Source organism: Chitinophaga rhizosphaerae, assembly GCF_003958645.1.
Taxonomy (GTDB): domain Bacteria; phylum Bacteroidota; class Bacteroidia; order Chitinophagales; family Chitinophagaceae; genus Chitinophaga; species Chitinophaga rhizosphaerae.
In genome coordinates this window covers 56,291-113,961 of sequence record NZ_RXLO01000005.1, presented here as the reverse complement: position 1 = coordinate 113,961, position 57,671 = coordinate 56,291, and the positions used below count along the sequence as shown (strand labels likewise).

Below are 57,671 nucleotides of genomic sequence, written 5' to 3'. Positions count from 1 at the left end.
GGTATTTTCCCGTTCGCCTGGCCGAAGGTTTTCCTCATCACCAATTCCATGACCGGCACACCTGAAAAGGATTGTTCGGTAGTAGTGGTGTTGCGGCATGATGCGATCCCTTACGCCATGAAGTCCGATATATGGAGCAAATACAAGTTCGGGGAAATGTTCAAGGCCGACGATCCCGCCACGCAGGCCCCTTCGCTCCGCAATCCCTTCTGGCAGCCGGGGCCCAATGATTTCAGCGTGCCGGGCGTAGGCCCCGTGGAAATCGGTATCGACCAGCTCCAGAATAGCGGCGTCATGTTCTGCGTCTGCAACATGGCCATCACGGTGTATAGCGCCGTAGCGGCCACGTCTATGGGCCTGGACGCCGAACTGGTGCGGTCCGAATGGCTGGCGGGCGTGCTCCCGGGCATCCAGGTGGTGCCCTCGGGCGTGTGGGCCATCGGGCGCGCGCAGGAAAAAGGCTGCGCCTACTGTTTCGCGGGCTGAGCCATGCATCGCAGTTGCATCGTTCCGGCCCTGATGTTGGCGCTGATGGCCTGCCGCCGGCAACACCACCGCCCGCCGGCACTCTGGACACCGCCCGATACCGCCACCATCGCCCGATCGCCCGCGGGCGATGAAATCCGCTATGGCCGGGCGCTCGTCATGCACACGGCCCGGTTCTTCGGGCCGGAGGGCTCCCTGGCGAAATCCGCCAACGGCATGAACTGCCAGCATTGCCACCTCGCAGCCGGCACCGCGCCCTGGGGGAACAATTTCTCGGCGGCATGGGGCACCTATCCCAAATACCGCGACCGCAGCGGCAGCGTGGAATCTTTGGAAAAGAAGATCAACGATTGTTTCGAAAGGAGCCTCAATGGCCGGCCCATCGACAGCGCCGGCCGCGAAATGCAGGCCATGGTGGCTTACATGCGATGGCTGGCGGCCAAAGTACCGCGCGGGGAGCGCCCTGCAGGCAGCGGTATCACGCAGCTGCCCTGGCAACCGCAGGCCGCCGATCCCGCGCGCGGAAAACTCGTGTATATGCGCCTTTGCGCCACCTGCCATGGGCCAGACGGCGAGGGCAAAAAGGCCGGCGCGGAATTCCAGTACCCGCCGCTATGGGGCCAGCATAGCTTCAATACCGGCGCAGGCATTTTCCGCATCAGCAAAATGGCCGGGTATATTTACAACAACATGCCGCAGGGCACCACCTGGCAAGAGCCGGTGCTCACCATCAACGAAGCGTGGGACGTAGCCGCATGGATCGTTTCACAGCCGCGCCCATACAAAGCCTTCCCGGCCGATTGGCCCAACATCCGCACCAAACCGCCCGATCACCCGTTCGGCCCCTACGCAGATTCTTTTTCCGAAACCCGGCACAAGTACGGCCCGTTCGGGTCCATGCTGCCGGCATCATCCGTCAAACCATAAATGCAAACATCATGAAAACACTACTTTCCATATTCCTCCTGCTTTCCGGCACATTAGCCATGGCGCAGGACGCACCGTACAAAGTAGTCTTCGATCTCACCAGTAAAAACCCCGCCACCCACCAGGCCGTGGTGAGGCAAGCGAAAAGCATCCTCGATATGCGGCCAGACGCGCAGCTCGAAGTGGCCATTTACAGCGAGGCCCTCCCCTTCGTCTGCAAGGAAAAATCGACCCTCAAACCCGAGCTGGAAGCCCTCCTCAAAACCGGCAGGATCTCTTTCAAAGTCTGCGGCGAAACCATGAAACGCAAACAGGTAAAACCGTCCGACCTCATCGATGGCGTGAGCGTGGTACCGGATGCCATCTACGAAATCATTTCCCGGCAGAAGGAAGGCTGGGGATACATCAAAGTGGCGCAGTGAAGCCATAAAAACGGCTGGCCGAAAATGCGGCCAGCCGTTTACATCATTAGTTTATTGCTTGTATGCGGATTTCCAAGAAATGGGATGGGTAACGTGCGAAATAGAACTGCCGCGGAAAGCTAGTATGACATCGCTTCAGGAAACAGCAATAATGATCTTGCCCATCACTTTCCCAGTACCGAAATACCGGAACGCATCCGCGGTTTCCGCCAACGGGTATTCCCGGTCTATGACGGCTTGCAGCTGCCCCGCTTCGAACAGGTGCGATAATTGATCGAGATCTTCCCGGTTGGGCCGGTACCCCATGATACCCAGCTTCCGGCCGGAGCCTGCGGAAATCAATGTAGACAGCACCATCATCTGGAACAGCAGCCATCCCATGGACCCGCCGATCATGGAGAAAGTTCCCCCGGGCCGAAGCGCCCTTTTGTAATCGGCGACCGACCGGTGCGCGATCACATCGAGCACTTTATCGTATTGCTCGCCGGTGCGCGTATAGTCTGCCGCGGTATAGTCGATGCAATGGTCTGCCCCCAGTCCGCGCAGCATATCGAATTTGGAAGCCAGGTCCACGCAGGTCACTTCCGTACCGATCGATTTGGCGTATTGCAGCGCCAGCGTACCTACGCCGCCGCCGGCACCGTTGAGCAGGATGCGCTGTCCGGGTTTTACCGGCCCGAAGTGCCGCAATCCCTGCAAAGCCAGCAAACCGGCCTGGGGCAAGGCTGCGGCCTGTGCGAAAGACATGGCAGGCGATTTCCTTGCCAGCAGTTTTTCTTTCGTGACAACGTATTCCGCAAAACCGCCGAATCCGCTCTCCGCGATATCGCCGAACACTTCATCGCCCGGCCGGAAATCACTGACGTTATTCCCTACCGCCTCCACCGTTCCGGCTACGTCTGCACCCAGCACAGGGCGCCGGGGCTTGCGCAAACCACCGATCAGCCGCACCAGGAAAGGCTTTCCCAACAACAGGTCCCAGTCCCAGGAGTTGATCGATGATGCATGGACTTTCACCAGCACTTCATCGTCTTTGGGAACGGGAACGGGAACTTCCTGCATTTGCAGCTGGTCTGGAGAGCCATATCGATGGTAGCAGATTGCCTTCATGGGTATTCTTGAGAAAGGAATATATAGTTAAGTTTATGCCCATAAATATAATAGAATACGCTGAAAACCCATGTGTATGGAAATTATGGTTGTGAGAACCGGCTTGGCGGGAGAAAACGAAAAGGGATAGGGATAAATTTATCCCTATCCAGCATGTCCCGCATCTGTGATATATTTGACGTAAATCAATTGCGAGATGTATCAGAAAAAAATACCCGAGTTGCTCGATTGCGGATTGGCTGTGGCGATCAAGGTGGTGGGCGGGAAATGGAAGGCCTGGGTCATCGACTGCATCCGGCGCGGCGTCCGGCGCCCCAGCGCCATCCATCGGGAGATGCAGGCCGTCAATCCGCGGATCGTTAATCTCCACCTGAAGGAGCTTGAAGAGATCGGCATCATTTACAAGGAAATCTTCGCGGAAGTGCCTGCCCGTGTGGAATACCGGCTCACGCCCGTAGGACAGAGCATCCTGCCTGTCATGGAGGCGATGGAGCAATGGGGCAATGAGAACAAGGAGTACATTAACCGCCACCAGGCCGGCTATGCGCCTGGCAACTGTGCCCTGCTCCAGGAAACTAACTGACCTTTCTCAACACTTTGATGATGGCGGCATGCTCTTCCTTGCCATAACCCGCGTCCATCGCCCGTTGGAAAAGATCGGCGGCGAACAGCGGCAATTCCTTGCTGATGCCCGCTTCTTCGGAATGCTGCACGAGCAGGTGGAGATCATGGCCCGTGGTGTCTACGGTGCTTTCCGGGTCGCTGAAGTTATTTTCCCCGATCACGCGGCCCATATGTTTCGATTCCACGGCCAGCATGGGAGACACATCATGGATCAGTTCTCCGAACTTTTCCGGGGGGAAGCCTTCATTTTCCACGATCAGCGCCCCATGCACGAACCCGATCCAGCTACCGGCCAGGTAAGCGAGCACGGCGGCGAAGAGCACGGCGGATAGCCCGGGTTCAGGACCGAGGTAACTGAGGTTGCCCAGCGCGCGCAGCGTGTTTTCCTGCGCTGTAAGGCCGGCTTCGCTCCCGCTGATGGTGAGGGTGGCTTCGTCTGTACCGATCTGCCGTGGCCACGCCAGGATGTCGCCGTTGAGGAGGGTGGCGCCATGCCGGGTGGCCCAGGCGTCCAGTTCACGGGCCTCTTTGGGGGTGCCGGTGCTCAGTTGCACGAGGGTACGGCCTTTCAGGACGCTTTCCACTTCCGGTGTTTGGATGATCTTACCGGCCGTTTTATAATCCGATACACAGATCACCGTCAGTTCATTGGCCGCAATGGCGGCAGCTGCGCTCCCTGCTGCTATCGCTCCTTTGTCGACGAATGCGTTTACCTTATCCCTGTTGCGGTTCCAGACGGTCACCTGCCATCCCTTGGCGATGAAAGCCTGCGCGAGCGCCGATCCCATGGAGCCCAATCCGATCACTGTTACTGTACCTTTCATTTGATTTGTCATTTGATTACAGCAGCAAAACTAGGCCAGGCCGCATGTTTCATCAATACGGGATAAAAGATTCAGGTGGGGGAAAAATTTGTCCCCCTGCGTGGATCCTTCATCAAATTCCTTCGTATCGCCAGCGAATATCGGCCCGGCGGCAGCGCATCCCGCCTGGTGCTGCGCGGTATATAATTTCCGTCATTATTTGCACGCGCATTCCAACTGGCCATCCGTTTGATTATATTTGAGAACTGGCCGCAAAATCGGCCCGGAACAACATGTATCCATGAGCAAAACATTCACCTTACTCTTAATCGCAGCAGCTACGGCCGGCGCTACGTATGCGCTGGTACATTTCATAAAGATGGACGGCTTTGCTTTCGCGTGGTCGTTGAATTTCCTGTTGATGATCGGCGTTCTGGCATTTACGGAATCGATGAAAAGTCCACTGGCGTCCACTTATTACCATGCGAAGGAATGGGAGCAGAAAGGAAAAATCTACGAACGGATCGGTATTAATTTCTACCGGAAATTATTGGTTGGGGTGGGATGGGAAAAGCTGAATAAAAAATCCAACCCGGTGGAAAGGAATACCGCGGCCCTGGAGCACCTCCATTATCAAACCAGGAAATCCGAATTGGGCCACGCCATCATTCTTGTGATCGTTTTGGGGTTCAACGTGTATGTGGCGGTCCGTTTTGGGGTGCTAAAATCGCTATGGCTGCTGGTTTTAAATATTCTACTGAACCTCTACCCGGTTTTACTGCAACGGTACAACCGTCCACGGCTGGAAAGGGCCATCGCCATCAGTCTCACCTCGCCCTCTTAATTACACGCATCATGACGACCAAACAAAAACTGCGCGAGGCAGAACACATTGCCGAGCAATTATTTACCGCCGCCGAAAGCCGCGGGCTCATCGTTGCCGGCAAAACGGAAAACCAGCTCAACACGGAGATCTTCCAGTTGGCCGACGAGCTGTTCGGCATCAAGAAATACTGGCATAAGCGTATCATCCGCAGTGGTCCCAACACCCTGCATCCTTACAAGGAAAATCCGCCCGACCTGCTCCTGCAAAACGATGACATCCTCTTTTTCGACTTCGGGCCCATCGTGGAAGATTGGGAGGCCGACCTGGGCCGCACCTACGTCATCGGCAACGATCCCCACAAGCTCCGCCTCAAACGGGATATCGAAGATGCCTGGCAAACGGCCAAGACCTGGTTCCACCAGCACAGCACGCTGAGCGGCGCGGATTACTTCCATTACGTGGTTGCCCTGGCGGAACAAAAAGGATGGGCTTTCGGTGGTGAAATAGCCGGCCACCTCATCGGCGAGTTCCCCCACGAGCGGCTGGAACCCGGGAACTACGGACTGTACGTTCACCCGTCCAACCACAACGACATGTTTGCCCCGGATGCCGACGGCCAGCCCCGCGAGTGGATACTGGAAGTCCATTTCGTGGACCGCGACCGGCAGATCGGTGGGTTCCACGAACAATTGCTCACCTGACCCAACCCGCGCCCATGCAAACCCTGGTGATCATTTGCGGCGTTTACAGCCTCGGCTTCGCCGCCTTCCACATCGCCTTCTGGAAGCTGTTCGGCTGGAAGAAAGACCTCGGCAACCTGCGCTATTACAACAAAGCCATCATGCAGATCCTGAACCTCCGCCTGATTTACGTTTTCTTGTTCACGGCGGCCGTATGCTTTATCTTTCCCCGAGAACTGGCCACTACGGCGCTTGGCAAAACATTCCTCGCCGGGAACGCGCTCTTCTGGCTGGGCCGCACCATCGAGCAGTTCATCTTCCTGCCGCAGCGCAGCCGGATGGTCGGGATATTGACAGGTATCTTCATCCTGGGGTTCATCCTGTTTCTCCTGCCCGTTATCTTCTAAAAACCTGATCATATGTCTGATTATATCATAAGGCCCGCCACCAAAGCCGATCTGCCGGCGCTCCGCATCGCCGAGCAGGCCGTTATCGCCTGGGAGCGCCCGTTCGATCCCGGCCTCGCCAAAGACCCGATCTCCTATTACGACCTCGACCATATGTTCGACCGGGAAGATGTGTTGCTCCTCATGGCGGAAATCGGCGGTCAGCTGGCAGCTACCGGCTACATCCTGCGCCGGGCCAACAAACCTTATGAAACCAATAGCCACCATGGTTATATCGGTTTCATGTACACGGTGCCGGCGCACCGCGGCAAAGGTATCGCAACGGCCATCATCGCGCGTTTGCGCGGGTGGGCGGTAGAGAAAGGATTGAAGGAAATCCGGCTGGAAGTGTACGACGGAAACGCCAGCGCCGTGCGTGCATACGAGAAAGCGGGTCTTAAAAAAGTGCTGGTGGAAATGCGGATGGATTGCTGATGTACGACCGCAAATTGTTGGCGGCTGTTCCACCGGAAGGCAGTTTTACCACCCCGACGGAAAGCAGCCGGCGCCCTTCCCTGCATCCCCGTAGCGGCAACCGGGGATGTGACAAGCCAGGAAATGCAACGCCCTTCTCCCACTGAAATCCAACTGCCACCAAAAGTTGTATTTTTATGTGTACTTTACATATCAGAAATTACGATCTCAGTTGAAATTCAGGTGGTTCTATATCTTTTTAGCATTTCTCACGGTTACCATGACCGTGGAGCCCTCCTTTTTGGCGGTGGCGGCTAAGGATGACTGCTGCGCGGCAACCGCACAACCGCCCGCCTGCGGCGATGAATGCGGGGATGAAGGCTGCGGCGAAGAATCCCCCGCGCCCGACAACTGCCCGAATAAAAACAATCCGTTCCGGATCTGCGGCTGCTGCAACACATTCGTACTGCACCCCGCAAACAATTACACTTACCAGCTCACGCCGGCCGAACCGCGGACCGGCAACAAAATAGCTTTCTACCAGGCGCCCCGTTCCTCGGCTGCGCTCACTGCATGCTGGCGCCCTCCACGGGCATAGCAATTCCCGCTCCGGATGCACTGCATCCACTCCATTTCATTTATTTTAAAAATGATGCCACAACATGCACCCGCATGGCTGCGCAGCATCCCATACATGTAATTACCATGAAGCATATCATTATTCTCGCCATATCCCTTTTCACTATCCTCGGAACGGCCACCAAAGCCTCCGCCCAGTCTGCCCCCGACAGCTTGAAAAAGGCCACGATCGTAGTCCATAACCTCACCTGCAATGGCGATATGCCCACCATCAAAAAGCAATTGCTCAACCAGGACGGCATCGATGACGTGGTGTTCACCAACCGCGCCAACGGCCAGTCTACCTTCACCATATCCTTCCACACTTCCGTGATCGACCGCAAAACGATCGAAAGCGTGATCGAGAAAACACCGGGGTGCGACGACAAGTCTGTCACCCCGTACAAAGTGAAAAAGGAAAAAGGCGGCAAGCTATGAAACGTTTCCTGTGGATCGGCCTGGTCGCCATATCTTCCGGGGTCCAGGCACAGTCGGTCAAAGGGAAAATCTTCGGTGCTATAACCGATGGAAAGGAAATCCTGCCCGGTGGCAGGGTGCATTGGATGGGAACGTCCATTCAGGCCGTCGCCAATGAAAACGGCGTCTTCGATCTTCCCGTGCACGGCGGCCAGGACCAGCGCATCGTGGCCACCTTCGAGGGATATGTTCCCGACACGATTTCCCCTGCGGGCCGTACTTATATCAGCATCACCCTGCAACCCGACATAAAGCATCTCGGCGGCATTACCGTTACCGACCGCCCGGGGGCTTACGTTTCCGGTAACCGGGTGGTCCAAACGGAAGTCATCACCAGGCACGAACTGAGCAAAGCCGCCTGCTGCGACCTTGCCGGCTGCTTCGGTACAACGGCCTCCGTTCAACCGCAAACCACCAATATCGTGACCAACGCACAGGAACTGCGGATACTCGGGCTTTCCGGCGTGTACAACCAGGTGCTTGTTGACGGGCTGCCCATGATCAATGGCCTGACCTACACCTACGGGATCAGCACCTATCCCGGCACGCTTGTCGACAATATCTTCGTATCGAAAGGCACTACATCCGTATTGCAGGGCTACGAAAGCATCAGCGGACAAATCAACCTCGAAACCCGTGATCCGTCAACGGCCGACCGGCTGCACCTCAATGCCTACATCAACAGCTTCGGGGAAAAGCACCTCAACGCCAACGCCGCCACCCAGGCAGGCAAGAGCGGGAAATGGCATACCTTCCTTGGAATGCACTCCGTTCAGCCTTCGCGCAGGGTAGACGGAAACGATGATGGGTTCCTCGACCTTCCGTTACTCACCCGGTATATGGTGTACAACAAATGGAAATATCGCAGCAGTACGGATACCGGGTTCTCGGCACAATTCGGCTTGCGGTTCGTCCACGAAAAGCGGACCGGCGGACAAACTGCCTATAAAGGCAATTCCGACAAAGGCAGCACAACAGTGTACGGCCAGCAGGTGCAATACAACCAGCCGGAAGGGTACGCCAGGTTATTGTACCGCTTTTCACCCCAACATGCATTGGCCCTTTCCGCTTCCGGGTCGTACCATAACCAGTCGGCCTGGTTCGGGATCACCGCCTACGAGGGCAAACAGCAATCGGCTTACATCAACCTCCAGCACGAAATGCTATGGAAGAACAGGCACCAGCTGAAATATGGCGCCAGCTACCGTTACCAGGAACTGGACGAGGGCATCCGCTTCGTAGCCGCCGCGCCCGGCCGCACCTACGCCGGCGCGTACCTCACACGTTTGCGGGTACCTGGCGTCTTCGCCGAAAACACTTTTCACTGGCTCGATGACAAAGTGGTCCTGATAACCGGGGTGCGCTTCGACCATCACCAAACCGAGGGCTGGTATTTTACGCCGCGCGGTATGCTGAAGTATGCCATCAAAGAACATCATACCTTCCGCGCTTCCGCAGGCACCGGCTGGCGGCAGGTGAACCTGTTCAGCGAACAGGCCATCATGCTTACCAGCTCGCGGGATATCGTGTTCCTGGAAGCATTACGGCCTGAAAAAGCGTTTAACTGGGGCGTAAGCCATACCTACCGCTTTGGGGAAGGAAACGTTACCGGTACGTTTAGCACCGACCTGTTCAGCACCCATTTCAGCAACCAGTTCTTTCCTGAATACGATGCCGATCCGGCAAAGATCATCATCCGCAACTTTGAAGGGACTTCGCGCTCGCTGGGCGCGCAGGCAGACCTTTCCCTACAGTTCTTCAAGCAGCTGGACGTGCGCGCGGCGTACAATTACCTCCATGTGTACCGGAAGGAGAACGGCGGCAAAACGATACTGCCATTCAATCCCCGGAACCGGGCAATGGCAGCCGTTTCCTTCAGTACGAAAAACAACCGCTGGCAGGTGGACGTGAATACGCACTGGTTCGGCAAAATGAAGCTGCCAGACACGCGGAGCCTTCCGCCGGTGTATCGGCGGCCGCTGTATTCGTCTCCCTACGCGACGGTCAACCTCCAGGGAACTTTCCGCTGGAACGGGCTGGAACTGTATGCAGGATGCGAGAACATCGCCGGTTACCGTCAGTCCAACCCGATCATCAGCGCAGACAATCCTTTCGGGCAGTTTTTCGATCTGTCGTCGGTTTGGGGGCCTACGCGCGGGCGGGAGCTGTACGCAGGCGTCCGGTTTAACATCAGGTAAAGCGATACGAATTTTAAGGGATCATTTCGGCCGGGGCCATCACAGGGGTCCCGGCCGTAGCAAAACTTTCTGCTCAAACCCGGTCACCAGGGCATGTACAGCAGCCCCTGCCCTGTCATGCGCCTTTTCCAGCCGGCCAATGACGTTACGGTCCCCGACTTTCCGGGATATCAGCATGGAAACGGTAACCTCCAGATCATGCCATTTGCCGATGGCGTCCTGCAGTTGATCGAGGTAGGAGATGTTTATTTTTGATTGCCGCTTCAAGCGTCCGGGAAGCATGCCGAGAAAATAAACGAGGGATTTTACTACTTTCCGGGCCTCGTGCAACTGATCCGAACCCGGCGAAGCGACCATTTCAGCAATGGCGCCCAACCTACGGGACAGCCAATGCCTGACATCGTGCTTCCTCACAGGGCGTAACGTGCCGAGGAGCTTCCTGAAAGTTTGCCGGAGACTTTTATCGAAATACGTGAAATCCTCCCGGAATGCGTCTGACAACTGTTCGATCACCTGCGTTTCCCCGGCCCTGAAAGCCGCATCGGGAAGGTTGAACTGTTGCATCAGTTGGAGCTGGATGCCAGCGTCCCGGATCATTCCGGCCCGGCGGAACATTTTCTTCAAAGACCGGGGTTGGGACGGAGCGTTCTTTTTGCGACCGATCGACCTGGCAAATTGCAGGAACGCCTTTAACTTTTTTACTTCCACCCGGACCCTGTGCAGGGATTCGGGGTCTCCGGACGCGGCATATGCCATCAGGTGGCGCCGGATGAGGAGCCATCTTTTGATGAGGTAATTATATTGCCTTTTTTGTGTAAGCATGCGCAACGCTGTATAACAAAGTTAACGTGTTGCATTGTTATCGCGCTTATGATGGCAACACCGGGTTCGCGGCACGGACGGGGGTTTGAAGGCGCCTCCTTTAGGCGTTCACTTCCAGCTTATACCCCTTGCTGCGGACCACTACAATGTTGATATCCGGTGCTGGTTCGAGTTTTTTCCGCAGTTTTGAGATGAACATGTCCAGGCTGCGCCCTACAATCACCCCTTCATCTTCCCATATTTCCTTTTGCAGCCGGCTGCGTTCAATGGTATCGTTGGGGGCCTGCGCAAAAATTCCCATTATGCGCGTTTCGGTCGCGGTGAGATCGATCGTGTTTCCCTGTATCGTCAGTTGCCGGTTTTTCTCATCGAACAGTACCGGACCCAGCGCTACCATCCCGGTAAACTGTGGGCGGGGCGCTTCCCTTCGCCCTGTAACCGATCTGAAAAACACAAAACCGGCAAATGCCAGCAATGGCAGTGTCCCTAAAAGGTAACCGTGCTTTGCCATGTTTATTCCTGCCGGTTTGAATTTCACGTTGATGACATAGGGCGCTTCCGGCTGAACCCTTCCGATACAGGCGATGATATCATCCCTTTTATCCGCCGAAACGGCGAAGCCGTAGGCTACACTGGCGTTGGGGTTCAGGACGTTCACCACATAGTCTGTTGCAAGGGGGTCTCTGGCCAGTAACCGCCGGGTCGTATTCACCAGGGAATCCGGCCGGAAAGCAAGCCCTTTTTCGAAACTTATCTTGTATTCATTCACTGCGACCTTTTGTACCGGGAGCACCCTGGAGGTGCGGTCGCCCGACTGCGTGAGCAATTCATCCCCGATCCTGCGAAGCAGCACTTCCCTCCTGTCGGTTTCAAGGCCGTCCTGGTTCGTCAAACTGAAAGTAATGCCGACAATGGCGATTATCGGGAGGATTATCCAGCCGTACAGGTACCTGGGCTTCCGAAAGCCGGGATTTGGGCGATCAGTCATACGATTTCCGGTTTAGAGAGGGGCCTGGATTATTCACCATCCAGATTCCCATGCAGAAAGGTAACAAAGTACTTTTGCTGTATCAAATTTTATCTGCGATTATCGCCAACTGAACGGTAAATTTCTTACCTGTAAAATTATTTTATGGGTGACGGGAGGACAGCTATCTTCGCGCTTATCAAATCCGTTTCCGTCCATTATGGCCATCAAACCTATTTCCCCGGGGCAGATCCGCCCCACGAGCCTCGGGTTCCTGGGCAACCTCGCTGCCAATAACGACCGCAATTGGTTCAACGCCCACAAACAGGTGTACCAGGAAGAATTACAGCATATCGAAGCGTTCGCGGACGTGCTGTTGGAACAGCTGTCGCGTCACGACCTCATCGAAACGCCGTCGGGCAAGAAAAGCCTCCACCGCATCTACCGCGACGTCCGTTTCTCGGGCGATAAACGGCCTTATAAAAGCAATTGGAGCGGCGGATTCAAACGGGCGACGAAGTTCCGCCGCGGCGGGTACTACTTCCACATCGAGCCCGGCAACAGTATGATAGCCGGCGGTTTCTGGGGGCCGGTGCCGGAAGATCTGAAAAGGGTGCGGGAAGATATCGCCTTCGACCCCGCGCCGTTGCGGAAGATACTTCAGGACAAAAAATTCAGGTCGGCATTCGGAACACTTCAGGGAGAGCAGTTGAAAACCGCACCCAAGGGGTTCGACCCTGCGCATGAGGCCATTGATTTGCTCCGGTACAAACAGTTCCTGCTCATCCGCCGGTTCACGGACGCGGAAGTGCTGGCGCCAGATTTCCCCGCCGTTGCCGATCAAACTTTCCAGGCCATGCGGCCGTTTTTCGATTACATGAGCGAAGTGCTGACGAGCGACCCGAATGGACAGGCCGGATAGGGATTTCGGGGCCCTTTGCCTTCATCCCCTTATTTGAAAAATGTCTTCAATTTTTCAACCCATACCGCATATCCCTGCTCATTGAGGTGAATGCCATCGGTAGTCAGTTCCGCCTTCATCAGATCGTTTTCGTCCGCGAACAGCGCATGCGTATCGATCAGGGTAAATCCGCCCACCTTCCGCCTTTCCCTAACAAGGCGGTTCGTTTCCTTGATGTTAGCCACTAGTTCCTTCTTGCCGGTGGGCAAAATTGTTTGGACGAAAATTTTTGTTCCGGGAGAACGGTGGTGCAACTGACGGGCGATTTCCACAATATCCGACGCAAGCTTGTCCGGCGAAATATCGGTGAACAGGAGGTCGTTGATGCCGATCAGTAAAAATACGGCTGCGGGCTGGGCGTAAGTGATTTCTCCCAGGCGGAACAAAACGCCTTTTGCTATATCGCCGCCTATTCCCCGGTTCTTCACGCCGGGCTTTCCCAATCGCTTCCCCCAATCGCCGCCCATTTCGGTGATGCTGTTCCCTAAAAAAACTACGTCGCCCCGGTGCAACGGCTGCTCCCTGAATCGGGCAACCAATTCGGGATAATGGCGCCGGGTGTATTCCGTATGACCAGCTACCGAAAGGCTCGCCGGCGGATACAGGCTATCGGGGACGGTTATGCCGGCGTTACCGGCGGCGGTGGTTACCTTGCCGGCCGACATACAAGAAGCAGTCAGGCATGCTATTGTCCAAACGGATAAATACGCTTTCACTGGTGATTTCATCTTTCAAACTATTTTAACAAATTACTGTACAGGTCCCGAAAAATCAAGCAATGCGCATGGTAACGATCCGGCTGGCCGGGACGGTGACGGACGGACCATGTCTGCGGCATTCCGTTGCCCAAAAGGGGCCAAACCGCATTGTTGCAGCCTGGCCCCGGAACAAATATAGAAGAGGGAAAGTTACGGTGCTACCGAAACGAGGATTTTCCAGTCGCGGACGGTGCCGTCGGCGGAAGTGAGCCGGTACATAAAATCGCCTTTGCTGAAATCCGCGATCGTTCCGGCCGCAGGCGCACCGTTCAAGGGTTCGATCTTCACGGCGTAATGCGAGAAACGGATCCCCATTTTCGTGATGTCGGTGCCCTTCACCGCCACGAGCGTTACCGTTGCGGCAGCCTTGTCTACCGTATTGGTAATGGTGCTGATGGGGGAATTCTGGTACCCCGTCACCGGTTCGCCATATCCCAGGTTATTGGTCACTTCGATGTACTTGAAAAGCACCGCGGCGGTGATATTTGCGTTATCGCCCCAGGCGCCCTTGTCCAGCTCTATCCTCGGCTTCATGCACGATACGCTGCCGGCGGCCAGTACGATCAGGTAACACGCGAGTTGGATGCATTTTTTCATATCTGATGATTTTTAAATTTTTAGAAATTCGACGAACGATCAGTTCCAGCCCGGGTTTTGCGCCAGCGTGGCGTTGTAGGTCTGGTACAATTTGATTTCCACCATCGGGATGGAGCTCAGATAATCCCTTCCGGGCTCAATGAACAGGCCCCTGCCTCCCGGCTGGAAATCCACCACTTTGAACCAGGGATTGATCCTGCCAGACGGGAACGCCGCCACGTTGGCGCCTACCGTCAGCTTGAACTCATTGGTTTCCTTTACGTATCCGTCTTTGCGTAGCTGGCTGTACACCGAGGGATCGCTTCCCTTGTCCAGCGCGATCTGCGCATCGGTGCGGTTGTAATAGTCCAGCGACTCCTGGAGCAGCGCGCCTTTGGGCTGATAGCCGTTGATTACCTTGTCATATACGGCCCATCGCTTGAGGTCGTCTAACCGGAACCCTTCCAGCGCCAGTTCCACGTTCCGCTCCCGCCGAATTTCGTTCAGGATGGGCGATTCGGCCGCATCGAAGCCGAGTTCCGCGCGATAGGTGAAACCGGTTCCGGCGGTCATCATCATGGGCGTCATGCCCACGCGGCCGCGAATAACGTTGATGGACTTGTCGAGGTCCGTCTGGGTGAGGGTGCCCAGGATTGCCTTGGCTTCTGCGAAGCACAGCAATGCTTCCTCGTACCGGATGAGCACATCGTCGGTCTCGCCTTTATTGGCTTCCTGCGCCAGTATGGCGCCTTTGAAGTTGCGATAGCCGGTGGAGGTAAAACCGAGGCTGTTGTATGGAGAAACGGAATAGATGACCGGGTACCGGAACGGATCGCCGTCTCCCCCCCTGCCCGGCAGCTTGTTGAGCGGGCCGCGGTCGGGCGTCCATACGGTCTGGCGGAACCTCGGATCGAGGGTAGCGCCCAGCTCGTTGAGGGTTTTATCGTATGTGGCGCCGGTTTGCTGCGCAGTTCCGTCCTGGTTGAGGTACATGTCTACCAGGTGATCGGTGATGGAGGGCCCGGAATCCAGGATTTTGAAGAAGAAATTATGGCTCAGATCGAGCTTGGTGGCATCATAGATCTTGTACAGAAAAACGCCATCGATATTGGAAGCGTCTTTCTGCGCGAAGAGCTGGTTATAGGCGCTGGATTTGTCGCCGCCGGCGGTAAAGATCTTCGAGCCATGGCGGGCTATGAGCATGTCTGCCGCCGCCACCGCCGCCTGGAGGAATTCCGCGCCGTTTTTGCCGGGCACCGCGAAGGGCGTCCCCTTCTTTCCATGGAAATATTCCCAACTGCCTTCGTACAGGGCAATACGCGCCTTGAGCGCGAGTGCGGATTCCTTATTGACACGCCCCGTCATAGCGGCTTCTCCTTCACCTTTCCAGTTCAGTTTTTCTATCGCCGCATCGAGGTCTTTGAGGATGAAGCGGGCCACTTCATCGCGTGAAGCACGGGGCACGATCAGCTTATCGACGTCATTATCGCTGAGCACTTCGGAGATGAGCGGCACGCCGCCGAACTCGCGGAGCAGGCGGAAGTAATCCCAGGCGCGGAAGAAATACCCTTCCCCGATGTAATGATCGGCCGCGGCGGATTTTTCCGCGTTTTTGGAAGCGTAATACAGGAAATAATTGTCTCTCCTGATATAAGTGTACCCGTTCGTCCAGTTTCCGTTCGTTTCGGCGGGAACGGATGGCACGCCCCAGCGGTTGAGGCTTCCGGTCACCGTGGTCTGGACGATCATCATATCCGTATTGGCATCCAGCGCCAGATTGCTGTTGCCCCCGGAAACCGTGGCCGTGCCGCCCTGGGTGTTCCATTGCGGCGCGAGGCGGGAGTAGAATCCGTTCACGAAAATCCGCAGGTCAGACGCGGTCCGGAAAAAGTTCTCGGCATCCACCGAATCGAGCGGACGTCTGTTCAGGAAATCTTTCGAACAGCCCGCAATGATGAGGGAAAGTCCCAGCAGCGCGCCGGCGGCCTTTCCCGGTATATTGATCAATCGTTTCATGGTTCTGATGTTTATGTCTGGGAAAAGGTTACAGGTTGATGTTGGCGCCTACCGAATAGTAACGCAGCGGCGGGTAACCGTTCACACCATTGGCCAGCAGCTCCGGATCGTACTTGATGTAGGATTTGTTGAAAATGAAGCCCATATTGTCTCCGCTGACGTAAATATTGGCCCTTTTCAGTTTGAGGCGCTGTATCCATTGTTGCGGCAGATCGTACCCTACCGTGATGTTGCGGATGCGGAGATGCGCCAGGTTGAGGGAATATGCTTTGGTAGCGAGCCCGGAACCGGTATTGAACGCAGGGAAGAACGCATCGGTGCGTCCGGGCGTCCAGTATCCCAGCCGCGTGCTTTCCCGGAATGCCGGCGTGTAGAAATATGCGAGGTCGCCCCCTGCCCGGGTGCCCCAAACCCATTCGGAGCTGTTGTAGACCGTCCATTGCATCACCCCGTCGAGCACCATCGACACCGAAATATCGTTCCAGCTAATGGAAGGCAGGATGGAATAGGTTTTCCGGGGATAGCTGAAGCCATTCGTCACCACGTCTCCACGGCTATACCAGTAACCGCCGTTGCCGGAGTTGATGTAGCCGTCTCCGTTCAGGTCTTTATAAAGCAGGTAACCGGGATAAGTATAGGTACCGCTGAGCGTGCGGCCGTCGAGGTCGTTTTTGCCCTGTGCAACGCCCGCGGTTTCATACGCGAAGTTTTGTCCGAACAGTTCCCCCGGCGTCCAGGCACCGGAGATCAGGCCGGTTTTGTTCTGCGCATATTCGGTAACATATCCGATATAATCGCTCATGTTTACGCTGATGTTATAATACAGCGGTTTGCCGCCCACCTGGGCCTGGCTGTTCCAGCCGGCGGTAAATTCCCAGCCGCGGGTTTCAGATACGGAGTTGTTGAGGGATGGAGGCGCGGTCCCCAAGGTGCCCGGCAAGGGGTTCGGCGGGCCCACCTGGTCGCGGATGGTGCGCTGATACCATTCATAACTCAGCGTCAGCCGGTTTTGCAACGCAGACATGTCGACCCCGATGTTGATCATCGTAGGCTTGGCCCAGGTGAGCGTAGAGCTCACCAGGCCTGGCATGCTGGCCGTACTGGAAAAATTCCCGCCCAGCAACGTCGTCTTGTTCACACCGAAAGCCAGCGTAGGCAGGTAAGCATAATTCTGCCCGGTGGAATTCACGTCCCCGGAAGACGACCACGAAGCCCTGGGCTTAAACTCGGACACCCATTTCTTCAATGGCCAGAACGATTCCCTGGCAGCGTTCCATGCGGCGGAAACCGACGGGAAAGTGCCCCAGCGCGATTCGGGCGCAAAGCGGGAGCTGGCATCGCGGCGGCCGGCGAACTTCAGGAAATATTTCTCTTTGAAATCGTATGTAAAAATGCCGTAGTACCCCAGCACGGCCCATTCGTTCATGGCGTCGTTGGCCAACGGGTTGTTGGCAGCGCCGTTGAGCGCCAGGATGGTTTCCTGCGAATACAGGTCCGTCCGGCTGCCGGAAAGGGATTTATACCTGTTTTCTTCCGCCTGCATCCCCGCCTGCAGCAGGAAGTGGTGTTTCCCTGCCAGCGCGAAGCGGTATTGCGCCGAGAGGCGCGTTTGCATGTACTCCAGGTTGGCGGTCGATTTCGAGATGCCGCTTACATTGGCGGAGCGGTTATTCTGCACTTTCGTACCATCCGGGAATTCGGTGTAGGAAATCTTGTCGACTTTCGTAAATGCCGTGTTATACGTCCTCCAGGTGTAATCGGCGCTCAGCTCCAGGCCTTTCAAGGGTTTCAGCGTAGCGCCGCCGTTCATTACGATTTCATCCCGCTGGTTGGTGATCATCCCGCCTTCTCCGAGAATGCCGGAAGCGCCAAGTATCCAGGAATAGGTGCGGCCGGAAGGCACGCGGAGCGGCGTGGCGAAATACTGCATCATGGAGCCGAAGATATTCGCGTAATTGGCGATCGTTCCCGACTGGTTATCGTCTGCACCGGCGGCGCGGTAATTGGGCCCCTGGTTTTGCTGGCGGACGTAGCTGATGTCCGAACGGATATCGAGCCAGTCGGTCGCTTTATAATTCAGTTTGGTATGTACGTTGTAGCGGCGGTTATAATTATCCTGGCCTTTCATGAGGCTGTTGGTGTTGTTATAGCCGAAACCGGTAATGTACTGCAGCTTCTCGGTGCCGCCGCTGAAACCGATGTTGTGTTGCTGGCTCACGGCGGATTTGTTCAGATAGGCGTCGTACAGCTTGGTAGTGGCGAAAGACTGCTCACGCGTCCAGTTTTTATAACCGGCGTTGTTGGTCGGGAACTGGCCGTTCTCTATGTATTGTTGCGCCTTGTCCCCGAACGCTGCGCGGAGATCGTCGAATGCGGGATTGTTCCAGTCTTTGTTCAGCCAGGCTTCCATTCGTTTGATGGTGATCTCGTCTACCCCGTCTGTTCCCGTACCGCTGGGTTGCCCGTTGCGTTGCGCCATGTTGATCCAGCGCGCCCACTCGGGAGAGTCGGGTTGCGTGGGGAATAACGCCATTTTGCCCACTTTTACATTGGTGGAATAGTTCACCGTCAGCTTCCCGGATTTACCGCTTTTGGTGGTGATGAGCAGGATGCCGTAGGGTGCGCGGGAGCCGTAGATCGCCGTGGAAGCGCCGTCTTTCAGCAGGGAGATGCTTTCCACGTCGTTGGGGTCCACGTCGCTGATGGGCCGTTGCACACCGTCGACCAATATCAGCGGCGAGGCGCTGGAGTTGATGCCCGTAAAGCCGCGGATGTTGATCGAAGGACTGGCTTCCGGCGCGCCGCTGGGAATGCGGATGTTGAGGCCCGGCGCGAGGCCGGCGAGGCCGTCGGCCAGGGTGCGCATCGGTCTGTTGGCGAGCTTTTCCACGTTTATGGTGGAAACGGCGTCGGTAAGATTGGATTTTTTCACCTTTCCGTAAGCGGTAACCACCACTTCCCCCAACGCCTTCGCGTCATCCGCAAGCTTGATGCGGAACACGCGCTGGTCGCCGACTTTCACCTCCCTGGTGCTAAACCCGATGAAAGAGAAGACCAGTACCGATTCCGGCCCGGCAACGGACAGGGTAAATGTACCGGCGGCATCGGTAGTTCTGCCATTGGCCGTTCCCTTTTCGGAAATGGATACACCGGGAAGCGGGTCGCCCGCTTCGTTCGTTACCGTACTGGAGACGGTGATCTTTTCGCGGGGCAACCCGCTTGCTGCAGCGCCTGCAGGTCGCAACACCGTCAGCAGGACCATACTGCAACAGAAGAAGGAAAGCAAAGCGTTTCCGGTTCTTCTTCCAATTAGCTTCATAGCCATTGTTTTGAAATTTAGATGTAATTGATAAAAAGGACCCATTGATGAAATACACGGATATCCCCTGCGGAACAAGTGCCTTGTCCCGTTAGCCCGAAAACCGGTTTGGCGGCGGGCATAGCGATGCCCTGGCAACCGGGTTGCCCCTCGCCTGCGGCGTTCGCCATTCGATTCCATGTAATTGTGTGAACTACATACCTATGCGTATTAACAGATACAAGGTGTAAGGATCAGTATGCTCCTGTCTAATAAAAAAACGATTACCGGTTTACTTGCGATTCTCTGTCATTTTTCCCCAAATGTGCATGGAACCCCGGCCACCGATCCGGTTTCCGGGAAATTGTTCATTTTTATCCGTGGCGCCCCGCAAGACGTTAAGCCTGCGAAGCACCCGGATACAATACATCATCATACAAACATTGCCTTTCTAAAACGTTGCCGTGCTTATCATACAAACCTGCATTACTTTCCAATTCTTTTCCCGGTATAGTGCTTCCGGTCGCGGATAAAGGGTACGATCTCCGTTCCCGGCCTGAAAGGCTGCTTATCCGCAAAATTCAATTGTTCCGGCGATTTTCCCACCCATTCGCTCTTTCTTGCCTTCACCTTAATGGTGAATTTTGCAGGATCGATGACGAGCGTCGTAAACAGGGGGTCCTGGTACGGGCACGTGTGCCCGATCCAGGGATATTTTTCATGGATCTCCTTCGGATAGCTTTCATGGACATACTTGCCGCCGACCCAGAAATAGGAAGCCGAGTTGATGGTGAGGTACGGGATACCGGATACCTCTTGCAGGCTATCGATATGCGTATGCCCGTTAATTGCCAGCACTACACGGTCTTTCGCGCCGGCAAGTATGCCTTGTATTTCCGTTGCGTTATCGATCGCCATGCCTCCGGTGAGCGGCTGATGGGACACTACGATCACCGGCTCGCTGCTTTCTGCGAGCTGCCGCTTCAACCAGGCAACCTGCTCCGGCCCGATGTATGCCGGATACCCGCCTTTGTGCGCAGGTGAGCCTTTTTCATTCCCGTTCAGCACGATGAGCCGAAACCCGTTCACTACCCGTGTATAATAAGTAGCAGGCATTCCCCATTTCTCCAGGCATTGCTGGTGCGTAAAACCGCTATCGGTGTCATGATTGCCGATCACATGCAGCGGAAGGGCATGCCCGCGGTTGAACCGTTCGATAATACCGGCGTTTTTTTCGGAAGGATAGGCAAAATCGCCCAGTTGCATGATGGCATCGGGTTTAACCCGCCCCATTTCCCTAAGAAATGCCTCCAACCGTTCCGCCCCGTCGTGCATGACGTCGTGGTGAAGGTCGGTGATCAGGCCGATCGACAATTTCCCGGGTACACGGGCCACCACTTCCCTTGCCCATGCGGGAATTGCAAAGGTCACTGCCGCCATGGCCGCAGTGCCGATAAATGCCCGGCGACTCGTTTGCATTCCGTGATTCGTCTCCATACGTAAGAATATTTTTTTGACAGCACCGGGGGATAAATGTAATAGCCCCGACGGGTGGAACATGCTCAACTATTAAAATCTAAAGTACAATTTTATTTCCCATAAGGAAATATTTTTTCCTATTACTAAATTGTTACTTCCAAATTTAATGAGCGCATATTAGCCGTCGTAGCCCCTATAGCGACAATACAGCTTGCATTTCAATTAGTTATAAGATTGGAATTAATTTCCTGACAGGAAACTTTTTGCGTAACAAACCCTATCCGATCGTTACCCCGCAGTGTGGAAAACGGAGAAAATACCGCATGCGGATCAGACAGCAACATCAGACGTCCGTTTCATGCCTTCGATAGGCCGATGGGGACACCCCCATTACTTTTGAGAATACACGGGAAAAATAGGACGGCTCATCAAACCCAAGCCGGCTGGCGATCTCATGCAGCTTTAAATTTGTCAGCTCAATATATTCGCAGGCTTTCTGCATCTTGAGATTAATAAAGAAATTAATCGGGGACATACCCGTTTCTTTCTGAAAAAGCATGGAAAAATGAGACGGAGAATAACGGAAGTACCTGGCGATCCGGCCGAGGTCGAGGTTCCGTTCAATATTCTCCCGCATATAATGTATGACTTTTGAAGAAAATGGAAATTCATGCAGCTTCCCGGCCGTGAAATGCTGGTATGCATTGAGATATACAAACGATGCAAGAAAAGGATACAGGCACATGGAAGCGTAAATCATGTATTCCTTAATGTACCCCATAGCAAACCGGCTGTAAATTTCTTCAAACAACCGGATCCGGTCCTGTACCCGCGAATGCTCATCCGGCAAAATCGTGACCGGGCCTGCCACGCCCGGCACGAAACTGCCGCTCAGCCGGCCACGGAACTGCACCCAGTAGATCGTCCACGGATCATTCGCTTCGGCGCCGAATGCATACGCCGTGCCGGCAGGAACGATAATGTACTGGTTCGCCGTTACTGGATATTTCCTGCCATAAATCGAATACCAGCCTTTTCCTTCGGTACAATAGACCAGCATGGCATAGTCACACTTTTCGGTTTTCTGTACATAGTGAAACTTTACTTTCGGGAAATAACCGATCTTGCGCACATACAGGTGGCTGATCAATGGCTCCTCACCGTAGGCCTGCAACAATTCTTCCGGTAATGAAACACTCCGCTCACCCTTAAAGCCTTCCTGTAATCTTTTCATTGTCAAAATCGTAAGATAGTGTAACAAAATAGTGATAAATGTACTTTTATGGCTTGGGTGGACAAAATAATTTTACCGGCGTATTCAATTAACGGCTATCATATGCATGCAAGAAGTTTCTTTTGTTCGGCCGCCCTGTTTTCGCAGCTGCTCTTTTCATGTTCCGGAAAGCTTTTAACGGGAAAATCTCCCGGGCCTGGCGCGGATAGTGAAACGCTGTCGCAGTATGTAGAACCCCGGATCGGCACGGCGCACTGCCGATGGTTCCACTTTACGCCCGGCGCCATGCCGTTCGGGATGGCCAAGCCCGCGCCTTCTACCAACGGGCATCTGGGCAACAAAAGCGGATGGGAAGCTACAGGATATGATTACCGGGATAAATCCATCGAAGGTTTTCCCTGCCTGCATGAATTCCAGGTTGGAGGGATCGTTCTGATGCCAACCTCCGGCAAGCTCAAAACAACGCCCGGCCCGGTGAATGACAGTACCGGCGAGGGCTACCGCTCACGCTTTGACCGATCGGATGAAATTGCCACTGCCGGCTATTATTCGGTATTGTTGAAAGATTACAACATCAGGGCAGAACTTACGGCAACACCGCGCGTGGCGTTTCAACGATACAGCTTTCCTGCCGGCAAGCAAAACCATATCCTGTTCGATATCGGCAACCGGCAAGGCGAAAGCGGCCGTGTCGTAGACGCATACGTCACCAAAACGCGCGACGGACGGATAGAGGGATGGGTGATCACCGAACCGGAATATGTGAAAAAATATCAGCCGGGCGCTACCGTTCCGCTGTATTTTTCCGCTCAGCTCGACCATACCCCGGATGCATGGGGAACGTTTGCCGGCAACGTAGTGAAAGCAGGGGATTCCGAAATTTCGGGGGCCGGCGCAGGCATCTACCTGACCTTCGCGTCCAATACCACTGACATCATCACGGTCAAGACAGGCCTGTCCTACACTTCCGTGGCCAATGCGCGGCTGAACCTGCAGGAAGAAGCAGCACAGCTGGATTTCGACCAGGCAAGAAAAAATGCGGCGGCAACCTGGGAAAACTACCTGGGACGGATCCGGGTCGAAACTCCCAACCGGGCGGATAAGATAAAATTCTATACCGGCCTGTACCACGCGCTGCTGGGAAGGGGCCTCGCAAACGACGTTAACGGCGCATATCCCCGCAACGACGGAAAAATCGGCCAGTTGCCGATGCAAAACAACAAACCCGTTCATAATATTTACAATACGGATGCAGCATGGGGCGTGCAATGGAACCTTTCGCAACTCTGGACGCTCGTCTACCCCGAATACCAGTCAGACTACCTCAGCAGCCATTTGCAGACATATAAAGATGCCGGATGGCTGGCAGACGGCATCGCCAACGGCCGGTTTGTTTCTGGCGTGGGCACCAACCTGCTGACAACGCTCTTCGCTGGCGCTTATCAATGCGGCATCCGCGATTTTGACGTGGAAACGGCCTATGCGGCTGCCCTCAAAAATGAGCTGGAAGGCGAAAACCGTCCATTAGGAGCGGGAAAGTCGAACACCAAATATTTTACGAAATACGGATACGTTCCATCGGATGCCGATACGGACGGGTTCTCCGCTTCGCATACGCTTGAATACTCGTACAGTGCCTGGGCAGTGGCGCAATGGGCCAAACAATTGAACAAGACCGCCGATTACAACCGGCTCATGTACCTGTCCAAAGGCTGGGAACGGCTATATGATCCCACTACCAATTTCATACGCCCACGCAAGGCCAATGGCGAGTTTATCGACAATTTCAACCCGCTGCAGGTCTGGCGTGGTTTCCAGGAAGGCAACGCATGGCAATACACTTTCTATGTTCCACATAACGTTCAGGGCCTGGCGGAAAAACTGGGACCTGCCTTGTTTAGCCGGCGGCTGGACAGCATATTCACCATTGCGCAGAAAAAGCTGTTCAGTGGCGGAAAGGAAGTGGATGCGTTTGCCGGCCTTGAAACGCTATATAATCACGGGAATCAGCCGTGCCTGCACATATCCTGGTTATTCAACGAAATCGGCTACCCTTCTTTAACCCAGCAATGGGTACGCGCCATCCTGCATGATTTTTACGGCACCGAAGGTGTGCACGGGTATGGATATGGTCAGGATGAAGACCAGGGACAGCTGGGGGCCTGGTATGTAATCAGCTCCATCGGCCTGTTTGACGTCAAAGGCCTTACTGCTACCGAGCCCTCGTTCGGAATCGGGAGCCCGCTTTTCGATAAAGTCACCATTCAACTGAATAACCGCTACTATAAAGGCAGGGAGTTTGTGATCGAAACGAAAAACAACAGCAAGGCGAACGCCTACGTACAACTGCTTGTGCTAAATGGGAAACGGCTATACGATACACGGATCCCGTTCAGCCATGTTGCCGAAGGCGGCAAACTGGTGCTGCAAATGGACAGCCGGCCGAAAGACAACTATTCAAAAAAGTAACGGTATCCTTGCCCCCGTCATCCTCAATCAATGACAAGGTTTCAGATTCGATCCGTACGGCAATGCAGGAAGATGCAGATCGCGTCCATACATCCTCCTGCTTACCTAACTTCATCGAAAAAACTTTACAGTTCTTCCAAACTAAAATCATCTGCATAGGCGGTGCCATTGACACTATTCTTATAAAAGTATATAAGTGCCGATGTATTGGTGGCTCCTGTGGTAAAAGTGATCTGCTGCTGGGTGTAGGTATTGCTGGTAACGGCACTGCCTACGGTTGTTCCACCATAGTTCTTTACACCTACGGAAGCCCCCGTGCCTGTACCCAGTTTGGCATACGCTTTCAGCACATAAGTAGTGTTGGGTTTCAGACTGGTGACCAGCTGCTCGGCAGACTTTTCCCCACCGCTTAAGCTTAATGCATTTGTACCTGAATGGGCATTGTTATTCACGACACTCACCGCACCCGTTTGATTTGCACTCCAGGCTGTCCAGGGCGTCAATGCATTCCCATATTCAAAACCGGCATTATAAATATGTGATGCCTGGTACACGCGGACATAGTCGACGCGATTATGAAAGGGCAGTTTGTTCAGGTCTATATACCACCAGGTATCAGTACACGACTGGTTAAAAATAATATACATGGGCTGATCATATGGCCAGGCTTCCCACGTATCACCAGGCGCCTTATTATAGGAGGTCGTAAACTTCCCGTTTACAAAAAAACGAAGCGAGTTTTCTGTCCAAAGTAAAGTATAAACATTATATGCATTTTGAATGTAGGGCGCGCTGTATATTATTGCCTTCTGGTTGATAAGATGCTGTTTGTAGGTAAAAACATTCTGCTGGGTGGTAGTTGTGGTGTTAAAGTGTTCACATATATCAATCTCCCCGGATCTTGGCCAGCCGCCATAAGTATTGAATTGTGGCATCATCCAGAATGCAGGCCATGCACCATTCCCTTCATCATATTTCATGCGTGCTTCTATCATGCCATATTTGAAATTAAACTTGTCCCTCGTTTCAATGCCGCCGGTATGATAAGGCACATTATCGCCAGGAATTACCGCATTATCCATCTTCAACACCAGGTTCGTATCGTTCTGATAAGCGTAATTAGACGTGGAGGTCAGGTACATGTTCCATGGAGACACCTTCCGGATACAGTGGCTCCACTTAGTGACATCAAATCCTCCGCTGCCGTTAAATTCATCTGACCAGATAAGATCATCCCCCCCTATACCCGATGTTGTATTCATTAAGGATTGCTGGGGGATATCCTTCTTCTGAAGGACTGGTTGTTGGGAAGACTTGGTGCAAAATGATTGCATCAGCCACAGTCCTGATAATAGTAAAGCTGCTTTGAAATTTCTTTTCATAAAATAGAATATTGGATTGGTTAGAATCACCGCTGATACCCCGATACAGGCCTGCCCGCATCGCGGCAGGTTGCAAACGCAAACTTGTTCGCATGTAGTTATACGTAAATAACACTGCGAATCCCTCTCTTTTTTTACGAAAAATTCGTAAAAATGCGGACGCACCCGAAAGATCCGGGTTCTGGATAATAAGCCGGGGAAGTATTAAGACGTACTTTGTCGTACGTAAGGGGAAGATATGACTTGATCCCAACCTGCAGGCGGGAAAGGGGTTACACTAAAAAGCGGTATTTCCGGCGCCTTCTGTGGAGCAATGGCTCCATATCATTACCGGACCGGGAACAATCCTCTCCAGCGGCGCCATCAGAACATGGAACAAAGCAGGCAACCCGAAAGGCTGCCCGCCGGTATTAAAAATGGTAAAGAAACACTACATCACCGGTATATGCCGGTTTTGCCTTGCCCTTGATATTGAGCGTGGCGGCGATCACCACTTTGGTGACCCCTCTTAAATCAACGATGGTCTTGAGCTTCGCCGTCAACTGCACCTCATCGTTCACCAGTACCGCCTGGCCGAATTTAAACTGCTCTATGCCGTAGTTGATCTCCATTTTAACATTACGGATATCCGCAATCTGTTTCCACAAGTAAGGGATTAGCGACAGCGTCAGATACCCGTGGGCGATGGTGGATTTGAACGGCCCTTCATTTTTGGCCCTTTCTTCGTCTGTGTGAATCCATTGATGATCAAGCGTTGCGTCCGCAAACATGTTGATCTGCGCCTGGTCAATGGTATGCCACTTTGAGCTACCTATTTCCTTACCCTCGTATGCCTGATATTCAGCAAAACTGTTGATGATTACCATATCTTTCTTATTATTCAAATTTTAAACCCCCATCGGCACAAAGTTAGCGCTCGGGACAATGAACTTCTAACCTACTTCATTTTCGACAAATATCCAGATAATATTGCGTGTTTCATATTGACTTTTTTTCACATCGTACCCTGGCCACATATCCTCCCCTCCCCGGGCGGTAGGCGGATGGAGGGGTGCCCCCGAAATAAAGTAAAATATAAAAGCCGAAACTCTTTCTTACATTTGCACCCATAATTGGTTCCCGGTCTGCCAGCGCGGTCCGGGATTAAAAGGGAAACCGGTGAGAATCCGGTGCTATCCCCGTAGCTGTAAGTTTCATGAAGCTGTTCATTCTCCACACCACTGTCCATCCGGGCGGGAAGGTCATGAACAAGGAAACAAGCCAGAAGACCTGCCGGTTATTAGCAATAACATCAACGAGCTTTCGGGTGAAAGGCCGGGGTGAAACCGTCTCACTGCAGGAGACATTTCATTTCTGTATCGAATTCATTATTTTCCGAAGGCTCATAGTTCATCATTAACAAACTATGAGCATGACAAAAGAGCTACTCACGTTATCGGCCCTGCTGGCTGCCATGCACGCGCAGGCGCAGGATTCAACCGCAAAAAAAGCACTGGATGAAGTAGTGATCACCGCTACGAAATATCCTAAAAAAACCTCCGAAACCGGTAAGGTGATCTCCGTGATCACCCGCGAACAGCTAGACCGGAGCGGCGGCAAAGACCTGGCCCAGCTGTTGAACGAACAAACCGGCCTGTCTGTCAACGGCGCTAACAGCAACCCCGGGAAAGACAAATCGATCTTCCTCCGCGGCGCAAAGTCGGATTACACCCTCATTATGATAGACGGCGCCCCCGTTTATGACGCAACCGGCTCGAGCAGCAATTTCGATTTCAGGCTGCTGCCGGTAGAAAACATCGAACGCATAGAAATCCTGAAAGGCAGCCAGTCTACCCTGTACGGTTCCGACGCCGTGGCTGGGGTGATCCATATCATTACCCGCCAGGGCGACGCCCGGAAAACCATCGCTCCCTTCGCCTCCGCCGCCTATGGCAGCTACAACACACGCAGACTCAACGCGGGCATCAACGGGGGATCCGGGTTCTTCAGCTACAATGCGGGCTTCACCCATTATAAAACAGACGGCATCAGCGAATCCGCCGACAAAAACAACACCGGCACTTTCGACAAAGACGGCTATGAGCAAAACGCCTTCATGGCCAACCTCGGCTTCAAGGTGAATAACGCCGCCAAAATAATGCCCTTCCTCCGCTATGCGAAATACTACGGCAAGCTGGATGCCGATGCTTTCTCCGACGACAAAGACTACACCTACAACATGTCGAACATGCAGACCGGTGTCCGCAATGAGCTGACGCTGGGGAAGGTGAAACTGCACCTCAACTACAACTTTACCGCCACCAAAAGGAACTACCTCAACGATTCACTTGTGAAGTCTTCCCCTTTTGACGGCTACAGCAAAGGGTTTTATGAAGGGAAAGAACATTTCCTGGATGCTTATCTGCATGTGCCCGTCCTTCCTACCCTGTCCTTCACCGGCGGTATCGACTACCGCAACGGGATCACGGACGTAAAGACTTCCGGGGTATATAAATACGAGATGGGCGGCGTGATATACAGCGGCGAATACGCGAGCACCATAGGCTCCGACTCGGCCACGCAAAACCAGACCGGCGTTTACGGCGCGTTCACCTATGCCGCCAAAGGGCTGAACATCGAAGCAGGCGGGCGGTTCAACCACCATTCGGTATACGGGAACAATGCCGTGTTCAATGTCAACCCGTCTTACCTGATCAACCGGCAGTTCAAGATTTTTGCCAATATTTCAACGGCCTATAAAGTACCTACGCTGTACCAGATGCATTCCGAATACAAAAACCCGTTCACCGGCCTGCAACCCGAAAAAGCGATCACGTATGAAGCTGGCGTACAGTACTATTCCGCCAACAACCTGGTGAATGTGCGGGGCGCCATTTTCAGGCGCGATGTAAAGGAAGGCATTGCCTTCTATACTGACCCCAATACTTTCAGAAGCTACTTTATCAACCAGGACAAGCAAAACGACTGGGGCTTCGAGATCGAACCGGTATTCAACATCCGGGACAAAGGCCAGCTGCTCCTATCCTATGCTTTCGTAGATGGCGAGGTTACTACCAGGAAAGGAGAAAAGGATACCTCCTATTTCAACCTGATACGCCGGCCCAAAAGCATATTCAACGCTACGGCCAACTATCACATTACAAAAAAACTGTTTATCAGCCTCGGCGTGCAGCGCTTCGGCAAGCGCAGCGACCTGGACTTCAGCGCCGCGCCAGCCGCCATCGTTTCGCTGAAAGCATATACGCTGCTGAACGCCTACGTGGAATACCGGTTCCTTAACGATAAACTGAGGGTATTTGCGGACGCCAAAAACCTCACCGATACGGACTATACCGAAGTATACGGCTATAACGCCCAGGGGATGAACCTGCAGGGCGGATTCAGGCTCAGCCTGTAATAACTGACACCAATATCAAATTAAACATATGCCAGTTTCAACATTTAGTCAGCGGAATGCAGTAATACTGCTCATCATTGTGGTGGTAGCGGTGCTCCGCCTGCTTTCTTTCCTGGATGAGGGCCCGTTGGCCTATTTTACGCCGCTGGGAGCCATGGCGCTTTTTGGCGCCGCGCATTTCAACGGCCATGTAAAACCATATGCCTTTCCGCTGCTCACGCTTTTTATCAGCGACCTGATCCTTTCCTTCACCCTGTTCGCTGCTTTCCGGACCGGCTTTTTATACACAGGCTGGTATTGGACCTACCTGGCGTTCGTCCTGATGACGGCAGCCGGCAAGCTGATCCTGAAAAAGATCACCGTTCCCAGGCTCATCGCGGCCACCATCACCGCCACCGTCATTCACTGGCTGGTGAGCGACATTGGCGCCTGCGCGGTTGAGAACAAGCTCACCTTCGCCTTTTACCTGGACAGGCTGGTTACCGCGATCCCCTACGAGCTGCGATTCCTCGCCGGCACGGCCTTCTTCGGCGCCATCATGTTCGGCATATTTGAGCTGGCGCAACGGAAATACACGAGCCTGAAGCCCGCCCGCTAAACCAGGCAACATTCACCGGCGGTAAACAGCAGGCCGGGCTTTCTGCCGCCCTGTTTACCGCCGTTTTCATATCACTGCCTACGTGCAAAGAAAATTTCAGCGGATGTCTATGACCGATCCGAAACCCGGCATCATTTTTATCACGGGGGGCGCCCGCAGCGGCAAAAGCCGGTATGCCCAGGAACTCGCGCTGCAATATAGCGCATCGCCCGTGTACGTAGCCACTGCCCGCCATTGGGACGGGGATTTCCAGCAGCGCATCAAACGCCACCAGGACGACCGCGACGGGCGCTGGACCTCCCTGGAAGAAGAAAAACACATCAGCCGGCCAGACCTGGCCAACAAAGTTGCCGTCATCGATTGTGTGACGCTCTGGCTCACCAATTTTTTCGTCGACAGCCGGAACAATGTTGACGCCAGCCTGGAGGCCGGTAAACACGAAATAGAACAGCTATTGCAGTTAGGGGGTACATACATTATCGTGAGTAATGAAATCGGCATGGGCGTACATGCGGAAACGGCCATCGGCCGGCAATTCACCGACCTGCAGGGATGGATGAACCAATATATTGCGTCCCGGGCCCGCCGTGTCGTATTCATGGTAAGCGGAATACCCATGGAGATCAAAAACATACTATGACAACGAATGCCACCTGCCTGCAGGAACAACTCCTGCACAAAATCAACCATAAAACGAAACCCCTGGGCTCACTGGGCCTGCTCGAAACCATTGCCCTGCAGGTGGGGATGATACAGGGCACCACTTCGCCGGTGATCCGGCATCCGCATATCGTCGTATTTGCAGGCGACCACGGCATCGCCCGGACGGGCCTGGTAAACCCATACCCCCAGGCCGTGACGGCGCAGATGGTGCTCAATTTCCTCAACGGCGGCGCCGCTATTAACGTCTTCTGCCGGCAGCACGGCATCACCCTGCACGTGGTAGACGCCGGCGTCAACCACGATTTTGTGCCGGCGCACCCTCCGCTGGAGACGGGGATGGCGGAACGCTTCGTCCCTGCCAAAATGGGACCGGGTACCGCCAATTATCTTGAAGGGGCCGCCATGAGCGAAGCCGTTGCCAAGGCCGCCATCGAAAAAGGAAAATCCGTCGTACGGGCAATTGCCGCCGCCGGGGGCAACTGCGTGGGGTTTGGAGAAATGGGCATCGGCAATACCTCCTCCGCCTCCCTCATCATGTGCGCCGTTACAGGCATTCCGCTCCCATCCTGCACCGGACGGGGCACCGGTGTAAATGACGAGCAGTTGCAAACAAAAATAAACACGCTCGAACAGGCATTTGCCCTGCACCGGCTGCAGGAGCATCATGACCAGCCGGTTGCCCTGCTTTCCAGGGTCGGTGGCTTCGAGATCGCCATGATGACGGGGGCCTACCTCGAGGCTGCGGACCAGCGGATGGTAATCGTGGTGGACGGGTTTATCGCTTCCGCTGCTTTACTGCTGGCACGGCTGATGGAACCTTCGGTAGTGTCCTGCTGCATATTCGCCCATACCAGCGGCGAGCAGGGCCACGAAAAAATGTTGCAGCACCTGCAGGCCACCACGCTTTTGCAGCTCGGCATGCGGTTGGGCGAGGGCACCGGGGCCGCACTGGCCATTCCCCTGGTCCGGTCGGCCGTGAACTTTTTGCAGGAAATGGCCTCTTTCGAGTCGGCCGGCGTATCCAACATAGCAACAGCAACATGAAAAAAGAACTACGGATATTCTTCACGGCACTGATGTTCCTTACCCGGCTGCCCGTGCCGAAATTTACGGACCACTCGCCGGAATACCTGGAAAAATCGACCCGGTACTTTCCGCTCACCGGCTGGATAGTGGCCATCATCAGCGGATTTACCTTCCTCGTGTTCAACCGGTTGGCGGGCGAAAATATTGCCATCCTCGCCGCTATGATCGCAGGCATTTTTACCACCGGCGCCTTCCATGAAGACGGCTTTGCCGACGTATGCGACGCCTTCGGCGGGGGATGGACCAAAGAGAAGATCCTCGCTATCATGAAAGACAGCCGGCTGGGAACATACGGCGTCACGGGCCTGGCCGGTATCCTTGCCGCCAAATTCCTCCTGCTGAAAGAACTGGCCGCATTCACACCCGGCGGCGCCCCTTCGTTCCTGTTCTCCATTTCCCGATATCGGCAACTGCTGCTGATACTGGTGGCGGCACATGCCCTCAGCCGGTTGATGGGCGTATGGACCATTTATTTCTCTGAATACGTAACGGATCCCGACGGCAGCAAATCGAAACCGGTAGCCAGCCGCAAACCTTCATGGGCTACGCTGCTTGTGGCGAGCCTCTTTGCAGGGGTCCCTTTTATTTTCCTGCACGCACAATTTGCGCTGGCCATTTTGCCGGTGATACTGGTCACTTACCGCCTCGGCAGGTATTTCAAAAAATGGATCGGGGGATACACGGGCGACTGCCTGGGAGCCATCCAGCAGGTGAGCGAGCTGACTTTTTATCTCGCGATCGTTGTTATTTGGCGGTATATTGTCTGACGGCGAATTAAATTTTATCATTGCAGCATGCATATCTACCTTATCCGCCACACCACACCGCTCATTGAAAAAGGCACCTGTTACGGACAGGCCGATATCGGTTTGACCGCCACATTTGAAGAGGAAGCGAAAATCATCCGGCAACACCTTCCTCCAGGGATGCAACGGGTTTACAGCAGCCCGCTTCAGCGGTGCCGGAAACTGGCGGAACGGCTGTTCCCCGGGCAAGCCATCCATCTTGAACACGATCTGAAAGAAATACATTGCGGCAATTGGGAACTGCAACCCTGGAATGATATTCCCCGGGAAGAGATCGACCCGTGGATGAACGACTTTGTGAATGTCTGTATCCCGGGCGGAGAAAGTTATGTGCATCTCTTTACGCGGGCAACGCGCTGTTTTGACGCCCTGGCCGCCAGCGGAGGACCGACCGCTATCGTTACCCATGGCGGCGTGGTGAGGAGCATCCTGGCCCATATCACCCAAACGCCGCTGCACGCGTCCTTCTCGGCCTTTACCGTACATTATGGATGTGTGGTAAAGATAGACCTGCAGGCCCCCGGGCTTTCTTATGAAATACTGTCCAATATTCCGACGGCAAAAGAGCAACATCAGCCGAGCCGGTAACCTTTTTCCCCGGAAAAGGCCAGGCGAACATTAAGAAAAGCCGGCAGCTGCGCCGTATGACCCTGGCGGTTCCGGCCCAGGTACGAACCAGGGCATTCAGGATTTACAGTCGTCAGGAAAGCTCCACAAGCCTGATCGCTTCATCAATGCCATTTTCCGTTTGCAACATCGCAGCGAAACGTTGCGCATTCATGGATAATTCTTTGTCGCCAAGTAATCCGATGATCGCTTTTTCGAAGAGTTCCGCATTTAGCCGCCTGGCCGGAATCGGGGGCAGCGCACAGCCTTTCTGGCTGGCCAGTTTCCCCCAAAAGTGCTGATCACCTACCGGGTACAAAACCGGGCAGGTCAAAAATGGCTTCCCAGCCCTAAGGCATTCTGCCGTAGTGCCGATCCCGCCATGATGGATCGCTGCTTTAACATGGGGCAATAATTTTTCATACGGTGCGGAAGATATGACTTTGATAAAGTTATTCCCCTCGAATTCCTCCGTTGAAGGGAAGCCCCATCCCTTTACTACAATAAACCTGATTCCCAATTTCTGGGTGATGCGTATCACAGCTGCCCGCAAATCCCAGTCGATGTTCAGGGGCATACTGCCGAAGGTCAATAATATCGGCGCCGAGCCTTTTCGCAGAAACTCCAGGGTGTCTATACTCAGGTCAGCCGGCGAATCCCCGTACCAGAAACCCGTAAAATGGGATCGCGCACCCCAATCCCGGGGCGCTTCGAGTAAAAACCTGCTGATCCCGTAGATAGACCGGAGATCGCGGTAATCCGATACCCGGTCGTCCATCCCATTATTGAGCCGGAACTGACGGATCGGTTTGCGCATCATTCTGTATCCTATGGCGGTAAGCCCGAAGCTCAAGCGGTTCATAAAAGCCGGCAAACGAATGCCGGAAAGTACCGGGTTCACGAAGCTGCTGGTGGGCTCAAAAGCCGGCACTACGTTGGCCCTTATCATTTTTTCAGGGAACTGGTCCGCAAAAAATCCGGCCAACGTTTTGCCATGGAACAGGACTTTATCGTGCAGCCTGGCAACGTCGTAGAAGGTCTGCAGCGCTTCCTGGATCACCGGATGCATCCATTTACTGAAATTCCGCTGGGCGGTCAACGGGCTTTTCATCATTTTTTTCCCTTCTTCGGATTCCATCAATGCCTGGAAATCTGCGTCTACCGGGGCAAAGTCGAGCCCGTAATCCCCGGCTAACGCGGAGAAATTCCTGGCCGTCGACAATGTTACGGTATGACCGCGTTCTTTCAGCGCACGCCCCAATACGGCATAGGGCTGCACATCGCCGCGGGTCCCCAGCGTCAGTAATGCTATTTTCATGTTTTCGATTTTTTAGGCTATCATGGCAATGTCGCCTTCCAGCGCTGTAATAATTTCGGAAATTCCGCCTCCATAAACTGATAAAACCCGGACACCTTCGCCAGTTCCCCGGAAAGCGCATCATCCTTCCCCCGGCGAAGCCTGACATCGTCTAACATCCCCCGAAACGCGGTGAACCGCCGGGAAAGATTCACGGGATCGAACATCCCGGTTAAATTCACGGCAAAATACCGCTTGCGACGGCCTTCTACCTGCCGGGGCACCACCAGCTGCATGTTGACCAATAATGCCAGGGCATTGGAAACGGCGCTTTTGCTGGCCTGGAAGTGCGCCACCAGCTCCGCAAAGCCGGCCTGCCCTTCCCCGCTGCAGATCAGGTACAGATAAATGCGGGACGCCATGGGGCTCAACCCCATCGATTCCATCAATTTCCCATGATATTCAATTGCTTCGCTTACAATTTCCATCGTTGCAAATTCATCATCAAATATATGGTTTTTATATGGTTCTTAAAATAGAGAACCAACAATCATTGGAAAATATTTCCTTTTATTGCAGGTTCAAACCGGACGAATGGAAAAAAAAGCGACCAGCAGATGGTGGCGGGCGGTTAAAATAACCGTTGCCCGCCGGTTCAATCTTCATCTCGACAAAGCGGCTGAAGACGATGTGATCAGTTCCATTACAAAGAACTCGGAATTCAAGGGTGCCAACCTCTGGACGTTGATTTTTGCCATCTTTATCGCATCGATCGGGCTGAACGTCAATTCCACGGCAGTGATCATCGGCGCCATGCTCATATCTCCCCTGATGGGCCCCATCATGGGGATCGGCCTCGGTATTGGCATCAGCGATTTCGAGCTCGTTAAAAAAGGAGCGAGAAACCTGGTGATCGCTACCCTGATCAGCATTGCCGCGTCCACGCTTTATTTCGCCCTGACGCCCCTGCAGGAAGCACAAAGCGAGCTGCTGGCGCGCACGACTCCCTCCATCTGGGACGTTTTCATCGCATTGTTCGGCGGCCTGGCCGGTATCGTCGCCGGAACACGGAAGGAAAAAAGCAATGTGATCCCCGGCGTCGCCATCGCCACCGCACTGATGCCGCCCCTTTGCACCGCCGGTTACGCACTTTCCGCCGGGAACGGATATTACTTCATGGGGGCCATTTACCTGTATTTCATCAACAGCGTATTCATTTGCATCAGCACCTTCCTCATCGTGCGTTTCCTGAAATTCAGGAAGGTCCGTTTCGCCGACAAAGGTTATGAACGCAAGATCTCCCGCTATATCCTTATCATCATCACCATTACCATCCTGCCCAGTATTTACCTGGCTTTCCGGATCGTGGACAAGAGCATTTTCGTCAGCAACGCACAGAAATTCGTGCGGGAACAATTCCAGTTCAGGAATACCCAGGTGGTAAACAAATCCTACAGGTACGAATCCGGCGGCAGGGAGATCGACCTGCTGCTAATCGGCTACGAGCTGCCGGCAAACGTCATAGATTCCATCCGCAACAACCTGCCGAAATACAACCTGGGCAAAACCACGCTCCAGATCCGCCAGGGCCTTAATGCGAAGCAGGAAATCGATTTTTCCCAAATCCGGGCCAGCATCCTGGAAGATATGTACAGGAACGATTCAGCACGAAATGAGCGGCTGATCGACAACCCGGCAGCAAGGGATACTTTCCCGGACCTTACCGGCGAAATGTCGGCCCTTTTCCCTGGATTGTCTTACTATGCGGCATCCAAGGCCGTATTCCGCCATGCTGCTGCCAACAAACAGGATACGGTCACCCTCGTCATCACCCGGTTTTCGCGCCGCCCCGGCACGGCCGACCGGCGGAAAATGCAACAATGGCTGACAGCGAGGCTGCGTGCCGATTCCCTGAAACTTGTGGTGGAGTAAAAGACAATAGCTGCTAGTTGATTACCGGCACCAGCATTTGATAATCCCTTGCCTTGATGATGTATCCCGCCGCCGATTCGGGTTTGGCCAGCCCGGAACAGAATGCAATGCCGATCCCGGCATGCTCCAGCGGACAGGCGTCGCTATCTTTTCCGCCGATGAAGACGGTATTCCTGATATCCACTTCATACTGCCTGCAGATGCTGGCGAGCGCATTCGTTTTACAGTAGTCATGCCTGCAAATACTTCCATCGCCCGGCAGGAAAAACGAAGGAATCCTCACTTCTCCCGTTGCAACGCTGCGCGAAAATTCCAGTTCATTCGCTATACTGAAATCAAATCCGAACTTATTCTTGAAGTGATTGCTGATACAGCTGAAGCCATCGCTGATGATACCGGTGATATAACCCAGCTCCTTCATCGCGCCCAACAATTCCGGCAGATGCGCCGGCAGCTCCATTTCGTCGGCAATACCGATCATCTCGCCGAAGCTCCGGCCATTCAGCAACCGGGCGATCTGTTTAATACGCACGAAGGCGGAACCGTTGCTTCCGGTCACCTGCCGCAATTCTTCCCCGAACCCGAACCGCTCCCCCGCCAGGGTGATGAAATCTCCGCCGGCAGCGGCATAATCCAGTTCAAAGACCGCGATCTTTTTCAACGACATCAGGCTTTCCCGGATGGCAAATTCCATTTGCCCGCGAATAACCTGGATGTCTTCGTACGTTTCGAGATTCTGGAGATCGCCGGCTCTCGATTTCCGGATGATCGTTCCGGCAACTTCCCGGCTCATTTTCCCCAGTTGCTCCAGCGGGCGCATCCTGTTTTCGATCTTGCCGATGCATACTTCCCTGATCCTCGCGCCCAGGTTGTACATATCTATCAGGATAGCAATATCGACCCCATACCCTTCTTCAAAAACGCACCGGTCGAAAAACGACCGCTTTCCGGCGATCATTCCGCTTAACGGCTGCCTGAAAACCGGGAAGGAAGGATACAGGATAGACAGCAGCGGTTTGGCCACCAGCTCCGTAACCCGGCCAGCCTGTCGGTCGAAAAAGGATTTGACGAAGTCCGCTTCATCATTGATGATCGCTTCCGTCAACAAATCGACCACATTATCCGGGTAGGTAACGATATCGGCATCCAGAAAAGCGATGATATCGTTTTTCGCGACCATGACGCCGTCTGCCATCGAGGTCCCTTTCCCGAGCTTGGTGCTGGTGACGATCGTAGCCCCGGCAGCGCGCGCCTCGGCTATGGTAGCGTCCATCGACATATCATCGACCACGATCACTTCGGAAACCCGGCCAGACTGCCAGGCCAGCCTGACCACCTGGCCGATAGTTTCTTCCTCGTTCAGGGCCGGTATTATTACTGTTATCATAATTTCATATTAGTGTCTGGCAACTCAGGCCGTCTTTTCATTTGCCGGTGTCGCGGCCATAAACAGCTTCTGCGTGGGATAAGCGAACTCCAGCCCTTCTTCTTCAAATTTTTCCAGGATATCGAAGTAAATATCCTGCTGGCAGTCCATATACTGGGTGTAGTCTCCGCTAAGGATATAAAACACCACTTCGAAATTGAGGCTGAAATCGCCAAAACCCGCAAAGTGCGCGCGGTCGAACTGCACACCATCACGGCCGGAAATGATCGCTTCCAGCATTTGGGGTATTTTCCGCATCCGTTTAGCCCCCGTTTCATATATAACGCCCAACGAAAACACGACCCGCCTTTTTTCCATGCGCTTGAAGTTCTGCACCCTGGAATTGGTCAGGTCCGTATTGGCGACCACCAGTTGCTCGCCGCTAAGGGTGCGCAACCGGGTCGTTTTTATGCCGACGTTCTCCACGACGCCCGATTTATCGCCGACTACGATAAAATCGCCGGTTTCGAACGGCTTGTCGAAAAATATGACCAGGTAACTGAACAGATCGCCCAGGATCGTTTGCGCGGCGAGCGCGATCGCGATACCGCCAATGCCGAGGCCGGTTACGATCGTCGTGATGTCATAACCGAGATTGTCGACCAGGAAAATCAGACCGACTATCCAAAGCACGATTTTGATAAGAAGGAGAATCCCCTTCGCCTGTTTTTCCTGCTGGCCGGCATGCTCGCCCCGGGAAGCGTATTGCATGAAAAAATAGCTGAAAGCTCCGCTTATCACCGTAACTGCATAGAAAACGACGAGCACGAGTATGGCCACGTCCAATACCCTGGAGAACCGGCCGGGCAGTTGCAAATGACGGATCCCCCCGTACACGGCGAGCGCGTATGCGATCGGCATTACGCTTTTCTGCACGAGGCGCACCAGGAAATCGTCGAGTCCCGATTCCGTACGGTCGGCGAACCGCTGCATCCGTTTCAGTGCATATTTCTGGATAATCCTCGCCGACGTGGCGCATACAACGATAATACCGAGGGCAATCGCCCAATCCAAAACAGTATTCCCCCAAAAGCTTGATTGCCAGAATGTATTCATTTGCGCGTCTGTTGATTCACGCAAATATATCCAAGGCCGGGAAGAAGGCGGGGAAGACGGGATTAGAAAAAGATTAGATAATTGGACGGGCGGGAAGCAGGATCGTCACCGTAGTCCCGGCGCCAGGCTCCGAATCGACCCGCAGGGTGCCTTTATGGAGTTTAATGATCCTGTCCGCCAGGGCCAGCCCCAGCCCGAAGCCATTGACGTTGCCCGATTGCCGGATCCGGTAAAACGGTTGCATGATGTGCTCCAGCTCATTTTTCTCCATCCCGATCCCCGCATCAGCCACCCGGATAACGATATGGCTCCCTTCCACTTCCAGGTAAATTTCGGCGTGGTGGTCCGGCGAATACTTGCAGGCATTCGCGGCAATGTTCAGGATGGCGGAGAACAACAGTTCTTCGTTGCCGAAGACCAGCAGCGGGCCTTCCTCCTCCGGCAGGGAAAGAAACCTGAGGGATGCGGTATGCTCACTGTCTCTCGACTGGATTTCCCCCGGAATGCGCATCAGCACTTCATCGATCCTGACCATCTCGATCTCCAGCCCGCCTGCATTGCCGGAAGCGGTGGCGAATTTCAGCAGGGTCTGGACCAGGTTGTTCATATGCCTGACGTCTTTGAGCACGCGGGCCATTGCCTGGCGGTACTCTTCCTCTGTCCGTTGCCGCTGGAGTGAAATTTCCAGCTGGCTCGAAATCAGCGTCAACGGGGTGGATAGCTCATGGGATGCGTTTGAAATGAACCTTCGCTGCATGTCGAAGCTTTCCTTCAACCGGTCGAGCAGCTCGTTGAGCGTTCCCGTAAGCTGCGACCACTCATCGTTGTTGGAGCTTTTATGAATACGCCTTTCCAGGTTGTAAGCAGAAATCTCCTGCACTTCGCTGGTGATATTGCGGACCGGCTTCAACAGCCCCCGGGAGAACAGCAGGCCGCCTGCAAACGAAAGCAAGGTGCCCAATATAAAACTGATCATCAATATGTTAGCCAGCTGTTCCAGGGTTTGGTTGCCTTCCAGGTCTTCACCGGCGCAAACCACGGTGACGCCTTCCACATCATTCGCTATAAAACATGCGACGGCTTCCTTTCTGCCGCTCGTGAAATAAAATTGCCCTTTCGTCCTGGCGGCCTGGAGCGCCGCGCGGGGAACATGGAGACTGTCGCCCGAAACGTCGCTGTAAAAATATACCAGGCGGTTGCCATTATCGTACGCCTGCACCGATTTATACCTGAGCGCCAGTGTTGTAAGCGAATCCACCTGCCGCAGCAGCGTCTGATCCTGCAATCCGCCGTGCATCAGCAGGCGGGCGGACGTAATAGCGCGGTTGGCCAGCCGTGTTTTGATCGTATGCAGCCTGGAAACGGCCGAAAAGTAATAAATGGACGAACAAACGACACCCAGTATGACGAATACCAATAAGGTAAAAAGCAATGTAATGCGTAACCGGACGGGCATAATCATATGTCTTTTAGTATATACCCCAGCCCAACCTGCGTATGGATCAGCTTCTGGGGAAAAGGCTTGTCGACCTTGTTGCGGACGTAATTTATGTAAACATCGATGATATTGGTATTGGTATCGAAATCGATGTTCCAGACGTTGGTCGCGATATCGGCCCGCGACACTACCTGGTTCTTGTTACGGAGGAGGTATTCGAGCAACTGAGCCTCCTTCGAAGTGAGGCTCACAACGACATCTCCACGTTTCACCTCACGGGTGTAGGTGTTCATCGACAGGTCTCCCGCGCGCAACATGCTCCCCGCATGATGGCTGGGATCCGCGCTGCGGCGCAGCAGGACCTTTATTTTCATCAGCAACTCCTGGAATTCGAAGGGCTTCAGCACATAATCGTCTGCCCCGGCGTCATACCCCTCGATCTTGTCGTCCAGCGTGCGCAATGCCGTCAGCAATATGATCGGAATATTGGTATTGACGGCGCGGATCCGTTTGCATAATTCATAGCCGTTCAGGCCGGGCAGGTTGATGTCGAGCACCAGCAAATCGTATTTTTCCTTCAGAAACATGGTGTATCCCACAATTCCGTCATACGCCACCGATACTGCGTACCTGTTCTCCTCAAGACCGAACGACAGCGTGTCCGCTATACGCGGTTCATCGTCCACCAATAAAATTTTCGCGTGCTCCATATTCAAAGGATATTGGCCCAAACCAATGCAATATTATATGTTCCGCGGACATATTCCTCCGCCGGATTACCAATTCTAATAATTTTCTAATCCGTATTTGGGCCTACTCTTTAAAGTGAATAGGATATTTGAAGTATGCCCAACAGCTTCAAAACCATCGTGATCCCCGTAGACTTCTCAGCAAATACGGACATTGCCGTTGCGAAAGCGCTGAGCATCCTCCCGTTAGACGGCTGCACGATCCATTTATTGCACATAAGGCTCGTTCATCCGCTTCATTTCCTGATGCACGGCAATGCGGAAGGAAAAACATCCGCAGATGTGATTTCGGCGATTAAATTACAACAATTGGAATACGATATCCAGAACCGGCGGCCATATGCCCGTGTGTATTCCCATATCGTCTTCAATAATCATGTGGAAGCGGCCATCGCGAAGAAGTCCAAAGACCTCGATGCGGATATCATCGTAATCGGAAAGCGTTCGAGATACCCGCTGCTGGCCCGCTTCAGCACTGTTAGGCCAAACCGGCTCGTCAAGGCTTCCGGCATCCCGGTGCTCACGGTGAAACCAGGGGCCGCCCACCGGCCGCTGAGAAAAATCATCCTGCCCATGGGCGACCATTTTCCGGGCAGCAAAATCACCGTGCTGGATTCCATTCAATCCATAACGCCATTCCAGGTAACGCTCATCATGTTCCCGCAAGACGAGGCACACCAGGATTTTACCAAGCATACGCTGGTCAATACTTTCAAGGCCCTCAAATGCCAATCGGCCAACCCTGTTAACTATGACGTGCTATATGGAAAAAATAAGGCAAAGGCGCTGATGAACTACTGTATCAAAACCGAAGCCGACCTGCTGATCGTAAACACGTCGAAGGAAACGAAGATCAATAAATGGATCAACAGCCATATTTCAGACCAATTGCCGTCCTTTTCAAAAACCGCGGTACTGACAATGAGCTAAGCGTTTCCAGGAAGAAAAATTTTAATAAATATAACATAATCTGATTTTCATGTTACTAGCGACAGATCTGGATGGAACATTCCTCGGAGGGAAGAGTATTCACAAGCAACAACTTTACAGGCTCGTAAGGGAAAACTCGGATATCAAGCTGGTTTTCGTAACCGGCAGGGGGCTGGAATCGGTGATCCCTATTCTCAATGACCCTATCATTCCCAACCCGGATTATATCATCTGCGATGTTGGCGCCACCATCGTGGACGGGCAAACGCTTGCCCCGGTAGCTTCGTTGCAGGCAGACGTCGAAAGGAATTGGCCCGGCAGGTTGAAAATAGCCGACCACCTCAAACATATTCCCGGTCTCGTTTACCAGGAAGTCCCCCAACAACGCAGATGTTCCTTTTTCGTTGCGGAAGAGGCACTGGTGGAAACGGTAACAAATTCGGTAGCGGAATTGGGCTGCGACGTCATTTACTCCGCCGGCAAGTTCCTGGACGTGCTGCCACTGGGTGTCAATAAAGGGTCCTCTCTCACCAAACTGGTAGACCACCTGGGCATAGCCCGGGAAGACGTACTGGTGGCGGGAGACACGCAAAACGATCTTGCCATGTACCAGTGCGGGTTCAAGGGAGTCGTGGTCGGCAACTCCGAACCCAGGCTGGTGGCGGCCACGCAAGGGATCGGGCAGATTTACTATGCGGATGCCGCCGGTGCGGGCGGTATCATCGAAGCCATCGCTCATTTTCCGGAATTCCCCATGAGCCTCAAAGACCCGGCGGAGGAAATCTTTGCCCGGGCGAAATCGGACAGTCCGCAGCTGCTGATGTTATACCACCGGTTCCCCTACGAAAAGGTGACCATCAACGGCCGCGAGGAAAGGGTCGCTCCCGCCAGCCCCAACGGCATTCTCCCCACATTGCAGGGCTTTTTCGCCAACGGCAGGGCCGGCGTATGGGTGGCATGGGAAGAAGTGGAAAAGGAAGGTGAAATACTGCGGAACATTTATATCGATAAGGAAAAATATCCGAACCTGATGGCGTCGCGCATCGGGCTTACCAAAAAAGAGGTGGAGATATTTTACAAGTCGTTCGCCAAAGAAGCGTTCTGGCCCACCATTTTCGCATTTATCGACAAAGCGCATTTCAACCACGACCATTGGGAACATTTCGTGAACATCAACCGGAAATTCGCCGAAAAGACGGCGGAGCAGGCCGATCAGGGCGCCGTTGTCTGGATTCATGAATACAATCTCTGGCTGGTACCCGGCTTCCTCCGGCAAATGCGCCCCGATCTTCATATCGCCTTCTTCCATCATACGGCCTTTCCCGCCGCCAACACGTTCAACATCCTGCCATGGCGCCGCGAGATCATCGGCAGCCTGCTGCAATGCGACTTTATCGGATTTCATATCCCACGCTACGTAGAAAATTTCGTGGATGTGGCCCGCAGCCTGTTTCCGATAGAAACACTCGAAAAAGTGAATTGCGCGCCCCGGTTCCTCACCTACGGCACCACCATGGGGATCGACAGCATGACTACCGCCGTCAAAACGGCGCAACGGGAGGTGCGGCTCGGCGCCATACCGGTCGGCATCAACGTGGAATACATCAGGGATGCTTTCAGCGACGGGGAAATGCTGCGGAAGGTGAACGCCATGAAAGCGCAACTGAACGGAAAAAAGATGATCCTCAGCGCCGAAAGGCTCGATTACGTCAAAGGCCCCCTCGAGAAAATACTCGCATTCGAGCAGTTCCTGGAAGAACATCCCGAATTCCACGGCAAGGTGGAGCTGGTCAACATCTGCACCCCGCCCGCCAAAGGCATGAAAATCTACGACGCCATCAAATTGCAACTGGAAAGCGCGGTAGGCCGGATAAATGGAAAATATTCCAATATGAACTGGACGCCGATCCGTTTGTTTTTCAGGTCCTTCCCGTTCGACGAGATCCTGGTCTATTACGGTGCCGCCGATATCGCCTGGATCACGCCGCTGCGCGACGGGCTCAACCTCGTGGCAAAGGAATACGTGGCGGCACAGGGGCAGCTCCCGGGCGACAAGGGCGTGCTGATCCTCTCCGAGTTCGCCGGCGCCGCGGTGGAGCTGTCGTACGTAATCCTCACCAATCCCTACGACCCCAAAGCCATGAAGGAAAACCTGCTGCAGGCGCTCCGGCTGCCTGTCGAGGAAAAGAACATGCGGATGGAGCGGTTGTATGAACAGGTGAAGCACTTCGACATAGACTTTTGGGCGGATGATTTCATGAAACAGGCGTTGACCGCTACTGTAGCTGCATCCGGCAAGAACGCCTATGCTTTCTGAGGGTAACATCCGGGGATTACCCTGTTCCGATCAGAAAAAGCGGAATATTGGTATCTTTAAACATTCATAAAACTTTGCTCCGCTTTTTGTTATGGCCAAATCGCCCATAGACCAACTTTTAAAACCTGTCAGCAGGTTCATACACCAGGAATTTACCGGCGGCATCATTTTGTTCGCCAGCGTCGTGATCGCTATTTTTTGGGCCAATTCCCAATGGGCGGAATCGTACCACCATGTCTGGGAAACGAATTTCGGGATCAGCTTTGCGGAATACGCTTTCAACAAGCCGCTGCACGTCTGGATCAACGACGGTCTGATGGCCCTTTTCTTTTTCGTGATCGGCCTGGAATTGAAGCGGGAGTTCATGGCCGGGGAGCTTTCCTCGTTCGGCAAAGCCTCGCTGCCGATGATGGCGGCCCTTGGGGGGATGCTGGTGCCGGCCGGCATCTATGTCGCGTTCAACGCCGGGCTGCCTTCCGAAAACGGCTGGGGCATCCCGATGGCGACGGATATCGCGTTTGCCCTCGCCCTGCTGTCGCTGGCCGGCAGGCATATCCCGACGTCGGTGAAGGTATTCCTTTCAGCACTGGCCGTTGCCGACGATCTCGGCGCCGTATTGGTGATCGCCATTTTCTACACCAGCCACATCGTTTGGGTCCCGCTGACGATCGCGGGCGTTTTACTCGTCATTTTATGGGTGGGCAACCTGCTGGGTATCCGCAGTACCTTGTTCTACCTGTTGGTGGGCCTGGGCGTATGGTCAGGATTTCTCATGTCTGGCGTCCATGCCACGATCGCTGGTGTGCTGGTGGCATTTATGATCCCCGCCCGCACCAAAATCGACGAAGAGGAATATATAAACAGCATGGAAGCGCATACCGAATCTTTCCGGAACGCTATTCCGCAGGCCAGCACACTTACTACCTACGAACAGCACCGCACGATCGAGAGCATTAAAAAGATCAGCCTGGACGCCGAAACGCCGCTCCAGAAAATCGAATATGCGCTCCATCCCTGGGTCGCATTCGTCATCATGCCCTTGTTTGCCCTCGCGAACTCCGGGATGCATATCGGCAGGGATTTCTTCACGTCGATGCTAAACCCGGTCAGTATCGGGGTGGCAACAGGTTTGGTGATCGGAAAATTCGCGGGCGTCCTGCTTTTCACCTGGCTCATGGTGCGGTTGAAATTGGCGAAGCTGCCGGAACAATCCACCTGGAGGCACATTTCCGGCGTGGCCCTGCTGGCCGGTGTCGGGTTCACCATGTCACTTTTCATTACCGGGCTGGCATTCAGCGACCCGGCCATGGTAGACCAGTCGAAATACGGCATCCTGCTGGCGTCTGTACTGTCGGGGATAGCCGGGATCGTTTGGCTCCGGAAATCCCGGCCGGCCAGCTGACGGCTTTCGTAAAAGGAACGATACATCAAAACAATGAAGCATTTTAAATTCATTCGCCACCATCACGGCTTTTTCAAGTTCAAGCGCGAATTTGAGCGGTACAGCATCCGGAAAGCAAGGAGTTACGAGATCATCCTGCATTGGCTTCGCAGCAAAATGAACCGGCGGCAGTTCCTCATTTTTTCCGGCATACTGGTGGGAATGGCCGCGGGCCTGGCCGGCGTGCTGCTGAAAATGCTCGTCCACTATATCCACTACGTTATCACGCAGAAAGTACATTTCACCGCGCAGGTGTTTTTCTACGCGATATTTCCATTCCTGGGCGTAGTGCTCACCACGCTGATTGTGATATGGTTCTTCAAAGGTCAGGCGAGGAAAGGGATTCCCGCCATCCTGTATGAAATCGCGCAGAACAGCAGTATCGTTCCCGGCGTTAAAATGTATTCCCAGATACTCCAAAGCGCGGTAACGGTGGGCCTGGGCGGCTCTGCCGGGCTGGAAAGCCCCATAGCGGTTACAGGCGGGGCGATCGGGTCGAACTATGCGCAGACATACCGGCTGGGATACCAGGAAAGGACCCTGCTCCTTGCCGCCGGCGCGTCTGCCGGTATCGCCGCGGCTTTCAACGCCCCCATCGCCGGGGTCATGTTCGCGTTCGAGATCCTGTTGGCCGGGGTCGTATTCTCCGATTTCATCCCGCTGATCCTGGCGGCGGTTTGCGGCAGCCTGCTGTCCAAGATCATCCTGCAGGAAAACGTGCTTTTCCATTTCCAGTCGCGACAGGCGTTCAATTATCATAATCTGCCGTATTATCTGTGCCTGGGCTTGCTGTGCGGGTTATACGCCCGGTATTTTGTCGTCGTTTCCCGTAAAATCGAACTTTTCTTCCATCACCTGTCATGGAGCAAGCTGAACAAGGCGATCCTGGCCGGATGTATCGTTTCGGCGCTTTGCGTACTGTTCCCGCCGCTGTTCGGTGAAGGGTATCTTTCGGTCAAATCATTGGTAGACGGCAATGCCAACTTCATGATCCAAAACAGCTTTTCCCGCTTTCTCCCGGCCGGCAACTGGATATTGCTGGTTTTCATGGGCTGCATCTGCCTGATGAAAGTCTTCGCCACCGCATGCACCATACACGGCGGCGGCAATGGCGGGAATTTCGCGCCATCCCTCTTCGCTGGCGGATTTCTCGGCTACTTTTTTTCCATCATCTGCGTCCTGTCCGGAATGAACGACGTGCCGGTCGCCAACCTGGTGATCGTAGGCATGGCAGGTGTGATGAGCGGAGTGCTGTATGCGCCGCTTACGGCCATTTTCCTCATCGCGGAATCCAGCTCGGGGTACGATCTTTTCATTCCCCTGATGATCGTATCCATCATCGCCTACCTCATCGGGAAATGGTTCTCGCCGATCTCGCCTGATTTGATGGAGCTGGCCAAGGAAGACAAGATCTTCACCCATGAGCACGACAGGAACTTCCTGTCTGTCCTGAAGCTGAAAAACCTCATCGAGACCGACGTCTTGCAGATCAACAGCCACGCAACGCTACGGGAATTGATCGACCTCGTCCGGCAAAGCAACCGCAATATCGTGGCGGTAGTAAACCAGGAAAATTTCTTCGAGGGCACCATCACACTGGAAGATATACGCCCCGTCATCTTCAATCCGAATCTTTACGACACCGTGAAGGTTAAGGAATTGATAAAAGTCCCGCCGGCGGTCGTTGACCCGGACGAAAGCGTAAGGTCGGCCATGCAGAAGCTGGACGATACCCAAATGTGGAACCTTCCGGTTTTGAAGGATGGAAAGCTGTTAGGCTTCATATCGAAATCGAAGGTCCTGAACAGCTACAGGCAATTGCTGCAACAGTACTCGGACCAGGAAGGATAAGCCGGCCGGCATTGTTTCCCGGAAACCTGCAACGGCCGCACCACCTGGCTGACGAGCCTGTTCACAGGCAATGTCGCGAAGGAGATACTACAACGCAACCGCCATGTACCGCAACCAACGCCTACGGCTTTCCACGAAACGCCTTCGCTTCAGCCAGCAGTTTTTCGCCAGACAAGCGTTCCCTGAAGTCGGGATTAAAATAAACGTAGGTGATCTTCCCTTGCCCATCTAGCAGGAAAACGGCCGGGACCGGCAGTACATCCATATTCAAGCCACCGGATGCGTCCCGGATGATGCCCCGGTAGTTTTCAGGCACTGCAAATGCCAGCCCCATCGCACGGATCAGCTTGCCGGGCGCGTCGGAATACAGTCGGTAACCCAAATCCCACTTCTCTCCGGAAGCCCTTAATTGCTCCGGTGCGTCCGGGCTGACGGCCACCACCTGGTACCCCATCGCCTTCAGGTCTTTTTCCACTACCGCCAGGTCTGCGAGCTGACGGTTGCAATACGGGCACCAGCCGCCCCTGTAAAATACCAGCACGGTAGGCTTCCCGCCCAGCAGGGATTTCATGCCCACCGTTTCTCCCGTAACCGCCGTCACCGAAATATCCGGCACCGGCGCCCCCACGGGCAGGGGCCGTACGTCCGCTGCCGTGGCCGGCAGCGATTGTCCAAAAAGGTGGCTGCTACCCAGGATCAGGCAAGACAGCATCGAAAATATCAGTTTCATCCGCTTTTTTTGTATGTAAGATTTCGTAAAAAAGGAAGGCCACCCGTGGCGGGCGGTCCTTCCCCGATTCGTCATTATTCACCGTTCGTCAATTCGTGATGGTAAACCTGAGGACGGCCCCGGGCGCGGGCACCGGGTACATTTCCCCCGAAACTTCCGTTATCGGCAGGCTTTCCGGCGTTTGCGGGGCTCCGCCGAAGGCTCCCTGGCTATTGCCCGCTCCGGGATATTGGTCCACCGCCGTACCGTTATCGTATAAAGTCACCTTATCGGTCTGGTTGCCGGCTACGCCCGCCATGATGCCGTCTGCGCCAAAGGAATAGAACCAGTCGTTGGAATAGCCGAACATCGTCGCGAACGTGACCCGGTCGCCGGGCTCGAACGAAATCCGCTGTGAGATGCTGCCTCCTGCCGATTGGCCTAAAACCGGGAGCAATACGCCGGTGTTCGCCGCCTTTGCGACATACACATGCCTAACGCCCGCCACCAGTTTCAATGAACTTTCCAGTTTGGACGCGTCGCCTTTCTGCGCCAGGTCTGCCAGCCCCTTGCCGCGGTCTTTCTCCCCGACCATGAACAAGGGGTTCTCGTTGCCCCTGTAAACAACGATCAGTATGGGCGACAACGGGGTCAGGATGCCGGTCTGCATCGCCGCATATTCTGCCAGCATCTGGTTGTTCCCCGATTCAGCCAATGGGGTGAGCCCGTTGGCCGAAGGTTTTCCTGATTCGTATAACGGCATGCCGTTCAGCAAATTGCCGCCCAATATGTTAGATACGGCCCATACGCCAGGGCTGAACGGTGTTTCGTTCGCCGTTCCGCCGGAAACGTTGCGGATGGTAAGGGTAAACCGGGAATTGCCGTCGTATTTCAACATGCATTTCATCAGGCTCGACGCCGGCAGGTATGTATTCCCCTGCGCGTCTGCAGCTCCGACTTCTGCCACGGGCTTGCTTTCCGGCGTACCGGGATGGGTAACGGAAGCGCCGGGCGACTGGTTGACGCGGGAACCGTTGTCCCACAACCGCAACTGGCCGGAAACGTCGCCTTCCAGGGGTTTTCCCATGGCATCGTACAGGGCGATGCCGGGGTTGGCGGGTGCGAAAAAGAGGTCGTTAGACCAACCGTACATCGTCGCAAAAGATACCGCCTGCCCTTTGCCGGCGGAGAAAGAAAAGGCGACTTCCTGCCCCGGGAAAACGACCGGCGGCGTACCTGGCTTCCCAGGGCCCACGAAGGCACCGGATTCCACGAGGTTTTTGGCCTGCAATACGTTTTCTACCATGACCGTTTTTTCCTTCATCATCGGCATGTCGTCGTCTTTGTGGCAGGCGGCAAGCAAAGACACGGAAGTTGCCAGCAGGAGAACGGATTTACCTGTTTTTTCCATGGGAATGTTTTTGGTGAACAATAGCTTTCATATGGCAAATCAACCTGAAAACTGTCCCACCGCCTTCCCGGAAGTATAACAAAAGTATCACGGCGCCATTTTTCTGGCGGGAATTGCCGATTTTCGGTCCATCAATACTGTAAAAAATGCATAAAGTGCTGGTCGTGGAAGATGACCCCAATATCGTGGAGTTGCTCCGTATGCACCTGACCGACCTGGGCTGCGAAGTGAACGACGCCCGTAACGGGTTCGATGCGATGGAAAAAATCCACCAGACCAAATTCCAGCTCATCGTGCTCGACATTATGCTGCCGGGCATCAACGGTATGGAAATTTGCCGGCTCGTCCGCCAGAAAGACCGGGAAACGCCTATCATCTTCCTGACGTCGAAATCGGAAGAGATCGATAAAGTCCTCGGCCTGGAGACCGGTGCAGACGATTACCTGACCAAACCCTTCAGCATCCGTGAATTCCTCGCCCGGGTGAAGGTCATTTTCCGGCGGAACGAACTGCCGAAAGACGCCGGTACGGGCCTGCAATCCGGCGCTGTGCTTCGTTTCGGGGAGCTGGAAGTTGATGTGGACATGCGGAAGGTGACGCTCGGGAAATTGAGGATAGAGTTGTCGCCCAGGGAGTTCGACCTGCTCGTTTTACTGGCATCGAACCCCGGCAAGAGCTATAGCCGGCAACGGTTGCTGAACCTCGTCTGGGGGTATGATTTCGACGGCTACGAACATACGGTCAACTCCCACATCAACCGGCTTCGAAGTAAAATAGAGCCGGATATCGCGGAGCCAAGATATATACTGACGACCTGGGGCGTCGGTTACCGGTTCAATGAAGAAATGTAAATGCCTGTCATGCAAATCAAATGGCCGCGCGGCAACGCGCTATTCTGGAAAATTTCCATCGTTTTTACCGTATGGCTGGTGATCCTGGGGATCGTCTACCTCTTTATGGCCTCCCGGATCTCGCGCCAGTATTATTACGAAGTGAACCAGCAACTGTACGGTAACATCGCTTCGCATCTCGCGTCAACCACGCAGCCGATCCGCAACGGGAAGTCCGACACGGCCGTGATGCACGAGATCATCCATTCCACGATGGTCATCAACCCTTCGGTAGAGGTATACCTGCTGGATAAGGAAGGCGGGATCATCGATTTCGTGGTCCCCAGGGCATCTGTGCTGACAGACCGGGTAGACCTGGCCCCCGTGCAGCATTATATCTCCCAAAAAGGCCGGAACTATATTACGGGCAGCAATCCCCGGCAACCGGGCGAAGCCAGCATTTTTTCCGCGGCGCCGGTCTATGAAAACGGCAAGCTGGCCGGATATGTGTATGCCGTGCTGGCCAGCAAGCTGCAAAGCTCCGCCCTGGAGGGCCGCAACCGCTGGTTCTTCCTGCAACTCGGCAGTATTATGCTCGTACTTACGCTGGTCTCGGCCATTATCGTTGCGATCATCACCTGGCGGCTCATCAACAGCAACCTGCGCAAGGCCGCGGAGGTAGTGCAACGTTTCAAGGACGGCGAACATTCCGCCCGCGTTCCGGAACATGGCGGAGGAAGCCTCGGGGTCCTGACTTCCACGTTCAACCAAATGGCGGATACGATCGTCCGGAACATGGAACAGCTGGCTGCGACAGACAAATTGCGCCAGGAACTGATCGCCAACGTTTCCCACGACCTGCGGACGCCGCTGGCGATCATGCAGGGATATATCGAGACGCTCCAGATCCGGCAAGACCGCCTTTCGCCGGAAGAACAGCAGAAATTCCTGGGCATCGTGCACGACAGTTCCCAAAACCTTTCCCGGCTCGTATCGCAGTTATTTGAATATTCCAAACTGGAGGCTGGTCAATCCGGCCCCGTGCTCGAACCGGTTTTTGTGAGCGAACTGGTGAACGACATCGTCACCAAATACCAGTTGATGGCCCGGAACAAAAACGTGTCGCTGCGCATGGAGGCCCCTCCCGGCCTCCCGCATGTGCTGGCCGATATCGCACAGATGGAACGGGTGATCCAGAACCTGCTGGACAATGCCCTGAAATTCACCCATCCCGGCGGCAGCATCCGGATACTGCTCAGCCAGCGGACCGCCACCCAGATAGAAATCGCCGTTTGGGACGATGGGGACGGCATTCCGCATGAGCAGCAGACACTCATTTTCGAGCGATACAAGCAGCTACCGCAACATGGAGAAAGCAAAGGGATCGGGCTGGGCCTGGCGATCGTCAAGAAAATACTCGACCTCCATCAGACTACGATTTCGATACAAAGCGAGCCTGGCAAGGGGACCACTTTCCGGTTCATGTTAACGGCATGTTGATCTGCAGATAAAAATGCCGGGGCAGGGCATGTCTCGCTCGTGGACAAAATATATGGGACACCCCGAAAAATGATATCAATCATTTCATTTTTATTTGTATTGCGTATTTTCGCACTTCGGAATGAATAACCTGTTCAGATATATCGCGGTGTTCTATGCTCAGGCATTGCTGTTGGTGAAAACCATGGCGCTGCCCATCATGTGCCTGGAATATCAGCTGAATAAGGCTTTCATCGCTGCCAACCTTTGCGAGAACCGCGACAAGCCGATCATGCAATGTGGCGGCAAGTGCCATCTTTCCAAACAGATCGAACGCTCCGGCGAAACACCTGATCCCCAAAGCTCCAAGACGGGCATCAAATCCATTTCCTTCGACATTTACCAACCCGTTGCCGTTCTTCAACTGGACGATGTGGACGGATCTTCCCTTTCTCACCGATCTTTCCAGGACAACAGGTCCGCCGCCGGCTTCGCGCATGGCATTTTTCACCCTCCGATAGCCTGATCCCTTCCCATTACGGATCGTACCATGCCGTAGGTCTGCCTGACCGCGCGCATCGCGATTTTCATTGCATTTCCTTTCCGCTCAACGCCTGCCGGAACTACCGGCACGATTGATTTTTTGCGCTGGATATCCTCCGGTTGCATCGCCATCCCCTTACGGGGCTACGGCATGCAAAAACCGGAACGTCCGGCGCCGGGAGAAGGTATGCCCATACCCATCCATTTCCAACATAAAAATTACCAGCACCTTACATGAAAAAGTATTTACTGCTCACCGCGTCTGCTATCACCTGTCTTTCCGCATGTTCTAAAGACGACGATAAAACCGAATACAACGGCAAAGCCACATTATCGTTCGATGCCCGCGTAGGAGCCGAAGATTTCGAGCTGAATAAAAGTTTCACGATCAGTGGCCGCAATTATCAGTTTACCGGCCTGCTTTGTGTTGACACATTCCAAAACATTGTAAATCCATTCACATGAAATACTTCTCCAACATGATCCTACCCGCTATTGCGAGCCTCCTGATCCTCGCCGCCTGCAGCAAAGAGAAGGAAACCACGCCCGCGGGTAGCAATACCCTGGCGCCGCTGTCTGTCGAGTTCGACAACATCGTCGGCGGACAAAACCTCCAGCTCAATACCGGCGTCTACAAAAACGCCAAAGGTGAAACCTTCTCCGTGAGCATCCTGCAATACTTCATCAGCAACATCAGCGTAAAAAAGGCCGACGGCACCGAGTACGTGGTTCCGCAAGACAGCAGCTACTTCCTCATCCGCGAAAGCGACCCCGCCACCCGGTTCGCGCGGGTAAAAGTACCCGAAGGCGAATACACCTCCCTCACCTTCACGCTCGGGGTAGACAGCCTCCGACACACGATGGACCTCAGCAAGCGAAAGGGCGTCCTCGACCCGGCGGGCGGCATGGAAGACGGCATGTACTGGGGCTGGACGATGGGTTACATCTTCCTGAAGCTGGAAGGCATTTCGTCTGCCGCGCCGGTAGACGGTACCGGGCAGCATAAATACCGCTACCATATCGGCGGCTACGGTTCCCCGAATTTCAACAACATCAAAACCGTGACCATCGACCTGCGCGCCGGCGGCGTGGCCAAAGTGCGCCAGGGCCGCGAAGCCAACATCCACCTGATGGCGGATATCTCCAAAGCGTTCACCGGCACCCATGATTTCAGTATCGCGGAATGGCCGATGATCATGCTCAACGACATCAGCATCAAAATGGCCAATAACTATGCAACGATGTTCCGCCATGACCACACCGAAAACTAATCCCATGCAACGCAGATACTGGTTGATTTTATGCTGCGGCGCGGCCATCGTGATGGCTTGCTCCAAAAAATGGGCGGAACCGCCGAAGAAGGCGTTCGAGGGCTTTTCCCGGCCGGCGAATTTCCCGGAGGCGACCTATCGCTTCGCTAACAACGCCATCACCGAAGCGAAGTTCGAGCTGGGCAGGAAGCTGTTTTACGATCCCCGGTTTTCCAGGAACAATACGATCAGCTGCGGGTCGTGCCATATACAGTCGGCCGGCTTCACACACCACGGCCATGATGTGAGCCACGGCATCGAAGACCGGCTGGGTACCCGCAACTCCCAGGCGATCATGAACATCGCCTGGGGGAAAAGCTTCTTCTGGGACGGCGGCGTGACGAACCTCGACCTGCAACCCATCGTGCCCATCAACAACCCGGTGGAAATGGACGAGACCATCGAAAACGTCATCAAAAAACTCCGGGAGCAGCCGCAATACCCCGGCCTGTTCAAAAAGGCGTTCGGTTCGGAGGAGATCGATACAGAAAGGATCATGAAAGCGCTGTCGCAGTTCATGGTGATGCTGGTGAGCGCCAACTCCAAATACGATAAGGTGATGCGGAATGAAAACAACGAACAGTTCACCGAAGCGGAAGCCCGCGGATATGCGCTGTTCAAAACCAACTGCGCCAGCTGCCACAAGGAGCCGTTGTTCACCGATGAATCGTACCGCGACAACGGTATCGGCGCAGGGCCGAACAACGATCCGGGGCGGTTCGGGGTGACGCAGAACGAAGCTGACCGGTTGAAATTCAAGGTACCGAGCCTGCGGAATACCCTATACACGGCGCCCTACATGCACGATGGCCGCTTCCTCACGCTGGACGCCATCCTCGAGCATTACGCTGAAAACGTCCGCAATACGCCCAACCTCGACCCGGCGCTGAAACAGGACGGCCAACCGGGGCTACCGCTGACGGCGGAAAACCGTGCAGATCTTCTGGCATTCCTGAAAACATTAAACGACCAGCAATTCGTGACCGATCCGCGATTTGCCGAAACATACTGACGGATATGAAACGAAACTGGATTACCGGCAGCCTGGCGCTGCTGCTCTTTTCCTGCGGAAAAGGACATGTGAAGAAGGAAAAATCATCCAGTCACGATCATCATGCCCACGGCTCCATGATGGGCCACTCCCGGCAAAAGGCTGCACCCGTTCAGCGCCTGACGTATACGGTGACGGCCGGTCCGGACACCAGCGGCGTGATCGCGCTCGCCTGGGAAAACATTGAGATACAGCTGCCAGTGGCGGCGCAAAAGAAATGATATGAAAAAGAGACTTTCCATCCTGACGCTGTTCCTGACCTTGACGGTTTCGTCTTTCGCCTGCGACATTTGCGGCTGCGGGGTTGGCAGTTACTACATCGGCATCCTTCCGGAGTTCAGTAAAAAGATCGCCGGCATCCGGTACCGCTACAACACGTTGCGCACCCATATCGGGGCAGGCGGTGCTATTACCTACCTCACCACGGAAGAGACCTACCGCACCGCAGAAGTCTGGGGCGGCTGGACGATCAACAACAAATTCCGCATCATGGGGTATGTTCCCGTGAGCTTCAACGAAAAGCTTAACCAGGGGATTACCACCCGCCGCAACGGCCTCGGAGATGCCGGCGTGCAGGGCTTCTATCAGTTATTCGACAATCGCCGGACCGTCGGCCGCAGGCTGCTGGTACATTCCTTCTGGCTGGGCGGTGGCGTAAAACTGCCTACCGGCAAATACGACGATGCGGAAAAGAACACGGGTTCCGAAAGCGCCAACATCTTCCAGCTGGGCTCCGGCAGTGTGGATTTCACCTTCAACGGGATGTACGACATCCGCTTGCAGGACGCCGGGATCAACATGGCCGCCAGCTACAAAGTGAATACCCGCAACGGAGAAGACTATCGATACGGCAACAAGTTCAGCGCCAATGCGCAGGCGTACTACAAATTCCGTATCCGCAAATTCGTGACCGTGGCGCCCAATGCCGGCATATCATATGAACGGGCTGCGAAAGACGATGATGATGGCTTCTCCGTGGATGTATCCGGCGGATACGCGCTGTTGGGGACATTCGGTGCGGAAGTAACTTTCAGCAAGATCGCGGTAGGCGCGAACTTCCAGGCACCCATGTCCCAGGATCTTGCAGGCGGCTTCGTTAAGGCCAACAACCGCGCGATTGCGCATGTTTCCTTTATTTTCTAATCTTTTTCCGGAACTTGCGGCCGGAGGAACATCAGCATGAAGATGACAAAAGGGGCCAAACTGGCTATCATCGCAATTATCGCCACCACCGTGATCGGGATCGCCAGCCTTACCGTATATATCGTGCAGAGCCGGCAGCAGCTCCCCGTGCTCGGTGAGCCCGGCCACCATGCCGGCTCGTTCGCCTTCATGAACCAGGACGGTCGGACGCTCACCGAAAAGGACGTGGCCGGGAAGGTCACGGTGGTGGAATATTTCTTCACGACCTGCCCGGGTATCTGCAAACAGATGAACCGCAACCTCGACCGCGTGTACAAGGAATTCCGGAACAACCCCGACTTCATGATCCTCTCCCACACCGTAGACCCTGAAATGGACTCCGTGCCGGTGCTGCATGCCTACGCCGCTACCATCGACGCCCTTGGCGGCAACTGGCAGTTCCTGACGGGGAATAAGGATACCCTGTACCGGATGGCGCGGGAGGAATACCTGCTGTCTGTGGAGGATTCGGGGAAGAAGGGCACGGAGGAGGATTTTATCCATACCCAATACGTTTGCCTGGTAGACGGGGAACGCAGGCTGAGGGGGTTTTATGATGCGACGGATAGCGCGAGCGTGGGAAAAATGATCGAGGACGCGAAGATATTGATTAGTGATTAGTTCTTGAGCCCTATGGCAATGCCTGGCGGAGAAGTGGCCTGTCGTGTGGTAACCATAAGCGACTTCGCTTTGCCGGTATTTTCCAAAATGTCACTTCAATATTGCCCCGACTAACATTCGAACAAACGTACCGGCCTTAGAATAATCCAGTTCTTCATACTCCAATCCTAACGCTCTAATATTATCGTAGTATTGACGGTGATGTTCGTAATAGTATTTTTCAGATTGCACGAACCATGCCTTTTCTCCCAACTTTACCGTCAGGAACCACTTTTCCAACAACCTGGCGCTTCGCCCGTTGCCATCTGCCCAAGGATGGATTTTAACAAATACAAGGTGGATCATGCTTGCGAAAAAAAACACTTCCGATATCGACAGATCAGCCTCCTGTAATGTGGTAATGTCGGCATAGAGTTTTTCCATTTCAGCGGGCACATCATACGGAGTAGCTGCTACATATTCAATTTGTCCGTCATTCGTCGTAACGTACATATTCTGGCTTCGGAATTTTCCCTGTGATTTTTCGGGAAGAATATGCCGGGTCAATAATTTATGTGCTTCATTCAATGTTGCGCGAGTGAACGGCGCATTTTTTACGAACTGATAAGCAGTATATAAATCATCTATCTTGCGGGTATAGTCGGGTTGGAATTGGATACCGAAACGCTTATGTTTGATGTAAGAATCCAGCTCAATTTCGGCACCTTCGATCTTACTGGAATATACGGATGCTACTGAAGTATAGAAACTGAATCCATCCGTAGATATTTCGGCATCTACCAACGAAATGAATGCTGCAGACAAAGCGACTTCGTCTATCTCTTCCTTGAAAGAAAGTAACAAGTCCGTGGGTATGATTTGCAGTTTCACTGATTAAATTTAACCAAACAAAACTACAATTGGAGGGAATAAAAAAGGGCTTACAATAATTGTAAACCCTATTCTCTGT

54 protein-coding genes, 1 tRNA gene and 1 riboswitch (2 of these 56 running past the window's edge) are annotated in these 57,671 nt (G+C 54.1%); of the genes, 33 read left to right on the top strand and 22 right to left on the bottom strand.

Going from position 1 to position 57,671, the window contains the following annotated elements; genetic code table 11:
* The 3 genes in view from EJ361_RS13505 to EJ361_RS13495 are tightly spaced (at most 11 nt apart) and all read left to right on the top strand, a layout consistent with a single transcriptional unit that may run on beyond the window.
* Positions 1-486, top strand: partial view of a twin-arginine translocation signal domain-containing protein gene (locus EJ361_RS13505; RefSeq protein ID WP_126246164.1) — the 3' portion only. It extends 210 nt beyond the left edge of the window; only the last 486 of its 696 coding nucleotides appear in the window; the start codon falls outside the window, past its left edge; the stop codon is at positions 484-486.
* Positions 487-489: 3 nt separating this feature from the next.
* The gene (locus tag EJ361_RS13500) at positions 490-1,413 is read left to right on the top strand and encodes a c-type cytochrome (RefSeq protein WP_126246163.1); all 924 of its coding nucleotides are present in this window, start codon (positions 490-492) and stop codon (positions 1,411-1,413) included.
* 11 nt (positions 1,414-1,424) lie between these two features.
* On the top strand, positions 1,425-1,835 hold the full coding sequence (locus EJ361_RS13495) for a DsrE family protein (RefSeq protein WP_126246162.1): 411 nt from the start codon (positions 1,425-1,427) through the stop codon (positions 1,833-1,835).
* A 135-nt stretch (positions 1,836-1,970) separates the two neighbouring features.
* Here EJ361_RS13495 and EJ361_RS13490 read toward each other — a convergent pair whose 3' ends face one another.
* Complete coding sequence (locus tag EJ361_RS13490; protein WP_126246161.1) at positions 1,971-2,945, bottom strand: NAD(P)-dependent alcohol dehydrogenase; 975 nt, start codon at positions 2,943-2,945, stop codon at positions 1,971-1,973.
* Positions 2,946-3,141: 196 nt separating this feature from the next.
* Here EJ361_RS13490 and EJ361_RS13485 point away from each other — a divergent pair, with 196 nt between their 5' ends.
* On the top strand, positions 3,142-3,528 hold the full coding sequence (locus EJ361_RS13485; RefSeq protein ID WP_126246160.1) for a winged helix-turn-helix transcriptional regulator: 387 nt from the start codon (positions 3,142-3,144) through the stop codon (positions 3,526-3,528).
* Here the strand turns inward: EJ361_RS13485 and EJ361_RS13480 are convergent.
* Entirely contained in the window at positions 3,521-4,393 is an 873-nt protein-coding gene (locus EJ361_RS13480) for an NAD(P)-dependent oxidoreductase (RefSeq protein ID WP_126246159.1), read from the bottom strand. The two genes, EJ361_RS13485 and EJ361_RS13480, sit on opposite strands and share 8 nt — an antisense overlap.
* 280 nt (positions 4,394-4,673) lie before the next feature.
* Here EJ361_RS13480 and EJ361_RS13475 point away from each other — a divergent pair, with 280 nt between their 5' ends.
* The 7 genes from EJ361_RS13475 (at position 4,674) to EJ361_RS13440 (ending at position 10,031) form a co-directional block, all read left to right on the top strand.
* On the top strand, positions 4,674-5,216 hold the full coding sequence (locus EJ361_RS13475; protein ID WP_126246158.1) for a glycosyl-4,4'-diaponeurosporenoate acyltransferase CrtO family protein: 543 nt from the start codon (positions 4,674-4,676) through the stop codon (positions 5,214-5,216).
* Between the two features lie 11 nt (positions 5,217-5,227).
* Entirely contained in the window at positions 5,228-5,899 is a 672-nt protein-coding gene (locus tag EJ361_RS13470) for a M24 family metallopeptidase (RefSeq protein ID WP_126246157.1), read from the top strand.
* Positions 5,900-5,913: 14 nt separating this feature from the next.
* Positions 5,914-6,285 carry a hypothetical protein gene (locus EJ361_RS13465; protein ID WP_126246156.1) on the top strand — a complete coding sequence of 124 codons (372 nt, stop codon included), beginning with the start codon at positions 5,914-5,916 and terminating at the stop codon, positions 6,283-6,285.
* Between the two features lie 12 nt (positions 6,286-6,297).
* Positions 6,298-6,759 (top strand): GNAT family N-acetyltransferase, encoded by a 462-nt coding sequence (locus EJ361_RS13460; protein WP_126246155.1) that lies wholly within the window; start codon positions 6,298-6,300, stop codon positions 6,757-6,759.
* Between the two features lie 211 nt (positions 6,760-6,970).
* The gene (locus tag EJ361_RS13455) at positions 6,971-7,336 is read left to right on the top strand and encodes a hypothetical protein (protein ID WP_126246154.1); all 366 of its coding nucleotides are present in this window, start codon (positions 6,971-6,973) and stop codon (positions 7,334-7,336) included.
* A 107-nt stretch (positions 7,337-7,443) separates the two neighbouring features.
* The gene (locus EJ361_RS13445) at positions 7,444-7,794 is read left to right on the top strand and encodes a heavy-metal-associated domain-containing protein (RefSeq protein WP_126246153.1); all 351 of its coding nucleotides are present in this window, start codon (positions 7,444-7,446) and stop codon (positions 7,792-7,794) included.
* Positions 7,791-10,031 (top strand): TonB-dependent receptor, encoded by a 2,241-nt coding sequence (locus EJ361_RS13440; protein WP_126246152.1) that lies wholly within the window; start codon positions 7,791-7,793, stop codon positions 10,029-10,031. Before EJ361_RS13445 ends, EJ361_RS13440 begins: the two co-directional genes overlap by 4 nt.
* 39 nt (positions 10,032-10,070) lie before the next feature.
* Here the strand turns inward: EJ361_RS13440 and EJ361_RS13435 are convergent, their stop codons facing one another.
* Both EJ361_RS13435 and EJ361_RS13430 read right to left on the bottom strand, forming a co-directional pair.
* Positions 10,071-10,853 carry a CHAD domain-containing protein gene (locus EJ361_RS13435; RefSeq protein WP_126246151.1) on the bottom strand — a complete coding sequence of 261 codons (783 nt, stop codon included), beginning with the start codon at positions 10,851-10,853 and terminating at the stop codon, positions 10,071-10,073.
* Positions 10,854-10,953: 100 nt separating this feature from the next.
* A complete protein-coding gene (locus EJ361_RS13430; protein ID WP_126246150.1) occupies positions 10,954-11,841 on the bottom strand; it encodes a winged helix-turn-helix domain-containing protein in 888 nt (295 codons plus the stop codon).
* Positions 11,842-12,040: 199 nt separating this feature from the next.
* On the opposite strand from EJ361_RS13430, the gene EJ361_RS13425 reads away from it, so the two are divergent.
* Positions 12,041-12,742, top strand: a complete 702-nt coding sequence (locus EJ361_RS13425; RefSeq protein ID WP_126246149.1) for a DUF2461 domain-containing protein — start codon at positions 12,041-12,043, stop codon at positions 12,740-12,742.
* A 29-nt stretch (positions 12,743-12,771) separates the two neighbouring features.
* On the opposite strand, the gene EJ361_RS13420 is transcribed toward EJ361_RS13425, so the two are convergent.
* The 6 genes from EJ361_RS13420 to EJ361_RS13395 form a co-directional block, all read right to left on the bottom strand.
* Positions 12,772-13,446, bottom strand: coding sequence for a GDSL-type esterase/lipase family protein (locus EJ361_RS13420; protein WP_164714223.1), 675 nt, complete (start codon positions 13,444-13,446; stop codon positions 12,772-12,774).
* Positions 13,447-13,689: 243 nt separating this feature from the next.
* A complete protein-coding gene (locus EJ361_RS13415; protein ID WP_126246147.1) occupies positions 13,690-14,136 on the bottom strand; it encodes a DUF5018-related domain-containing protein in 447 nt (148 codons plus the stop codon).
* Between the two features lie 39 nt (positions 14,137-14,175).
* On the bottom strand, positions 14,176-16,131 hold the full coding sequence (locus tag EJ361_RS13410; protein ID WP_126246146.1) for a RagB/SusD family nutrient uptake outer membrane protein: 1,956 nt from the start codon (positions 16,129-16,131) through the stop codon (positions 14,176-14,178).
* Positions 16,132-16,159: 28 nt separating this feature from the next.
* Positions 16,160-19,450 (bottom strand): SusC/RagA family TonB-linked outer membrane protein, encoded by a 3,291-nt coding sequence (locus tag EJ361_RS13405; RefSeq protein ID WP_164714222.1) that lies wholly within the window; start codon positions 19,448-19,450, stop codon positions 16,160-16,162.
* Between the two features lie 465 nt (positions 19,451-19,915).
* Positions 19,916-20,926 (bottom strand): metallophosphoesterase family protein, encoded by a 1,011-nt coding sequence (locus EJ361_RS13400; protein ID WP_164714221.1) that lies wholly within the window; start codon positions 20,924-20,926, stop codon positions 19,916-19,918.
* Between the two features lie 325 nt (positions 20,927-21,251).
* Positions 21,252-22,142, bottom strand: coding sequence for an AraC family transcriptional regulator (locus EJ361_RS13395; RefSeq protein WP_126246143.1), 891 nt, complete (start codon positions 22,140-22,142; stop codon positions 21,252-21,254).
* A gap of 102 nt (positions 22,143-22,244) precedes the next feature.
* Here EJ361_RS13395 and EJ361_RS13390 point away from each other — a divergent pair, with 102 nt between their 5' ends.
* A complete protein-coding gene (locus tag EJ361_RS13390) occupies positions 22,245-24,611 on the top strand; it encodes a GH92 family glycosyl hydrolase (protein WP_126246142.1) in 2,367 nt (788 codons plus the stop codon).
* Positions 24,612-24,736: 125 nt separating this feature from the next.
* Here EJ361_RS13390 and EJ361_RS13385 read toward each other — a convergent pair whose 3' ends face one another.
* Positions 24,737-25,993, bottom strand: a complete 1,257-nt coding sequence (locus EJ361_RS13385; protein ID WP_126246141.1) for a family 16 glycosylhydrolase — start codon at positions 25,991-25,993, stop codon at positions 24,737-24,739.
* A gap of 410 nt (positions 25,994-26,403) precedes the next feature.
* Complete coding sequence (locus tag EJ361_RS13380) at positions 26,404-26,859, bottom strand: MaoC family dehydratase (RefSeq protein ID WP_126246140.1); 456 nt, start codon at positions 26,857-26,859, stop codon at positions 26,404-26,406.
* 230 nt (positions 26,860-27,089) lie between these two features.
* Positions 27,090-27,284, top strand: a riboswitch (cobalamin riboswitch).
* 120 nt (positions 27,285-27,404) lie between these two features.
* Between EJ361_RS13380 and EJ361_RS13375 the strand changes: the two genes are divergently transcribed.
* The 6 genes from EJ361_RS13375 (at position 27,405) to cobC (ending at position 33,131) form a co-directional block, all read left to right on the top strand.
* The gene (locus EJ361_RS13375; RefSeq protein WP_164714220.1) at positions 27,405-29,390 is read left to right on the top strand and encodes a TonB-dependent receptor plug domain-containing protein; all 1,986 of its coding nucleotides are present in this window, start codon (positions 27,405-27,407) and stop codon (positions 29,388-29,390) included.
* 28 nt (positions 29,391-29,418) lie between these two features.
* Complete coding sequence (locus tag EJ361_RS13370; protein WP_126246138.1) at positions 29,419-29,988, top strand: DUF6580 family putative transport protein; 570 nt, start codon at positions 29,419-29,421, stop codon at positions 29,986-29,988.
* A gap of 82 nt (positions 29,989-30,070) precedes the next feature.
* Complete coding sequence (locus tag EJ361_RS13365; protein ID WP_240646630.1) at positions 30,071-30,628, top strand: bifunctional adenosylcobinamide kinase/adenosylcobinamide-phosphate guanylyltransferase; 558 nt, start codon at positions 30,071-30,073, stop codon at positions 30,626-30,628.
* Positions 30,625-31,695, top strand: a complete 1,071-nt coding sequence (gene cobT, locus EJ361_RS13360; protein ID WP_205687002.1) for a nicotinate-nucleotide--dimethylbenzimidazole phosphoribosyltransferase — start codon at positions 30,625-30,627, stop codon at positions 31,693-31,695. Before EJ361_RS13365 ends, cobT begins: the two co-directional genes overlap by 4 nt.
* Positions 31,692-32,504, top strand: coding sequence for an adenosylcobinamide-GDP ribazoletransferase (locus tag EJ361_RS13355; RefSeq protein ID WP_126246137.1), 813 nt, complete (start codon positions 31,692-31,694; stop codon positions 32,502-32,504). The genes cobT and EJ361_RS13355 overlap by 4 nt, the downstream gene beginning before the upstream one ends.
* Positions 32,505-32,531: 27 nt before the next feature.
* Entirely contained in the window at positions 32,532-33,131 is a 600-nt protein-coding gene (gene cobC, locus EJ361_RS13350) for an alpha-ribazole phosphatase (protein WP_126246136.1), read from the top strand.
* A gap of 112 nt (positions 33,132-33,243) precedes the next feature.
* On the opposite strand, the gene EJ361_RS13345 is transcribed toward cobC, so the two are convergent.
* The gene (locus tag EJ361_RS13345) at positions 33,244-34,467 is read right to left on the bottom strand and encodes a glycosyltransferase (RefSeq protein WP_126246135.1); all 1,224 of its coding nucleotides are present in this window, start codon (positions 34,465-34,467) and stop codon (positions 33,244-33,246) included.
* A gap of 20 nt (positions 34,468-34,487) precedes the next feature.
* Positions 34,488-34,934, bottom strand: a complete 447-nt coding sequence (locus EJ361_RS13340; protein ID WP_126246134.1) for a GbsR/MarR family transcriptional regulator — start codon at positions 34,932-34,934, stop codon at positions 34,488-34,490.
* 106 nt (positions 34,935-35,040) lie between these two features.
* Here EJ361_RS13340 and EJ361_RS13335 point away from each other — a divergent pair, with 106 nt between their 5' ends.
* Positions 35,041-36,378 carry a TIGR00341 family protein gene (locus EJ361_RS13335; RefSeq protein WP_126246133.1) on the top strand — a complete coding sequence of 446 codons (1,338 nt, stop codon included), beginning with the start codon at positions 35,041-35,043 and terminating at the stop codon, positions 36,376-36,378.
* 13 nt (positions 36,379-36,391) lie between these two features.
* Here the strand turns inward: EJ361_RS13335 and EJ361_RS13330 are convergent, their stop codons facing one another.
* From EJ361_RS13330 to EJ361_RS13315, 4 genes are all read right to left on the bottom strand, one after another.
* On the bottom strand, positions 36,392-37,765 hold the full coding sequence (locus tag EJ361_RS13330; protein WP_126246132.1) for a glycosyltransferase: 1,374 nt from the start codon (positions 37,763-37,765) through the stop codon (positions 36,392-36,394).
* A 24-nt stretch (positions 37,766-37,789) separates the two neighbouring features.
* The gene (locus EJ361_RS13325) at positions 37,790-38,818 is read right to left on the bottom strand and encodes a mechanosensitive ion channel family protein (RefSeq protein ID WP_240646629.1); all 1,029 of its coding nucleotides are present in this window, start codon (positions 38,816-38,818) and stop codon (positions 37,790-37,792) included.
* A gap of 115 nt (positions 38,819-38,933) precedes the next feature.
* Positions 38,934-40,316: a HAMP domain-containing sensor histidine kinase gene (locus tag EJ361_RS13320; protein ID WP_126246130.1), complete on the bottom strand. Its 1,383-nt coding sequence runs from the start codon at positions 40,314-40,316 to the stop codon at positions 38,934-38,936.
* A gap of 2 nt (positions 40,317-40,318) precedes the next feature.
* Positions 40,319-41,008 (bottom strand): response regulator transcription factor, encoded by a 690-nt coding sequence (locus tag EJ361_RS13315; RefSeq protein ID WP_126246129.1) that lies wholly within the window; start codon positions 41,006-41,008, stop codon positions 40,319-40,321.
* A 135-nt stretch (positions 41,009-41,143) separates the two neighbouring features.
* On the opposite strand from EJ361_RS13315, the gene EJ361_RS13310 reads away from it, so the two are divergent.
* The 4 genes from EJ361_RS13310 to EJ361_RS13295 all read left to right on the top strand — a co-directional run bounded on the left by EJ361_RS13310 (position 41,144) and on the right by EJ361_RS13295 (position 47,586).
* A complete protein-coding gene (locus EJ361_RS13310) occupies positions 41,144-41,977 on the top strand; it encodes a universal stress protein (RefSeq protein WP_126246128.1) in 834 nt (277 codons plus the stop codon).
* A gap of 49 nt (positions 41,978-42,026) precedes the next feature.
* Positions 42,027-44,294 (top strand): glucosylglycerol-phosphate synthase, encoded by a 2,268-nt coding sequence (gene ggpS / locus EJ361_RS13305; RefSeq protein WP_126246127.1) that lies wholly within the window; start codon positions 42,027-42,029, stop codon positions 44,292-44,294.
* Between the two features lie 91 nt (positions 44,295-44,385).
* A complete protein-coding gene (nhaA, locus tag EJ361_RS13300; RefSeq protein WP_126246126.1) occupies positions 44,386-45,696 on the top strand; it encodes a Na+/H+ antiporter NhaA in 1,311 nt (436 codons plus the stop codon).
* Positions 45,697-45,729: 33 nt separating this feature from the next.
* Entirely contained in the window at positions 45,730-47,586 is a 1,857-nt protein-coding gene (locus EJ361_RS13295; protein WP_126246125.1) for a chloride channel protein, read from the top strand.
* 121 nt (positions 47,587-47,707) lie between these two features.
* Here the strand turns inward: EJ361_RS13295 and EJ361_RS13290 are convergent, their stop codons facing one another.
* Entirely contained in the window at positions 47,708-48,316 is a 609-nt protein-coding gene (locus EJ361_RS13290; RefSeq protein ID WP_164714219.1) for a peroxiredoxin-like family protein, read from the bottom strand.
* An 88-nt stretch (positions 48,317-48,404) separates the two neighbouring features.
* Complete coding sequence (locus EJ361_RS13285) at positions 48,405-49,706, bottom strand: spondin domain-containing protein (protein ID WP_126246123.1); 1,302 nt, start codon at positions 49,704-49,706, stop codon at positions 48,405-48,407.
* Positions 49,707-49,852: 146 nt separating this feature from the next.
* Here EJ361_RS13285 and EJ361_RS13280 point away from each other — a divergent pair, with 146 nt between their 5' ends.
* The 9 genes from EJ361_RS13280 to EJ361_RS13240 all read left to right on the top strand — a co-directional run bounded on the left by EJ361_RS13280 (position 49,853) and on the right by EJ361_RS13240 (position 56,722).
* On the top strand, positions 49,853-50,557 hold the full coding sequence (locus EJ361_RS13280) for a response regulator transcription factor (protein ID WP_126246122.1): 705 nt from the start codon (positions 49,853-49,855) through the stop codon (positions 50,555-50,557).
* A gap of 9 nt (positions 50,558-50,566) precedes the next feature.
* On the top strand, positions 50,567-52,036 hold the full coding sequence (locus tag EJ361_RS13275; protein WP_126246121.1) for a HAMP domain-containing sensor histidine kinase: 1,470 nt from the start codon (positions 50,567-50,569) through the stop codon (positions 52,034-52,036).
* Between the two features lie 121 nt (positions 52,037-52,157).
* The gene (locus EJ361_RS13270; RefSeq protein WP_126246120.1) at positions 52,158-52,541 is read left to right on the top strand and encodes a hypothetical protein; all 384 of its coding nucleotides are present in this window, start codon (positions 52,158-52,160) and stop codon (positions 52,539-52,541) included.
* 251 nt (positions 52,542-52,792) lie between these two features.
* Positions 52,793-53,023 carry a hypothetical protein gene (locus EJ361_RS13265; protein ID WP_126246119.1) on the top strand — a complete coding sequence of 77 codons (231 nt, stop codon included), beginning with the start codon at positions 52,793-52,795 and terminating at the stop codon, positions 53,021-53,023.
* Positions 53,020-53,829, top strand: coding sequence for an MbnP family protein (locus EJ361_RS13260; RefSeq protein WP_126246118.1), 810 nt, complete (start codon positions 53,020-53,022; stop codon positions 53,827-53,829). The genes EJ361_RS13265 and EJ361_RS13260 overlap by 4 nt, the downstream gene beginning before the upstream one ends.
* Positions 53,830-53,833: 4 nt before the next feature.
* Complete coding sequence (locus EJ361_RS13255; protein WP_126246117.1) at positions 53,834-54,880, top strand: cytochrome-c peroxidase; 1,047 nt, start codon at positions 53,834-53,836, stop codon at positions 54,878-54,880.
* A 5-nt stretch (positions 54,881-54,885) separates the two neighbouring features.
* Positions 54,886-55,140, top strand: coding sequence for a hypothetical protein (locus EJ361_RS13250; RefSeq protein WP_126246116.1), 255 nt, complete (start codon positions 54,886-54,888; stop codon positions 55,138-55,140).
* A 1-nt stretch (position 55,141) separates the two neighbouring features.
* Positions 55,142-56,062: a transporter family protein gene (locus EJ361_RS13245; protein WP_126246115.1), complete on the top strand. Its 921-nt coding sequence runs from the start codon at positions 55,142-55,144 to the stop codon at positions 56,060-56,062.
* 36 nt (positions 56,063-56,098) lie between these two features.
* Positions 56,099-56,722: an SCO family protein gene (locus tag EJ361_RS13240; RefSeq protein WP_126246114.1), complete on the top strand. Its 624-nt coding sequence runs from the start codon at positions 56,099-56,101 to the stop codon at positions 56,720-56,722.
* A 90-nt stretch (positions 56,723-56,812) separates the two neighbouring features.
* Here EJ361_RS13240 and EJ361_RS13235 read toward each other — a convergent pair whose 3' ends face one another.
* Together EJ361_RS13235 and EJ361_RS13230 are read right to left on the bottom strand one after the other, a co-directional pair.
* Positions 56,813-57,592, bottom strand: a complete 780-nt coding sequence (locus EJ361_RS13235) for a Fic family protein (RefSeq protein ID WP_126246113.1) — start codon at positions 57,590-57,592, stop codon at positions 56,813-56,815.
* 78 nt (positions 57,593-57,670) lie between these two features.
* Position 57,671 (bottom strand) — tRNA-Lys (locus tag EJ361_RS13230) (it continues 72 nt past the right edge of the window).

Excerpts from the sequence above, each read along its gene's own strand:
- EJ361_RS13500 (WP_126246163.1), top strand. The coding sequence starts at position 490 with ATGCATCGCAGTTGCATCGTTCCGGCCCTGATGTTGGCGCTGATGGCC.
- EJ361_RS13495 (WP_126246162.1), top strand. The coding sequence starts at position 1,425 with ATGAAAACACTACTTTCCATATTCCTCCTGCTTTCCGGCACATTAGCC.
- EJ361_RS13490 (WP_126246161.1), bottom strand. The coding sequence starts at position 2,945 with ATGAAGGCAATCTGCTACCATCGATATGGCTCTCCAGACCAGCTGCAA.
- EJ361_RS13485 (WP_126246160.1), top strand. The coding sequence starts at position 3,142 with ATGTATCAGAAAAAAATACCCGAGTTGCTCGATTGCGGATTGGCTGTG.
- EJ361_RS13480 (WP_126246159.1), bottom strand. The coding sequence starts at position 4,393 with ATGAAAGGTACAGTAACAGTGATCGGATTGGGCTCCATGGGATCGGCG.
- EJ361_RS13475 (WP_126246158.1), top strand. The coding sequence starts at position 4,674 with ATGAGCAAAACATTCACCTTACTCTTAATCGCAGCAGCTACGGCCGGC.
- EJ361_RS13470 (WP_126246157.1), top strand. The coding sequence starts at position 5,228 with ATGACGACCAAACAAAAACTGCGCGAGGCAGAACACATTGCCGAGCAA.
- EJ361_RS13465 (WP_126246156.1), top strand. The coding sequence starts at position 5,914 with ATGCAAACCCTGGTGATCATTTGCGGCGTTTACAGCCTCGGCTTCGCC.
- EJ361_RS13460 (WP_126246155.1), top strand. The coding sequence starts at position 6,298 with ATGTCTGATTATATCATAAGGCCCGCCACCAAAGCCGATCTGCCGGCG.
- EJ361_RS13445 (WP_126246153.1), top strand. The coding sequence starts at position 7,444 with ATGAAGCATATCATTATTCTCGCCATATCCCTTTTCACTATCCTCGGA.
- EJ361_RS13440 (WP_126246152.1), top strand. The coding sequence starts at position 7,791 with ATGAAACGTTTCCTGTGGATCGGCCTGGTCGCCATATCTTCCGGGGTC.
- EJ361_RS13435 (WP_126246151.1), bottom strand. The coding sequence starts at position 10,853 with ATGCTTACACAAAAAAGGCAATATAATTACCTCATCAAAAGATGGCTC.
- EJ361_RS13430 (WP_126246150.1), bottom strand. The coding sequence starts at position 11,841 with ATGACTGATCGCCCAAATCCCGGCTTTCGGAAGCCCAGGTACCTGTAC.
- EJ361_RS13425 (WP_126246149.1), top strand. The coding sequence starts at position 12,041 with ATGGCCATCAAACCTATTTCCCCGGGGCAGATCCGCCCCACGAGCCTC.
- EJ361_RS13420 (WP_164714223.1), bottom strand. The coding sequence starts at position 13,446 with ATGTCGGCCGGCAAGGTAACCACCGCCGCCGGTAACGCCGGCATAACC.
- EJ361_RS13415 (WP_126246147.1), bottom strand. The coding sequence starts at position 14,136 with ATGAAAAAATGCATCCAACTCGCGTGTTACCTGATCGTACTGGCCGCC.
- EJ361_RS13410 (WP_126246146.1), bottom strand. The coding sequence starts at position 16,131 with ATGAAACGATTGATCAATATACCGGGAAAGGCCGCCGGCGCGCTGCTG.
- EJ361_RS13405 (WP_164714222.1), bottom strand. The coding sequence starts at position 19,450 with ATGAAGCTAATTGGAAGAAGAACCGGAAACGCTTTGCTTTCCTTCTTC.
- EJ361_RS13400 (WP_164714221.1), bottom strand. The coding sequence starts at position 20,926 with ATGGAGACGAATCACGGAATGCAAACGAGTCGCCGGGCATTTATCGGC.
- EJ361_RS13395 (WP_126246143.1), bottom strand. The coding sequence starts at position 22,142 with ATGAAAAGATTACAGGAAGGCTTTAAGGGTGAGCGGAGTGTTTCATTA.
- EJ361_RS13390 (WP_126246142.1), top strand. The coding sequence starts at position 22,245 with ATGCATGCAAGAAGTTTCTTTTGTTCGGCCGCCCTGTTTTCGCAGCTG.
- EJ361_RS13385 (WP_126246141.1), bottom strand. The coding sequence starts at position 25,993 with ATGAAAAGAAATTTCAAAGCAGCTTTACTATTATCAGGACTGTGGCTG.
- EJ361_RS13380 (WP_126246140.1), bottom strand. The coding sequence starts at position 26,859 with ATGGTAATCATCAACAGTTTTGCTGAATATCAGGCATACGAGGGTAAG.
- EJ361_RS13375 (WP_164714220.1), top strand. The coding sequence starts at position 27,405 with ATGACAAAAGAGCTACTCACGTTATCGGCCCTGCTGGCTGCCATGCAC.
- EJ361_RS13370 (WP_126246138.1), top strand. The coding sequence starts at position 29,419 with ATGCCAGTTTCAACATTTAGTCAGCGGAATGCAGTAATACTGCTCATC.
- cobT (WP_205687002.1), top strand. The coding sequence starts at position 30,625 with ATGACAACGAATGCCACCTGCCTGCAGGAACAACTCCTGCACAAAATC.
- EJ361_RS13355 (WP_126246137.1), top strand. The coding sequence starts at position 31,692 with ATGAAAAAAGAACTACGGATATTCTTCACGGCACTGATGTTCCTTACC.
- cobC (WP_126246136.1), top strand. The coding sequence starts at position 32,532 with ATGCATATCTACCTTATCCGCCACACCACACCGCTCATTGAAAAAGGC.
- EJ361_RS13345 (WP_126246135.1), bottom strand. The coding sequence starts at position 34,467 with ATGAAAATAGCATTACTGACGCTGGGGACCCGCGGCGATGTGCAGCCC.
- EJ361_RS13340 (WP_126246134.1), bottom strand. The coding sequence starts at position 34,934 with ATGGAAATTGTAAGCGAAGCAATTGAATATCATGGGAAATTGATGGAA.
- EJ361_RS13335 (WP_126246133.1), top strand. The coding sequence starts at position 35,041 with ATGGAAAAAAAAGCGACCAGCAGATGGTGGCGGGCGGTTAAAATAACC.
- EJ361_RS13330 (WP_126246132.1), bottom strand. The coding sequence starts at position 37,765 with ATGATAACAGTAATAATACCGGCCCTGAACGAGGAAGAAACTATCGGC.
- EJ361_RS13320 (WP_126246130.1), bottom strand. The coding sequence starts at position 40,316 with ATGCCCGTCCGGTTACGCATTACATTGCTTTTTACCTTATTGGTATTC.
- EJ361_RS13315 (WP_126246129.1), bottom strand. The coding sequence starts at position 41,008 with ATGGAGCACGCGAAAATTTTATTGGTGGACGATGAACCGCGTATAGCG.
- EJ361_RS13310 (WP_126246128.1), top strand. The coding sequence starts at position 41,144 with ATGCCCAACAGCTTCAAAACCATCGTGATCCCCGTAGACTTCTCAGCA.
- ggpS (WP_126246127.1), top strand. The coding sequence starts at position 42,027 with ATGTTACTAGCGACAGATCTGGATGGAACATTCCTCGGAGGGAAGAGT.
- nhaA (WP_126246126.1), top strand. The coding sequence starts at position 44,386 with ATGGCCAAATCGCCCATAGACCAACTTTTAAAACCTGTCAGCAGGTTC.
- EJ361_RS13295 (WP_126246125.1), top strand. The coding sequence starts at position 45,730 with ATGAAGCATTTTAAATTCATTCGCCACCATCACGGCTTTTTCAAGTTC.
- EJ361_RS13290 (WP_164714219.1), bottom strand. The coding sequence starts at position 48,316 with ATGAAACTGATATTTTCGATGCTGTCTTGCCTGATCCTGGGTAGCAGC.
- EJ361_RS13285 (WP_126246123.1), bottom strand. The coding sequence starts at position 49,706 with ATGGAAAAAACAGGTAAATCCGTTCTCCTGCTGGCAACTTCCGTGTCT.
- EJ361_RS13280 (WP_126246122.1), top strand. The coding sequence starts at position 49,853 with ATGCATAAAGTGCTGGTCGTGGAAGATGACCCCAATATCGTGGAGTTG.
- EJ361_RS13275 (WP_126246121.1), top strand. The coding sequence starts at position 50,567 with ATGCAAATCAAATGGCCGCGCGGCAACGCGCTATTCTGGAAAATTTCC.
- EJ361_RS13270 (WP_126246120.1), top strand. The coding sequence starts at position 52,158 with ATGAATAACCTGTTCAGATATATCGCGGTGTTCTATGCTCAGGCATTG.
- EJ361_RS13265 (WP_126246119.1), top strand. The coding sequence starts at position 52,793 with ATGAAAAAGTATTTACTGCTCACCGCGTCTGCTATCACCTGTCTTTCC.
- EJ361_RS13260 (WP_126246118.1), top strand. The coding sequence starts at position 53,020 with ATGAAATACTTCTCCAACATGATCCTACCCGCTATTGCGAGCCTCCTG.
- EJ361_RS13255 (WP_126246117.1), top strand. The coding sequence starts at position 53,834 with ATGCAACGCAGATACTGGTTGATTTTATGCTGCGGCGCGGCCATCGTG.
- EJ361_RS13250 (WP_126246116.1), top strand. The coding sequence starts at position 54,886 with ATGAAACGAAACTGGATTACCGGCAGCCTGGCGCTGCTGCTCTTTTCC.
- EJ361_RS13245 (WP_126246115.1), top strand. The coding sequence starts at position 55,142 with ATGAAAAAGAGACTTTCCATCCTGACGCTGTTCCTGACCTTGACGGTT.
- EJ361_RS13240 (WP_126246114.1), top strand. The coding sequence starts at position 56,099 with ATGAAGATGACAAAAGGGGCCAAACTGGCTATCATCGCAATTATCGCC.